Here is a 57,671-nt window from a genome sequence, read left to right as displayed (position 1 = left end):
TAAGTCTTGTTGGATAATATTTAACCCGCGACCGACCGCAATTGCAATCTTTTCTTGATCAATTTCCAGTCCATATGCGCGAATATTGTGCTTTTTGCTCATATGAGCCAGTAATTCACCGTCACCACAACCCAAATCGAGTACGCTAGAATCAGGTTTGATCCATTTTTCTGCCAGCTGATGATCAATACGCATTACACAGCCTCCTGAGTTGCTTGAAGGTGTTCAGAACCACCCAAAAATGCACGTAATGCTTTTACATACAAAGGAATCGGGAACAGGAATGAGTCATGGCCTTGTTCAGCGTCGATATCTAAATAGCTCACCGGTTTGTGGTTGGTGATCAGCGCATCCACAATTTCTTGTGAGCGCTGTGGGGTAAAACGCCAGTCGGTGGTAAAGGACACCACAAGGAACTGACATTTGGTCTGTGACATGGCTTTAACTAAAGACTGTTCATACTCACGCGAAGGATCAAAATAATCCAAAGCTTTGGTCATAATCAGGTAGGTGTTGGCATCAAAGTTACGGCTGAACTGCTCACCTTGATAGCGCAAATAGCTTTCGACTTGGAATTCGACATCGAAGCCGTACATAAATTTGCCTGACTTTAAGTCGCGGCCAAACTTTTGTTTCATGGCTTCTTCAGATAGATAGGTAATATGACCGACCATACGTGCCAAAATTAGGCCACGTTTTGGATAGCTATCATTTTCAAGATAGCGACCATCATGGAAGTCTGGATCAGACAAAATTGACTGTCGTGCGACTTCGTTAAAGGCAATATTCTGAGCAGACAGTTTCGGCGCACTGGCAATAATCACGCATTTTTGTAAACGGTCAGGATAATCAACCGACCATTGTAAAGCTTGCATACCACCCAGCGAACCACCAATCACCGCACTCCAGACTTGAATACCCAGATGATCAGATAAAATAGCTTGGGTTTTAACCCAGTCACGGACGGTGACTAAAGGAAAGTCAGGACCATAAGGACGGTTATCATTTTCAGGATTTGGTGAAGTTGGCCCTGTTGAACCGCTACAGCCCCCAATATTGTTCAGTGCAACCACGAAAAACTTTGAAGTATCAATCGCTTTGCCTGGGCCAATACAAGCATCCCACCAACCCGGTTTTTTATCGTCAGCATGATGGTAACCCGCAGCATGATGATGACCCGATAGTGCATGGCAAATTAAAATCGCATTGGATTTATCTGCATTGAGCTCACCATAGGTTTCAACCATCAGTTCATAACGAGGGAGAATACGACCGCATTCGAGCTCTAAGGGCTCTTCAAAAGTAAACTTTTGTGGACTAACGATACCCACGGAGTCAGCAGGAAAAGACACAGGAATAATTCGCCTTAAATCTTTGGGGTTAATAAACAAAAGGATACCACTTGAGGGTATCCTTCTAAAGTCATTTTAGTGCTAATTATTATTGCTAATACTTATACCGCAGCAGCAATCACTTGATCTGTGCTTAACACACCTTGATCAATTAAGCGGTTGGTACAAGCAATAATAGCTTCAATCGATGAGGTCACAATGTTGTCGTGAATACCCGCACCGAAGGCTGATTTACCTGTACCTTTGACTTGTAACTCAACCAAAGCTAAGGCTTTTGCATTTGCCCCAGAGCTAATACCACGCTCTTCGTAGCTCAAGACATCAATTGGTAACTGTAAAGCATCCAACATTGCAGAGATTGGACCATTGCCTTCGCCACGTAATTGCTGCGTTTCACCGTTCACTTCAACTTCAAGCTCAACCACTTGCTTACCGTTGTTGTCATACAAACGGTAGTTTTTAGTCGAGTAATGCGTATCCTTGGTGTCCACATAAGTTTCTTTGAACAATTTCCAAATTTCTTGTGCGGTAATTTCAGTGCCTTCTTCATCGGTACGTTTTTGTACAGTTTGAGAGAATTCAATTTGGATACGACGTGGCAACACCACGTTGTAATTTGCTTCTAACAAGTAAGCAATGCCGCCTTTACCTGACTGTGAGTTGACGCGAATCACAGCATCATAGTCGCGGCCTAAGTCTTTCGGGTCAATTGGCAAGTATGGCATATCCCAAATTTCTTCGTTCTTTTGGAACTCGAAACCTTTTTTAATGGCATCTTGATGCGAACCAGAGAATGCTGTGAAGACCAAGTCGCCTGCATAAGGGTGACGAGGGTGAACAGGCAAGCCTGTGCATTCTTCTACCGTTGCAATGATTTCATTGATATTTGAAAAATCTAAGTTTGGTGCAACACCTTGAGAGTACATATTCAAAGCAATCGCAGCAACGTCGACGTTACCTGTACGTTCGCCATTACCAAACACACAACCTTCGACACGGTCTGCGCCGGCCATAATGGCCAATTCAGATGCAGCAATCCCACAGCCACGGTCGTTGTGACAGTGCACAGAGATAATCACACCATCACGACGGGCGATGTTGCGGTGCATCCATTCAACTTGGTCTGCATAAACATTCGGTGTTGAAACTTCAACCGTAGCCGGTAAGTTTAAAATCACTTTATTGGTTGGTGATGCTTCCCAAATTTCGGTAACTGCATCACACACGTCTTTTGCAACTTCTAATTCGGTTGCAGAGAAACACTCTGGGCTGTACTGGAACACCCATTCCGTTTCAGGATATTGCGCTGCATATTCTTTCACTTTGCTGGCTGCATTGACTGCTAATTGCTTCGCACCTGCAACATCGACATTTAAGACTTTTTGGCGGAAAGTTGGAGCATTTGAATTATAAATATGTACGATGGCACGTTTTGCGCCCGCTAAAGACTCAAAAGTACGCTGGATCAAATGATCACGTGCTTGAACTAAAACTTCGATATACACATCATCTGGAATGTGATTTTCTTCGATTAATTTACGGGTAAAGTCAAAGTCAATCTGAGATGCTGAAGGGAAACCGATTTCAATATTCTTGAATCCAATTTTCACCAACATTTGGAACATTTTAAATTTTTGTTCCATGTCCATCGGTTCAAAAATTGCTTGGTTACCATCACGCAGGTCAGTACTCATCCAAATAGGCGCTTTTGTAATTTCGTTGTTTGGCCATTGACGGTCTGGCAAGTCAACACGTTGATACATGCGACGATATTTTTTACTTGGATCAGCCAACATCATGAGGTAACTCCTTACATAGTACGGGTTGCATTTGAGTGGGTAATAAAAAGCAACCTACTATTTATATAGATTGTGTCTATGGTCTCTATTTACAAGGGAGTCTTCAGGGTGTTTTTAAACGTAAATATTTGATACGACTTAGATTTACCGTGAGTAACCTTGTAACGTTATATTTAAGAGTTTAATCCAGTTCGGTCGAAAAGATTTTTCTTTTTTTATGGCTTTTAGTCGTATCTGAAAGAATATTTCCCTTTAATTTGATATTTAGGGGAAATATTTCCGTGTATTTTTGAGATGTGTTTGATCTTTTTCTTCATTTTACGAATTTGATTCATTTCATTCGCTTTGTTGAAGAGGCTATGAGAACTCTATGACCATATCTGGCTGTATATCTGCAAGTGTTGCAGTGCCCATCAACGCCATGGTGATCTCAAACTCTTCTTTTAAGATTTTAAGCACATGGGCAACGCCTAAGGCACCCGCAGTGGCAAGACCATAAATACATGGTCGCCCAACTAAAACCGCGGAAGCTCCCAAGGCAATAGCCTTAAACACATCTGAGCCGCGACGCACACCGCCATCATATAAAAGAGGGAAGTCATGCGGAACGGCTTTTTTGATGAGTTGTAAGGCTTTGAGTGGAGGAATACAGGTATCTAAAACACGACCGCCGTGGTTAGACACAATTAAGCCTTGTATGCCATGTTGAATGGCCAGTTGTGCATCGAGTGGACTGACGATGCCTTTTAACAGGATGGGTAAATCAGTCTGCTGAACCATCCATGCGATGTCATCCCATGTCGGGGCAATTTTCATCAGTCCATTAAACACGGGATGATCGCCTTCTTGCAGTTCAGGCAGTGGAATATGGGCAGGAGTGTGCGGATGCTGCATGTTTTCAGGGAGGTGAAAGAAGGCACGACGTTCACGGTCACGGACGCCTGTATGTGGTGAGTCCACAGTGATCACAATAGCGGTGAAGTTTTGTGCCTCAGCGAGCTTCAGCAAGGCCAAAGATTTATCACGGTTACCTTGCCAGTACAGTTGGAACCATTTGAAGGGATTCTCTGATTTCAACGTGCGCATATCGGTATTGGTAAAGGTACTCAAAATCATATTACTGCCGAGTACTTCTGCTGCCAGTGCGGTTGCTGCTTCTGCTTCAGGATGAAACTGCTGTTGATGACCAATCGGTGCGACAAAAATAGGATGTGGAAAGATTTGCCCTAAGATTTCACAGCTCGTATTGCCTTGAGTGAGATCTCTTAACATGCGTGGTATTAAGTGCAGGTTTTGGAACTGAGCGAGGTTATTCCGAACACTGATCTCATCCATAGCACCACCTTGCAAATAGTGCCAGACCATCTCAGGCAGATGCTTTTCTGCCTCAATTTCATAGTCTGCAATCGTTTGTAATGAGGCAGGAATTTGGGTGAGTGGTGGCAAAACAGTTTTTGATGTCATGGAACGGTCCAGTTGCTACAGTAGTTAACGTTGAGCTGGGATTATTGTTTTAAAGTTCAGCCCATTTTCGCATCAGGTTATGATACAGACTGGTTAGCTTGACCACTTCTTGATGTTGATCACCGAGTTGCACACGTAGGTTTTGAATGGTTTGATCAATATTAAATAAGATATGGCGGTCAGCATCATCTCGAATCATGCTTTGAACCCAAAAGAACGAAGCGACACGGCAGCCTGAGGTCACTGGTGTTACCTCATGCACGCTAGTAGATGGATATAAAATCATATCACCCGCGGGTAGTTTCACTTCATGATAGCCATAGGTGTCTTCTACCACCAAATCGCCACCTTCATATTCGTCAGGTTCGCTTAGAAAAACAGTGCAGGATACATCGGTACGAATCCGATCTTTGCTTCCGGCTACCCAGCGAATGGCATTGTCCACATGGAAGCCAAAAGTTTCGCCCTGTTCATAGCGGTTAAAATAAGGCGGCAAAATATCTAAAGGTAGGGCAGCGGACATAAAGAGTGGATGTTGTCCAAGTGCTTCTAAGATGATATTGCCTAAGTGTTGTGTGAGAGGATCATCTTCAGGGAGCTGTTGATTTTGTTTTACATTTTTTGAGAGTGATCCTGTGGTTTTTTTACCATCAATCCACTCCACTTTTGCCATTTCACGGCGAAAGTATTGTACCTGTTCTTTGCTTAATACATTGGGAATATGATGGATCACAACACGACCTGCTGAAAATGAAAGATCTATTTAGTCTTTAAGCATATATAAAAATAGCCTCAATGAGAGGCTATTTTTGTTTTGTTCCATAACTAAGTTGTGGAATTAACTATCGAACTTAGTACTTAAAGTTTACAGAGAGTACTGCACTACGGCCTTCGGCTTCAGTTGCATAGTGAGATGCGTAAGCTTTAGTGAAATAACGTGTATCAGCCAAGTTGTTGACATTTAACTGAAGGTCAACATTTTTGTTGACGTTGTAACGCGCCATAGCATCGTAGCGAACGTAGCCAGGTACCCATTTGGTATTTGCAGCATTGGCATAGACTTTGTCCATCGCAATTGCGCCAGCACCTAAAGTCAACTGTGGCATGACTTGGTAAGTAGTCCAAAGTGTTGCAGAGTTCTTAGCAACGTTTTGAACTTGTTTACCATTATTGCTGTTTGGTGCGTAAATTGGAGCAGCTGTTGTACCAATATTCTCGAAACCACCATCAATGAGTTCACTATCTAAATAAGTATAACCTGCAGATACAGCCCATTTGTCCGTAATGTTACCGTTCACGCCAAGTTCGATACCATCGACACGTGTCTCACCGATATTTTGAGTTGTGCCTTCGTCCGTCGTTGCACGAGTATTGGTTTTTTCTGTACGGAAGATCGCAGCGGTTAAATTCAACTTCTCATTCAGCACATCCCATTTCGTACCAATTTCATAAGTTTTAACTTCTTCAGGTTTTAAGTTCTGAATAGCTGCTGTAATACCTTCTGAACCATCACCACCATCTACACCAACTGGATTTGATGAGGTTGCATAACTTGCATAGATCGAGCCATTTTCGACTGGTTTGTAGACTAAGCCGACTTGGTAGTTGATAAAATCAGAGTCGTTTTTAATCGCTACTTTATCACCAGCTTTTGCTGTTGGAGGAGTCGTAATACTTCCTAATACCGCACTATTACGCGCGCCATATGTCATGGTCTGCTTAGCAGAATAATCATCCCAACGAAGACCTAAATCTAAAATCCATTGCGGGCTAAATTCAATGCTGTCTAGGAAGTAAACAGAGGTATTTTCATTTTCAATGTTATAACGGTCAGCGCCTTCGGTACTGATGCTGCCTGTCCATGGACCACGATTCGGATTTTGTACAGAAGTACACCAGCCTGAAGCAATAGCAGCTGCATTACATGAGCTATTCGCAGCCCCTGTAGTAGTCAAACCATCAATAATATATTGGGTGCGATCAGTTTCTTGGTCTGAATACTCAGCACCTAAGTTAAAGCTGTGCTTTAAGCGACCTGTATTAAATTTACCTGTTAAAGCCAATTGGTCTGTAAAGGTATCAGTATCGGCTACACGTGAGTTTGCACGCGCCCAAACATTTCCTGTTAAAGCCCCTGTAGCACTATAAAAGTTACCTTTTGAGTCATCTGGATTTGTCCAAAGGTAGTCATTTTTAGATTTGTTATAAACAGCGGTATTGCTAAGGGTTAAATTATCAGTAAGATCATGTTCAAGCTTGATCGTTCCTGATTGGTTTTCCTGTTTTTGGAAATCACGATCTTTCCAGCCGTAATACATGCCTTGTTCAACATCGATAGGTTTACCATTGCCATTTAAGCCTACTTTAGGACTTGTAGCAGAAAATGGGTTGTTATATGGAATACCTGAATCAGGGGTATCATCAGTTTTGAGGTAGTAGTAGCTTAAAGTTGCACGCGTGTCGCTGTCTAGACCAAAAGTAATACTTGGCGCAATACCTGCACGTGCATATTCAGTACCATCTTCTTGACCCGCTTTGTCGTTGTGGTGACCCATTACGGCAACACGAGCAGCAATACCATTACCAAAATCTTTGTTACCGTCTAAAGTAATACGTTGGTAATCATCCGTTCCTGCACCCACAGAACCTTCTAAAAAGTCACCTTTTTTTGCAACTTTAGAAATCATGTTGATGCTACCACCAGTTGTACCTGCACCGCCCATAGCTGATGCAGAACCTTTGGTAATTTCAACTTGCTCAATCGCAAACATTTCACGGTTTTGCGAAGATGAGTTGCGTACACCGTCTACGTACATTGAACTTTCAGAGTTATAACCACGAATAAATGGACGGTCACCATTTGGGTTACCACCTTCACCTGCACCAAGTGTGATCCCAGGTACTGTGCGTAAAGCATCGCTTAAAGTTGTAACTTGAGTGTCTTCAATCAACTGTTTAGAAATAACAGATACTGACTTTGGTGTGTCGAGTAGGGGAGCAACGAACTTGCTGTTTGCAGATTTGTCTACTTTCAAACTTTGTTCTGCTGCCGCTTCCGTGTGAATTGTTTCTAATTGCGCGATTTGATCTTGCGCAACAGCATTGACTGCAACCACAGAGAGTGTTGAAGCGATTGCTGAAGAAACCAGCTTTTTACGTGTTTTGATGAAGGCCATAACGAATCTAGTTCTAGCGTTGTAAATTAGTATGCGAATAATAATGATTCTTATTTTTTGTAGCATAACTATTGCATTGGAATTGTCGATGCTTAGATATATTTGTGTAGAAAAAATAAATGTAATAATGTAATGAATTTAATATAAGTTTTTGATTTTTATTTAAATTGGAAAATTAGATTATGTTTTTATAATGTTATTGGAATTTAGAATTTACTTTTTGCAAGCCAAGTTTAAAGGTATTTTTCCAAGTGAATATGTAGAAATTATGTTGGATCTATATTCCGTATGTAAGAAGAGAACCTTGCCTCAGCAGGGTTCTCTATACTGCAATTTTAGAAGTCGTAAGAAACAGATAACCAAAGGTTACGACCAGGTAGGTATGTACCAGACATGCTTGAACCAATAACCATGTAATCGTAATAAGATGCAGGATTATTATTGGCATCAATATAAGTGCCATTGCTTGTAAAATCTTTATCTAACAAGTTATTGACTGCGCCATTAAAACGGAGCTGATCATTCACAACATAGCTGGCACCCAGATTGAAAAGATTGTAGCCCTTTAATTTATTGTTTGTTGCATTGTAAATAATCGCTGAATCACCTGCTGTTTGAACGGTACTGTAGCGCTTACGTTCTGATTTATATTCATGTTGTAACCATAGATCCAAGGATTCATTAATATGCCAAGTTGACGTCATATTAAAGGCATTTTTAGGCACGTTATTCAGGTAAGAACCTTTGTTTTCACCTTTGGTAATTTCTGATTCCATGTAGGTATATGCTGCTTTGATATCCCACTCAGGAATGATGGTATATTTTAAGCTAAGCTCAACGCCTTTAGTTTCTGCCTCATTTGCATTGATTTTTTGAGCAAAACTGGCTTGAGTGATATGTGAACCATAACTCACACAGCCTGGAGCATTCGGATTTACTGTAGAGAAACAATTTAGTAATTCTGGCCCGTCAGTAATTAAGTTATCAATCTTGTTAAAAAATGCAGTGGTGGTAAGGTCTAAATTACCATTATTATAATTGAATCCGAGTTCATAGTTAATTGATTCTTCTGGTTTTAAGTCTGGAGAACCAATATTAAAAGATGTGCCTTGTCCAGTTATACTAATAATGCCATTATGAAGATCTTTAGCGGAAGGAGCTTTATAACCTGTGCTGACACCACCTTTAAAAGTGAGATGATCACTTGTATTCCAAACTAAATAAGCGCGTGGACTGAATTGGCCACCGAAGCCTGAATGGTCTTCATAACGACCACCTAGAGTAAAACCAAGATTATCTAAGATGCGCCACTCATCTTCTGCATATACAGAAAAAGAGTCTTTTTTAAATTTAGCGCCAATACCTGCAATGTCATCCGCAATTTCAGCCTCTTTATATTCAGCACCAACTGTTAATTTATGATCCGCAATAGGTAAAACTATATGTGAATCAGCAACAAAATCAGTATTTTTTAAAGTTCGATCTTGTCCAGCTGAAGCATTTCCCGGGAAAGTATTACGAGGGATTGTACGTCCAATCGTTTCGGTTTGAGTTTGGCTGATGTATGAGGTCCATTTACCAAAGCTATAGTCGCCATCATGACCAGCAGAGATTTGGTCACGTTTAAATTCTAATTCATCTTTATAACCAGAAGCACGTGCTGGCGTATCAAGTGTACCTAAACGGTTATCATCATTTTTATAGGTTTGGCTTGAATGGAAACCATCAATCCAGAAAGTATTTTGATCATTCAGATTAAATGCTAGTTTTCCACCGACATCATAGGTATCTGCTTCACTTGGACGCGGGTCACGACCTGACGTTCCAGGAATACGTTCAGATTTTTGACGGTCTAAATAAGAGCCACGTAGCTGTATTCCAAGTTTATCTTGAATAATTGGACCATTTACAACAACACTGGTTTTCCATGAGTCTGCTTCGCTGCCATGCTCCATGACATTGCCACCGACAGTGACATTGCCATTCCAATCATTACTAATTTTTTTGGTAATAATATTGATGACACCACCCATGGCTTCTGAGCCATAACGAGTTGCCATTGGTCCACGAATGACTTCAATACGCTCAATCGATGATAAAGGTGGTAAAAAGCCATTTGAGGATTCACCAAAACCATTTGGTGTGACATCTGAAGAAGTCGTTTGACGACGACCATCAATTAAAATCAGGCTATAGTTATTGTCTAAACCACGCATGCTAATATTCAAGCCAGAAGTTTTACCGATTCCATTACGAATATCGATACCTGGTACATCTGCTAATAGGTCTGCAATGCTGGTTGCATTTTTCTTTTCAATATCTTCTTTCGTGACCACGCTAATTGAAGCTGGTGCATTTTTAATATCTTGTTCAAAACCCGCAGCTGAAACCACAATAGTGGAAAGCTGATGGGTAGATGAATCTTCAGTTGTTGTTTCTGCGAAAACAGGAGTGGTGATTGCCCCAAGCAATGCCAATGAAAGAGGGTTTAGATTAAACTTACTCATAACTAGAGTTCCAATGATGGACGAGAAAAAAATTGAAAAAAACGATCAAAGTTGACGCAAATATTAATGGTAATATTTATCATTTGCAACAAAAAAGCCATAAAAAATATAATACTTTGCGCTTAATCAGTAGTGATTTAAAAATATTCAAAATAAAAAACGATAAATGAAGAAAAAAATATGTGGTTTCAATCGGGTGTTTTGTATATCGTTCAATGTTGTCATATAATGTGGCACTTTTTAAAATTGTTCTTACCAAAAGATTGAGGAAGCCATGCAAGTAACTTCTGAAGCGGTTTCGGGTGTTACCCGTCGTTTAAATGTATCTGTACCGACGAGCCGTGTTAACGAGCAGTTCGAAGCTCGCTTAAAACGCACTGCTAAAACTGTGAAGATCAACGGCTTCCGTCCAGGTAAAGTGCCAGTAAATGTTGTTCGTCGTGAATATGGTGCAGGTATCTACCAAGAAGTCGTAAGCGACATTATTCGTGACACAGTATTTGAAGCGATCCAACAAGAAAAAATCAATGCTGTTGGCATGCCAAACATTTAAAAATCTGAATTAAAAGACGACGCGCTTGTATACGAAGCGACTGTTGAAGTTTATCCAGAAGTTAACGTGAAATTTGATGGTTTAGAAGTTGAACGTAAAGCATCTGAAGTAAACGACAAAGATGTTGATCAAATGATCGAAAACCTTCAGAAGCAACGTGCTTCTTGGGCTGAAACGAAAGGCATGGCTAAAAAAGACATGCAAGTAACTTTCGACTTTGAAGGTTCAGTAGACGGTGAAAAGTTTGAAGGCGGTTCTGCAGAAGACTTTAAACTTGTTTTAGGTTCAGGTCGTATGATCCCTGGCTTCGAAGACGGCATCGTTGGTATGAAGAAAGGCGAAGAGAAAGTTATCGATGTAACTTTCCCTGAAGATTACCAAGCTGAAAACCTTGCTGGTAAATCAGCTCAATTCAAAATCACTGTGAAGCTTGTTGAAAAACAAAAACTTCCAGAAGTTGATACTGAATTCCTTAAAATCTTCGGTCTAACTGAAGAAGAAGGCATTGAGAAGTTAAAAGCTGACGTTCGTAAAAACATGGAACGTGAAGTGAAAAATGGTTTGCGTAATCAAGTGAAAGGTGCAGCTTTTGATGCACTTGTAGCTGCAAACGAAGTTGAACTTCCTGCGTCTATGGTTGCTCAAGAAGTTGACCGTCAACGTCAACAAATGATCCAACAGTTTACTCAGCAATTTGGTGCTCAAGGTGCGAAAGCATTTGACTCAAGCATGCTTCCAGATGAATTGTTCAAAGAACAAGCTGAAAAATCTGTAAAATTAGGCGTACTGGTAAGCAAAGTTTTAGCTGATGCTAAAATCGAAGTAGATCAAGCACGTGTTGATGCTTACATCGAAGACATGGCTTCTTCTTATGAAGATCCAGCTGAAGTGATCGAATACTTCAAAAATGACAAACAACAACGTTCGCAAATCGAAGCTGTTGTGTTAGAAGACCAAGTGGTTGATCACATCTTAGCGTCTGCTAAAGTAACAGATACTGCTGTAAGCTACGAAGACTTATTGAAAGAGCAACAAGCTCGTCAACAAGGCTAAGTTTAGCTAAAGTAAAAAAGGCGCTTTGAGCGCCTTTTTTATTGTGATCTAGGTTTGTAAAAGGCCTTGCGTTCACAAAGCTTATGCAAAAAATATCTGTTATTTACTTGGGAATATTTTGCATTTTCAGCAATTATCCCTCATATTGTGACTATGAGTTGAGTAACAAAAAATTTAGGAATAAGTAAACGTATGTATATTCCAACTATCGATAATGCCTTAGTTCCAATGGTTGTAGAACAGTCATCTCGCGGTGAACGTTCATTTGACATTTATTCACGTCTTTTGCGTGAACGCGTCATTTTTATGACTGGTGAAGTTGAAGATAACATGGCGAATTTGATTGTCGCGCAAATGTTGTTTTTAGAAGCGGAAAATCCAGATAAAGATATTCATCTTTACATTAACTCACCAGGTGGTTCAGTGACTGCTGGTATGGCGATTTACGATACCATGCAATTTATTAAACCAGATGTTGTGACCTACTGTATGGGTCAAGCAGCATCAATGGGTGCTTTCTTGTTGAATGCAGGTGCGAAGGGTAAACGTTATTGCCTTGAAAATGCACGTGTCATGATCCACCAACCGTTAGGCGGTTTCCGTGGTCAGGCATCTGATATTGAAATTCATGCACGTGAAATTCTGTTCATTAAAGAACGTTTAAACCGTTTAATGGCAGAGCACAGTGGTCAAGACTATGAAACTGTGGCACGTGATACTGACCGTGACAACTTTATGACAGCGCAAGCTGCAAAAGAATATGGTCTCGTGGACGAAGTGTTATCTAAACGTCCATAAGTTTTAAAAGTTTAGAATTGGAGTGAATATGTCCGAACATCCTCAAGGACAAAAGCATTGTTCATTTTGCGGTAAAACGCAGTCTGAAGTTGGGAAACTGATTGCAGGCGAGGACGCGTACATCTGTAATGAATGTGTGGACGTATGCTTAGACTTGGTGCAAACCAGTCAACAAGTTGAGTCGGGTGACTGGGCTGCAAAACCCTTGCCTAAACCTCACGAGATTCGTGCGGCACTAGATCAATATGTCATTGGTCAAGATGTGGCAAAGAAAACCTTGTCAGTTGCTGTCTATAACCACTATAAACGTCTTAAAGCGACACATGGTGGGCATAAACACGACGATGCTGTTGAAATTGCGAAAAGTAATATCTTATTAGTAGGGCCAACAGGTTCGGGTAAAACCTTGCTTGCGCAAACCATGGCGCGTCTTCTCGATGTTCCTTTTGCTATGGCTGATGCAACGACACTTACCGAAGCAGGCTATGTCGGTGAAGATGTTGAAAACATTGTACAAAAGCTTCTACAAAAAGCAGACTACGATGTAGAAAAAGCGCAAAAAGGTATTATCTATATCGACGAAATCGACAAGATTACCCGTAAGTCTGAAAACCCATCGATCACGCGTGATGTGTCGGGTGAAGGTGTACAACAAGCTTTACTGAAAATGATCGAAGGTACGGTTGCCTCCATTCCACCTCAAGGTGGTCGTAAGCATCCGCAGCAAGAATTTATTCAAATTGATACTTCAAATATCTTGTTCATCTGTGGTGGGGCATTCTCGGGTCTTGAGAAAATCGTACAACAGCGCCAAGAAAAAGGTGGAATTGGCTTCACGGCTGAAGTGAAGAAGAAAGATGAAGGCAAGAAATTGTCTGATTTGTTCCGTCAAGTTGAAGCGACCGATTTGGTGAAATTTGGTCTGATTCCAGAGTTTATTGGTCGTTTGCCTGTAATTGCGACTTTGGAAGAGTTAGATGAAGAAGCTTTGATGCAAATTCTGACTGAGCCGAAGAATGCATTGACTCGTCAATATCAACATTTGTTTGATATGGAAAACGTTGATCTGGTTTTTGAAGACTCAGCACTACGCGCTGTGGCGAAAAAAGCCTTAGACCGCAATACGGGTGCACGTGGCTTACGTTCTATTTTAGAAAATACGCTGCTTGAAACCATGTATGATTTACCAAGTCGTACCGATGTTGGTACGGTTGTGGTGAATGAAGACGTGATTAACGGCGCGGCTGCACCATTATTTAAGCCAGAGCGTTTACCAAGAATCGAACAGAAAGATGCAGCTAAAGTTGATTTAAAAGTGATTAATTCAAAGTCCGCTTAAGTTGTTATTCATCTGAAACGTGTGAAAATCGAGTGTTTTCACACGTTTTTTTATATTCAAAAAAAAGAGGGAATGCTACTCTGCATCATAGGCTGGGATGCCTAGATTAAAACTAAAAATTCAGTATCAAAATAAAAAATATGCCGTGAGGAATAGTCATGCGTGCAATGACGATTACGCTTTTAAGCAGTTTAATTTTATTGGGTTGTCATGGAAAAGCGACAGTTGAACAACCTGAATTAACATCAACTCTCAGCCATGAGGTCGATTTTGAACATGACCCAGGCATGATCGAGCAGTATCGCATCGGGGTGTTTAGCGTAGGTGGATGGGTCAACCAAAAATTAGGACAGCGTTTTCAGCGTGTCCAACCCCAGCATGAACAAGCGGCGATGGTTTATCTGTATCGTCCAGACTCAAAATGGAACCGACAAGAAATTGTGGCGTCGAGTTTATTTATCAATAAAGAACGCATTCCAAGCCTGCTTAACAATCATTATTATTGGGTCGAATTGCCCGCAGGGACTTATCGTTTATCGAGTAGTCGGCCTTTGGGCATTAACCATTTTCAAAAGCCGAAATATATCGATTTTAGCGTAGAAGCGGGGCAGTCTTATTTTATCAAGTATGATGAAGAGAACTTATCCACACGCCGTGATGTTTCGGGGCCTTTGGCAGTTATCCCTGAAAAAATTGCGATTCAAGAAATTGCATTTACCCAGTTAAAGTCCAACAGCTACAACTTTGTAGCGGAAGATCAACACACGGGTGAGCTACGAAAGAAAGCGCAAAAACTTAAACCTGCCAAATATGACCCAAGTGAAGATGTTCAGCTGATGAAGCCCTTTAAGCTGTGGAATCCTTTAACCTGGTAAGTGAGCTATTGTACTTTTTTGGCTTGTTCAAATAATGGTGTCAGAGTCTTTTCAATTTGACGATTCATTTCCTGCTGAATAGCCGGATCTTGCATCATTTCAGCAGACATGGCGATGCTATTGCGCATGATTTCACTCATCATTTTACTGCTTTTTTTATTGATAGACTGGCCTAGAGGTGTTTCGAGGAACTGAATGTTGGCCAACACTTCCTCTTCGGTAAAGGTCTGCATATAGACATTTTTAAGCATTTGCATAAATTTCGGATCAGAAATCAATTTACTGCTAAATGATGCCGTGATTTCAGCGATTTGCTTGGCTGCTTTTTGTTGTTCAGCATTGAGTGTTGAGGTTTTAAAAATATTCTTAATAATTTCTTCGGCTTGTTGGTCATAGACGGGGCGCATTTCTTGCTGTGATTGCGCTAAAGTGCCTTTAATATCGCCTAGTTTGAGCGCCTTTTCTACCGATGCTTCGGTCGCGGGTTTGGCAAAAGAAGCTGTGCTGAGGACGCATAAGGTAATACCGCAAAGGATGTGATTTAATTTTTTCATTGTTGGTCTATATCTTTTGATTAAGTCTATAAAAATAGGTAAAAAAATACCCTTAACATGACCTTAGCATGTTAAGGGTATCCAAAAAAGTAAAACTTAAGTTTTAGCCCGCTGCAGCATCGACTACTGGAATTTTACCAATTTTGGCTTGCCAGATTTTTGGTGCTGTTGCGTGAATAGACGTACCATTCACATCAACTGCTACCGATACAGGCATGTCTTTCACTACAAATTTGTAAATCGCTTCCATACCTAAGTCAGCAAAAGCAACGACTTCAGCTTCACGAATTGCTTTAGACACAAGGTAAGCTGCACCGCCCACTGCCATCAAGTAAGTCGCTTTATTGTCTTTAATTGCTTCAACAGCTGCAGGACCACGGTCCGCTTTACCGATCATGCCGAACATACCAGTTGCTTCAAGTACTTGACGTGTGAACTTGTCCATACGTGTTGCTGTTGTTGGGCCAGCAGGACCAACCACTTCATCACCGACTGGATCTACAGGGCCCACGTAGTAAATGAATTTACCTTTTAAGTCGACAGGAAGTTCTTCACCATTGTTTAGCATGTCTACCATGCGTTTGTGTGCAGCATCACGACCTGTATAAATTGTACCATTCAGAAGTAAGGTATCGCCTGGTTGCCAAGCGTTCATTTCTTCTTGGGTAATGGTATCGAGGTCAACACGCTTAGAAGTTGATGAATCCCAAGTAACTGATGGATAGTCTTCAAGTTTAGGTGCTTGAATGTGTGCAACACCTGTACCATCAAGTTGGAAGTGCGCGTGACGAGTCGCTGCGCAGTTTGGAATCATGCCCACTGGTTTGCCCGCAGCGTGACATGGGTAATCTTTAATTTTAATGTCTAGAACTGTGGTTAAGCCACCTAGGCCTTGCGCGCCAATACCCAACGCATTTACTTTTTCGAAGATTTCCATACGAAGTTCTTCGATTTTATTTTCAGGGCCACGACGAAGTAATTCGTCCATGTTGATTTCTTCCATGAGCGATTCTTTTGCAAGCATCATGGCTTTTTCAGCAGTACCACCAATACCGATACCCAACATACCTGGTGGACACCAGCCTGCACCCATGGTTGGAACAGTTTTAAGTACCCAATCCACGATTGAGTCAGATGGATTTAACATAGCCAGTTTAGATTTGTTTTCTGAACCGCCACCTTTTGCCGCAACAGTAATATCCACTTTGTTGCCTGGAACAAGTTTGTGATAGATCACAGCAGGGGTGTTGTCTTTGGTATTTTTACGACCAAAAGCTGGGTCAGCCAATACAGATGCACGCAATACGTTTGAGTTTTCTAAGTAACCTTGACGTACGCCTTCGTTGATTGCATCGTCTAAGCTCATAGTTAAATCAAATTTAACATCCATGCCCACTTCAACGAATACGTTGACGATACCTGTATCTTGACAGATTGGGCGGTGACCCTCTGCGCACATACGCGAGTTAATTAAGATTTGTGCGATCGCATCCTTCGCGGCTTTGTTCTCTTCACGATCATACGCACGGCTCATCGCTTGGATGAAGTCTTGTGGGTGATAGTAAGAAATGAACTGAAGCGCGTCTTTGACCGATGTGATCAAATCATCTTGCTTGATAATAGTGGTCATACAAATATCTCTTGAGCGGGCTGATAGCTAGCGGGCTAAATTATAAGACAAAATGCCGAGGTTGTGGATGTTTTGCGAAGCCTTTGGGCGAAAGTTTAATAGTTGAACAAAATTGATGAGAAAATGAGGTTATAAACGGTGGTAAATATGACAAAAATATCTAAATTTAATGAAATATTTCACGTCTAAATTCGGTTTGTGAATATGATTTATTATTTAAGATATTGAATATATTGTAAAAATAATAATATTTGAAATATGGCAGCACTGTCATAAAGTTGTCATAAAACTTTCGCATAATGCATTCATCAAACAATAGGACATCGAACATGTTGACAGGTTTAGTGATGGCTGCGGGCTTTTGTGTATATATCGCAGCGACTTGGATGTACGGTCAAAAAGAAGATCAGGCTTAAGCTTTATCTTCTTTTTTTTGTTTTAAGCTCTCTTCAAATCTTCAAATCTTCAAATCTTCAAATCTTCAAATCTTCAAATCTTCAAATCTTCAAATCTTCAAATCTTCAAATCTTCGCTTTATTCTATCGACGGGTGCTAATTTTTTCGCATTTGGGATGGAGAGTAGCCAAAGTGCTTTTTAAAGCGATGACTAAAATGGCTGCTGGAGCTAAATCCATATTGTTCCGAAATGTCCGTCATATTGGTAGATGTGTGCTGTAGAGCTTGGTGTGCCAGTTCAAGTCGACGTTGCATCACATATTGGTGCGGTGGCATGTGCATGGATTGCTTAAACATATGGGCAAAATGGTATTCACTGAGCTGGGTTTGCTCGGCCAAATCTGACAGAGTTAAGCTTTGCTGAATATGCTGATCAATCCATTCTAATAACTGTTTCAAAGTATACGGGGACAGCCCGCCTTTGACTTCTGGGGCTTTCCATTCGGTATAGCTATAATTTTTAATTAGATGGTTGAGCAGAAGTGTGGTGGCAGTACTCATCTGCAAATGATTTTCACGGTTTTGCCAAGCCCCATTGAGTAAAAAGTGTCGATAGATCATGGCAATCTGTGGGTCGGCCACGAAACTTTGCGGATTTAAAGTAATTTGGCTCGGCTCACGATCCCACACCTGTTCGGCGACGCGTTGTAGGTGTTGCTCGGTATAGTACAGATGCACAAAAGTCAGTGGGTCACGCAGATCCCATGTTGACTCAAAGTCCTGTGGCATCAAGCACATATGGTCTGGCCCACCGCCATTATGCCAACCTTGAGCTGTCTTTTGATAACTGTGATATCCCCCTTGAATGTACATACTAAGCGTATGGTGGTTACTACAAACACTGACACGGTCTTGGTTGTTTTTCCACATGGCCAACTGCATGCCCGAACCCAATTCGACCGAGTCGAGGAGTTGAGCTTTATGTTGTTGTAATTGATCTAGAATCTGATATTTCATCATCTATACGCAGTGCCGAATGGAATATTTAGTGTAGGACTTTGATTTCATTTTGTCATCTATATCCGAAAATCAGTAAAAAACCACAAGTTCATGATAGTGACCACAAGAAAGTGCAAGAAATGAGAGTCCTAAACCAAGCACAATAGCGTGAGTGGTTTGAGTTTGGTTTAAAGAGTATGAATGCGCTGTTATATGCTTTGGTGGTTGTAATCTGGGGAACGACATGGATTGCGATTAGTCTGCAACAACAAAGTGGAATATCGACCAATGTAGCCGTATTTTGGCGCTTCTTTATTTCGGCTCTGGTGTTGTTTACTTTTGTTGTGTTGTGCCGAAAACTACAAAAGCTGGCTGTAAAAGATCATCTATTTTGTATGTTACAAGCGTGCTGTATTTTTGGATTTAACTTTGTTTGTTTCTATTATGCAGTTCAATATATCAGCAGCGGTTTGGAGGCTGTTATTTTTTCTATGGCGGTAATTTTTAATACCCTCAACGCCAAACTGTTCTTTGGACAACAGGTTTCTACACGTTTTTATCCTGCTGCTTTGTTGGGTGGATTGGGGATCATCGCCTTGTTTTGGCATGATGTGGTGGGGAGTACCTTAAACAATCATACGCTGATGGGGATTGGTCTTTGTGTGTTGGGAACCTATGGTTTTTCACTGGGCAATATGATCAGTGCGCGTCATCAGAAAAACGGATTGGATATTTTTACCACCAATGCTTACGGCATGTTGTATGGTTCAATCCTGATGGCATTGATTGCTGGATTTAAACAGGACGAGTTTTTCCCCGCTATGGAATTCAGTGCGGTGAGTGCTTTATTGTATTTGGCTATTTTTGGTTCAGTGATTGGCTTTACCGCCTACTTCTATTTGGTTGGACGTATTGGTGCGGGTAAGGCAGCTTATAGTACTTTGTTATTTCCTTTGGTGGCTTTGGTGATTTCGACCATCTGGGAAGGCTATCAATGGCATATGAATGCGGTCATTGGAGTGATTTTGATTTTATGTGGTAATGCAATTTTCTTTATCAAGCCGCCCAAGTTTAGACTGAGCCAAATGTTGAAGCGAAGCTGAGTGATGAAGATCTAAAGACACTACAGTTTATAAAGCTCAGACATGAGATCTGGGCTTTTAAATCTATAAGCTGTTAGTTTTAGTGAATCAAAATTTTCCCTAAGCTACGGCTCAATATTTTGATTTTATAAACGCGAGTAATTCTTGGAATAGTGGATGCCAATCCGCAGTTGGTGACTCAAAAAGAGGGTGCCAAAAGAAATTAAAATCTAGCCCGCCATCATCATTGCAAAAATGTGTCCAGCGCTCTTTTAAAGTTTCTGTGGTATGGCATATAAATACATGCCAGTTAGGACCTTGCTCAGATGGATGATGTAAACCCACATATGAGTGAATGTGTGCAGAAGAAATCCCCGATTCTTCATAAAGCTCTCGCAAAGCTGCCTCTTCAAGTTCTTCATTAGTCTCAACTGTACCTTTTACGATTTGAATGCCTGCAATAGGATGCTTAAACACTAATATTTCTGTTCTTTGATTTATATCCCGAAATATAACAGGGACTACTTTTTCTATTAATGTCATTTTTCAATTTTATCAATTAGGTAGGTCATTATAGCAATTTAAAAGAATAGAGCTTCGGCGAAATAAACGTATACAGCGTTACCGCTGTGATCATTGGCTATACTGGACATAGTCGTATCTAGAGTTGTCAGGGAATTTTTTTACTGACAATAGCTTGAACTAAATCTGCATGAGCTCATCATGATGCTGTATTGGCCTTAATCCGAAGTGCTTCCATCTCAATCTCAACCATTTTTTGAGAATTGGATCGTTTCTTTTGCAACTCCTCAAACTTTTGTCTATCTGGCGAGCTGGATAAGATAATATTACCCATTTCAATTTGAAGATTATTGTCTTTTTTGAGCTTCTCACGGGCTGCGACTACTTCTGAGCTTTTGAGAGATACCATGTCGTAATTTTGATTTAGGCTTTGAATGCGCTTGTTTGATTTTTCAATTGCAGTTTTCAGAGCACGCAGATCTTTTTTTTCCATCGCATGTTTTATCTCCCACATTGAGTTTTCTGCTTCTTGTTTGGTTACACTTGTTTGTGCCCCGAGCGCAATGAGGTCATGTTTGATGTCTGCTGCATTATCTTGACTTAGATGTGAGTTGGTCTGCGGTGCAGTGCGAGCCGCGACATGGGGTTCGGTATTTGGTTTTGGTTGTTGTCGTGTGTTGTCTAATGCCCCAGTATTTAGCTGAGGATATACCATGCGTTGTAAGGCTCTCATTTCACTGACAGAACTTTGTTGTATGACGCTGATTTTTGCTTCTAATCCAGTGATGCGATCCATCTGAGGTGAGGTTTTAGTGTTTTCTTGTGCCAGTTCAACACCAAGTAAATGGACTTGCTTAAATTTTTCACTGAGCGCAGCAACCTCACTGCTTTTGAAGTTTGTTGCATCTAGTGCGGTATTAAACGCAAGAGAATGGGTTTTCAGTTGTTCTAGCAGGGCGGGGATGGTATCGACTTCTTTATTTTGACGAGCTGCTTTAAGTGCATCTTGTGCGTTCAAAATGGCCTGGGAGTTTTTATTCGAAATCTGATCTAGGGCATCAAAATCCGCTTTAATGTCAGCTGGATTGGCTGTACTTAAGTTTTTATATGCAGTGGTTGAGTCTGACGGTGTTTGGTGCTGCTTAGATTCATTACATGCTGTCAGTGAAAATGTTGTCATTATTAGAATTGGAAGCCATTTTTTATTCATTATGAGACCAATGATTTAGAATTTAATTATATCGCTTGAGTATATTTCTTAAGTTTCTGAAAAGTAAAGTCTTACTGTTTATCTGTGTTTGGGCTATGTTCGTAAATATACATTAGTTGAATGTTTGAGAGGCTATACTATTTGGTGGCACTACACTCAGTTCAATTATAGATGCTGGAGGGGAGGGTGACGAATTTGTATTTAGTGAAAAATGGTTTCACATCGTGTGCTGATTACAGTGGCGATCGCAAAATTACAATTTAAGACAGTTCATGAGAAGAGAATAATGGAGCTTTCATTTCTTTCACTAGTTGGTTGTTTATTGATAGTTGGTGGATTATTACTTCCCATTTACACAGCAAATTTATTTCCTTTATCAAAAAAATCAAATGAGCAGTATCAAGAGATGATGAGGAAAGGTGACCGTGGGTGGATTATTGATTTTAAGATCAATCAATGGATAAGAAAAAACTGGATTTACATTCCAATTTTAGGTGTACTCATCTTTTTTATTGGGTTGTTATTCTAAGTGAATAAGTAGATTTTTAGCCTAAGATATTGATAAATAATTATGAAGGTGTACGGCTTTTTCTAAACGTTTATTTCATTGAATACAGCGCTTTTAAAATAAAAAACCACCCAACTGTTCAGTCGGATGGTTTTTATCAGCTTAAGCTGCTTTACGCTGTTGCTTGCTGTTCTGCTTGAATTGCAGTGAGTGCAATCGTAAACACGATGTCATCCACTAAAGCCCCACGAGACAAATCATTTACAGGTTTGTTCAGACCTTGCAACATTGGGCCGACGCTTACGACATTGGCAGAGCGTTGCACGGCTTTATAGGTCGTATTGCCTGTGTTTAGGTCAGGGAAAATAAACACATTGGCACGACCTGCAACTTTAGAATCAGGTGCTTTCGAGCGTCCGACACTTTCAACCGATGCTGCATCGTACTGAAGCGGCCCATCAATCAACAGATCAGGACGGCGTTCTTTCGCTATACGTGTTGCCTCAGCGACTTTTTCAACTTCAGCTCCAGTACCAGAGGTACCCGTAGAGTATGAAATCATCGCAATACGTGGGTCTAAACCGAAGGCCTTTGCTGAATCAGCCGATTGAATCGCAATTTCAGCGAGCTCTTCGGCATTTGGGTCTGGGTTAATCGCACAGTCGCCATAAACATAGACTTCATCGGGTAACAGCATAAAGAACACGGAAGAGACCAGTGAATACTCAGGCGCTGTTTTAATCAGTTGGAAGGCTGGGCGTACAGTATTGGCTGTGGTGTGTATTGCACCTGAAACCAAACCATCGACTTGATCAAGCGCCAACATCATGGTACCCAGAACGACTGTGTCTTGCAGCTGTTCACGCGCTTGCAGCTCGTTCAGTTTCCCTTTACGCAGTTCCACCATTTTTTCGACATAGTTTTCACGAATTAAATCTGGATCGATAATTTCTAAGTCATGTGGAAGCTCAATACCACGTGCTTTAGCCACTTCTACTACAGCTTCAGGTTTTGCCAATAAGATACAGTGTGCAATGCCACGAGATTGGCAAATGGCCGCCGCTTGAACTGTACGTGGTTCATCGCCTTCAGGTAGAACAATGCGCTTCTTCGCAGCAATCGACTTTTGTACCAATTCATGGCGGAAAGCCGAAGGTGAGAGACGAGGTTGGTACGAGCCATTCAACATTACCTTTAGCCATTCTTCATTGATATGGCTCGACACAAAACGAGTGACTTGTTCAGCGCGTTCCGTATCATCGACAGGAATTTCATTGCTGAGATTGGCTAAGCTCTGCGCCGTGTCGAACGTGCTGAGCGCTGTATGTAAAATTGGTAAGCCTTGCTTAATCGCTGTTTGGCAGAACGCAAGCACTTGCTCGTTTGGTGTATGGTGTTCAGTTAGGACCAAACCTGCCAGTGGAATACCGTTACTACTTGCTAAGCTGGATGCCAAAAGCACATCGATACGATCTGATGCACTAATGATCAGCTCGCCTGCGACAAACTTATGAAGTTCGTGCTCAATGTTCGATGCAATCAAACTGCTATGCAACACACGACGTTGGGTCGCGTCGCCTTGATTGATCCATTCCGCTTGAATGTGTGAAGCCAAGTCCGACATACGCGGTACGCTAAGCGTGTTGCTAAACGGAACCAAGCCAATCACAGGGAGTTTATCTGAACCGAGTTTTGGATGGGTCTTTTGGAGCTCAATTATGAATTTATTGGTATCGCTGATTAAACGCAGACTTGGGTCAAACGTCACTGGAATGTGTGCTGAGTCATCGGGCAAGCCTTTGGTGCGCATCAATAACACACCCGCAGTTCGCTCTGAACTCGCACCCCCAAAGTAGCGTAGTTGACTGTCGACTTTTTCAGCCGTCACGCTCGGTTTATTAATGTCTGCATTACTGACAATAATGACTTTGGCATCGAGTGCTTGTGCAAGTTGTGCATTTAGTTCAGAAGCAAAAGAATCTCGGCTATTTGGGACTAAGCCTTCAACAATAATCAGGTCATGCTTACGCGCAATAGTACGGTGCAAACGAACCGCATCTTCAAGTAGCTCATCATTTTCACCTGCACTGAGTTGTTGCAAAATGGTGTGATAGCTAATTGGTTCAACGGTTTCATTTTTTGAAACATGGTGATAGAGCGCTGTGGTACGGTCTGCACCTGTAGTCAGTTCTTGAGAAAAAGGTTTTAAAAATCCAGCCTTAACACCTTGGCATTCCAGCGCATAAACCAAACCCAGACAAGCGGATGTTAAGCCGACGCCTTCCCCAGTGGGCACAAGTAAAATCGTTTTCATATATTTATTCGTCATACAAGAATTTAAAACAGACTTGAGTGAATGTAACGATCGCTTAAGCGATCGCTACATTGTCTTCAGACTTTTTTGCAGCAGTTTGAATCACCTCATCGGCTACAGATGCAGTCTCTTTGGCTATACGGCCTTCTTCATCGGTCGGTACAACCCAAATTTGCGGGCCTGTACCTGTATCAATACGGCCTTCGGTACCACGTTTTAAACCGTCATTGGCTTCTTTACTCAAGTTAAAACCAAAGTGTGGTAGGAAAGCGACTGTTTTTTCACGAATATATGCCGAGTTCTCACCAATACCACCCGTGAAGAACAAGCCATCAAGACGTGGTAGACCACAGCTCAGCGCGGCCAATGATTTTGCAAGGCGGTAGCAGAACACTTCAATGGCTAAAGTCGCATCTTCATTGCCTTGTTCTGAGGCTTCAATCAAAGTACGCATGTCATTCGAAAGATCAGACAAACCGAGTAAGCCCGATTGGCTATTCAGCATTTTATCAATTTTATAAATGTCCCAGCCTAGGTTGTTGGCAAGGAAACTATGTAAGCTTGGATCGACATCACCACTGCGTGTGCCCATCACGACACCTTCAAGTGGAGTTAAACCCATTGACGTGTCTACACTTTGTCCATTCCAAATTGCACAAGTAGAGCTACCATTACCCAAGTGTGCAGTTAACCAGCCTCCTTGTTTGAAGCTACCTGCTAGTTCTGAACCGCGTTCAGACACATATGCATGGCTCGTACCGTGGAAGCCATAGCGACGTACATTGTGTTCAGTGTATAAAAATTTGGGCACAGCATAGCGGTAAGCATGTGCAGGCATAGTCTGGTGGAATGCTGTATCAAATACAGCCACTTGTGGTAGCTCTGGGAATAAACGCATAGTGGCGTCAATCCCAACCAAGTGCGCAGGGTTGTGTAGTGGTGCTAGTGGTGTTGCTGCACGAATGCGTTCGACAATTTCTTCTGTTAAAAGCTCAGCTTTGGTCAATGTACCGCCGTGTACCACGCGGTGACCAATGGCTTGAGGGTTATAATGTGAAAGGCGTTCTAAGATGGTTTCCAATGCTTTTTCATGATCGGCATGTGGAATAGACAATTCAAGGGGTTGACCACCCGCTGTAATGCCTTTGATACGAGCGTCAGCAGAACCTAAGTTCTCAGCTAAACCGAAAATACGATCTTCACGACGTTCAGAAACGAGCGCATATTTGATTGATGAAGATCCGCAGTTAATTACTAATACTGATGTAGACACGTTTTAATACCTGATTCTAATTGAATTATCCGTCCTAGAACTGATCTTCATGCAGTACGTTCTTATGCAATCTTGATCATTTTTTATGTTGTATCATGTGTATATTTTTAGTCCTAGATAGACTTTAGGTGATTAGACTTAAGCACTATCGACCGTCTGATGAATAATAATTAAAATTTATCGGTTCATGATTTTCATTTATTCATGAAATGATGCTGAATTATTCATCAGCTTCAACCCTTTAAAAATAACACGCTATCTGCTGAAAACAGCTGAATATATTGTGGCTTTCCTGTTTATTTTTGATATTTCATTTTAGATCCACACATAATCACATGCGCAATCAACGTGACCATCAAAAAAGCATGATTTCCTCTAGATTTTAAGCATTCGCATTGAAATGGTACTGATTGAGTTGGCAAACGCCTTTATGTGAAAAAAGGGATACAAGTCAAAACAACAGCCGATAGGGGATCAGTAAAATACGCGTGCATCTTATAATGATAATGCTTTTGTTTTGAGAGTGCTCGCAGAGGGCTTTCAGATATAAAAAATGTTCAGCCCTTTGGAAAGAGCTGAACATATATATTTTAAATATGTCGGATGAGTTATTGGCGAATTTGGCCATCACCAAACACAATCCATTTTTGTGAAGTCAGGCCTTCTAAGCCGACTGGGCCACGGGCATGGATTTTATCCGTTGAGATGCCAATTTCTGCACCTAAACCATATTCAAAACCATCGGCAAAACGGGTCGAGGCATTGATCATGACAGAACTCGAATCAACAGCAGCCAAGAACTCACGAGCTAGAGAGTAGTTTTCTGTAATGATTGAATCGGTATGGTGTGAGCCGTATTTATTGATATGCTCAATCGCTTCTTCCATACCAGACACCACTTTCACCGCTAAAATTGGACCGAGGTATTCGGTGTACCAGTCTTCTTCTGTCGCCGTTTTGACTGCCGCACCTAAAATGCGCTGAGTTTCAGCACAGCCGCGCAACTCCACTTGTTTTTCAGTGTAGAGCTCAGCGACACGCGGTAAAAACTCATCTGCGACTTTTTCATCGACCAGCAAAGTTTCCATTGCATTACATACGCCATAACGGTGAGTTTTTGCATTGAGCGCAATCGGTAGGGCTTTTTGTAGGTCAGCTTGCGCTTCAACATAAACGTGACAGTTCCCATCCAAGTGTTTAATCACAGGGACACGGGCTTCCTTGCTGATACGTTCAATCAGGCCTTTGCCTCCACGTGGAACAATTACATCGACAAATTCAGTGAGTGTAATCAGTTGCCCCACGGCTGCACGGTCTGCGGTGTTAATGACTTGAACCGCATGTTCAGGTAAACCCGCCAGTTTTAAACCGCGTTGGATGGCTTCAGCAATGGCTTTATTGGATTCGAGCGCTTCAGAACCACCACGTAAAATAATGGCATTACCAGACTTCAGTGCTAAAGACGCGGCTTCCAAGGTCACATTTGGGCGAGACTCATAAATCATGCCAACCACGCCTAAAGGAACGCGCATCTTACCAAGCTGGATTCCTGACGGACGATAGGCCATATCGGTGATTTCACCGACAGGATCTTTGAGGCCAATCACATCTTTTAAGCCTTGCAACATGCCTTTAAAGCGTGCGGGAGACAGTTCTAAGCGATCAAGTAAAGCACTGTCTAAGTTGTTGCCGTGCGCTTTGTTCATATCTGTTTGGTTCGCCGCTAAAATAGTGGGCTCACTGTTGACTAAAGCAGTATAAATAGCTGACAACGCGTTGTTTTTAGTTTCGGTAGAGGCACGCGCCAAAATACGAGAAGCTTGACGTGCTTGCTGTCCTACCGTTTGCATATATTGTTCAATCGACTCTTGCATAGCGGTTTGATCACTTAGAAATTTCACAGAAGATAGTAACAGCCTAACACTCGACCGCATAGTCTCTACATGAAAAATCCAGTGTAGAGGCGGACTTATACATATTTTGAAATTGTTTTTTATCTAAAACATGATGAGCGGTTACACAATCTGTTGCGTGTAAAACAGTGCTCTGTATAGAATGAATTTTAGGACATGAAGTCCTTGCATAATTATTACAACACTGAACACCCTGTTGCCGTTGACAGGCGTGATCGTGCATTTCTTGCAAAACAAAAAGTATAGGCAAGAGTAGAGGGAAGGAACATGAATTCTATGATTCAAAGGGATGCCGAGCTAGATGACGCGAATTTACGCTTAGGTTTTTTTGATGTTTACCATCGTAACAGCTTTAAAGAACCTGCACGAACCACATGGATTGAGGGCTGGAAAGTCGAATATATGGCGATTGCTCGGCCAGAGTCATTCCATCGCACGCCTATCGTGATTATCGGTGGGGCATTTCAAAACTTTAATTCCTACAAATACTGCGTTGAGCAACTGCTCGATGCTGGTCCGATTGTCCTGATTGATCTGCCTTCAATGGGCGCCAATCAACAAATTCGTAATATCGATACAGGCTTGTCTGCGGGTACCTTAGAACTGGGTGATCTCGCGAAAATGCTCGGTGTTTGGTTAGACATTGAAGGATTAGACAAAGTTTCAGTGATGGGCATGTCACTGGGTTCAGTGGTGGCATCTTGTCTGGCCGATCAACGACCAGAGCTGATTGACCGTATGATTTTAATGGGTGTGATGCAAAAGACCCGTAAAAGCTGGCGGATGTTGCTGGAAGAGTCGTTACATTTAATGCGTGAACAACGCATGGATGAGTTTGGTCAGGCCGTGATTTTGTATTTGGTCAATCATGCCAAAATGGATAAAACCAAAATGTCACCCACAGCCAAGCGTTTGTTCTTCAGACAGATGGCGGAGTTTACCGCAACAGAACAAGAGCGCTATGAAATCAACTGCAATCGTTTGCTTCGCCTCACCGATGTGCCGATTCCACAGTGCAAAGTCTTGGTGGCCTGTGGCCAATATGACAGTTTTACCTTGCCACATGAAAATGCCAACTTTGCGTTGCAATGTCCTGACATGGAATATGCGCAAATTGCCAATGCAGACCATGTGCCACAACTACAACGTCGTAAAGAAACCATGCACCTGTTTGCGACGTTTTTGAAGGAGGAGTCCATTCAGCACTTAGACGGGATTATCGCCTTTAGTCGAGCACAAATGCTGGATATGGAGCGCCGTGGTGAAGAGCGGGTTCAGATTCAACACCCTGAAACCTTTTTAAGCTATCGCCATTCGGATTTGGTGATTGCGACAGAAGTGGTGGATTTGAACTACTTTGGGGTACTTTTACGCTTTGAATCAGAGTTGGCTGCTGTGGCAGCTAAATATCCGCGTGATTTAGCTTTGCACTTGAGCGATGAAGAAGGCGAGTTTCAGATTGAATGTTTAATTTTTGCGGAAGATGGACCGTATATTCGTGCCTTATTTAAACATGGCAGTTTTGAACTCGCGGAGCGACTGCTTCGCTTTGTGGGGCGTCAGAAACAAGAACAGACGTTGCTCGAAGCTGTGAGTTAAGTGAAAGTCAAAAATAAAAAAACAGCGTGTCATCGCTGTTTTTTTATGGGGACTAAGTTTATTGCTCGGGTTGATTGGGCTTTTGCCATTGGCTATGTATCAACCAGACCAAGTCGCCTAAGTGGTCCTGCTGATCTAAGTTTGAAGTGTCGGACTGAGTGCTATTGAAAGCTAAAGTGGGTTGGTGAACGGTAACAGTGTGGAAGCCTACTTGTTTGAAAAACTGAGCCGCTTCAGGCGGACTGACAAAGTGAAAGCCAAAGGCGCTACGGGACATCCATTTTAAAAGCTTGCTACTGCTCCAGATAAAGTTAGCCAGCTTATTTTTCACAGGTTCAGGGTAGAGGTCAGTCAGATAATATAACTGATCAAACTGCTGTCCGTATTGGACAATGCCTTGTAGCAGTTGAGTGAGCATGTCTTTGCTAAAGTAGTTGATCAAACCTTCACTCACCACCACCAAAGGGCGGTTTGGGTCAAACACCTCAAAAGCACGGGCAAAATCTGCACTAAATAAGTCGGCGGAGAGAACTGCTGGGCTGGTCTGATCGATCTGTTTTAAGGCCTGAGTTTTGATTTGCGCCATGTCAGGTAAGTCGAGTTCACGATAGTCAATATCAGGATACTGTTGGCGAAAGCTCCAGCCGCGTGGGGACAGGCCACTGGCAATTTCTAAAACTTGTAAATTTGGGTACTGTTGGATCAGTGCGCTGAGGTGATCATCAATCATTTGATGACGCTGTTTTAAGGTGGTGCGCATGCTGCCACCGACGTGTTTCTCAGCCCAACTTTCGAGTGGATGCACCAGTTTGGCCAGTAACTTCCCTTTGCGGGTGGCAAATACAGGGTGTGAGATGCCCATGCTATACCAAATATAGCCTGTATAGTGTGCAGTAAAAGAGATATGGCGATGAGCCGATAAAACATCTGTCATGGTATCCGTACCTGATATTTTGTTGTTTTAGCGTTGTTGTTTGGGCAATGCAGAGCAAGCCTGTTGATTTATTTTGCGTTTATCATAATGAAAAAAGGACATCTTGTGATGTCCCTTTGTCCGAAATATCGAGGTTGAAATGGTCAAAGATGAAGTGCTTAACTTAATCTAAACAGTTCCACTTGGTCGCGTACTTTGGCCCAATCTTCACCTAAATGCAGCGTCGATTGAACGTTGACGTTTGGAATCTGACCACGCATGCGTTCTAAGCGAGCTTGGTTTGGTAGCGCCAGTTGGCTAATCCCCTCCAAAGCCACGCATGCAGCTGCTCGGTCATTACACACCAGTCCCATGTCACAGCCTGCATGGAGTGCGGCTTGAATGCGTGCATCTGCACCGCCTGCAACACATGCAGCTTGCATGCTTAAATCATCTGAGAATAAGACCCCATCAAAGCCCAGTTGTTGACGTAGAATGGTTTGAATCCAATACGGTGAAAAACCTGCTGGGTTTGGATCGACTTGGTTATAAATCACATGTGCAGGCATGAGTGCATCCAACTGTGGCATCAGTTTGATAAAAGTCTGCATATCTTTGGCATAGATTTCATCATATGTGCGTGAGTCGATGGCTGCTGCGACATGTGAGTCTGCTTGGACTGAACCATGACCGGGGAAATGTTTGCCTGTCGATGCCATGCCTGCGGCTTTCATCCCTTTTAGGAATGCACTGGCCAGCGGTACGATGTCTTGAATATTTTTGGCAAAGCTACGGTCACCAATCACATCACTGATGTCATTGAGGTCGAGCACAGGGGCAAAGCTAAAGTCGATACCGACGGCAAGAACTTCTGTCGCCATCAACCAACCAGATTGTTCCGCCAAGCTTAAGGCTTTTTCAGGTTCGCTTAAGAATAGCTCGCCAAACTTACCCATTGCTGGAAGTAGGCTAAAGCCCTGTTTTAAGCGTTGCACACGTCCGCCTTCTTGATCGACAGCAATCAAAATATCAGGACGAATTCGGCGCATGTGGTCGGTGAGGGCGCGAACTTGTGCAGGAGACTCAATATTTCGTCCAAATAAAATCATGCCACCGACTTGCGGTGCTTGTAATAGTGCAATATCTTCTTGAGTAAGTTCTGTGCCTGCGATGTCGAGCATCAATGCGCCAATCATATTGGGTGTCCGTATTTGATTTTTTGGTCAGTGACTGTTTTGGCTCTGAAAGGAGAGCGAAACAGGTCGTCGAAAACAATACCCGAATTTTGCAATGATTTGCTACATTTTGTCAGCACAGATTATGATAAAACTACACGACATAAACAGATTAAGTTGTTTAAGATTTTGAATATTCTCAATTCATGTCGAAAAATGACATTGTAATTTTGGTCAAAAACCAAGGAACTAAGAATTATTTATGAAACTTCAAACCATTGCTTGTGCGGTTGCAATTGCAACGGGTGGATTCTTTTTCACCCATGCCATTAATGAAGCCATTGCAGCGACTGAAACTACCGCTGTAACCAAACAAGCTATTGTTCCGTCGCAGGAGCAGGCTTTGGTGTCTCGTCAACTGGCGACCTTGGTTGACCGTCAACATTATCTCAATCAACGTTTAGATGCGAAAACATCGGCACGTATTCTCGATTTCTATCTGGACAGTTTAGATCCAGATCATTCGTTGTTTCTTGCCTCTGAAGTAGAGAGTTATAAGCGTAAATATGGCTCAAACTTAGGTGCGGCTTTAAAAGCAGGGGACTTAAGTGGACCGTATGCGATTCATGCACAGTATCGAGATCGTTTGACCCAGTTTTATACCTATATGCTGGATGAGCTGAAAAAGCCGCAGAACTTAAAACAAGCCAATGTTTATATCGAAACGGATCGTGAAAAGGCACCGTATTTTGCCAATGAAGCGGCGCAGCGTCAGCATTGGAACAAAATGTTGGTTTCGCAGCTGATTAATTTGACCATTAGCAAAGAAGAAGAGTTGGCGAAGCAAAAAGCGCTTAAAGCCAACCCAGAATTGGCCAATGGACAAGATCTCACTAGCTCGGAAGATTTAACCCCAGTACAAACCTTAACCAAGCGTTATATGCGCCAGTTAGAACGTATTTCACGGGTGAAAAGTGATGATGTGTTAGACAAAACACTCAATGCGATGACGCTTACCTATGATCCGCACAGTAACTATTTCCCACCTGTCGATGCAATGGAATTGAATCGTCAGACAACTTTGCAGCTTGAAGGGATTGGGGTGTCGATTCGACCTGAACGGGGCAATGAAGACTACACCAAAATCGAAACCATTGTGGAAGGTGGTCCAGCGAGCAAGTCAGGACAGGTGAAGTCGGGTGACCGCATCATTGGTGTGGCACAAGATGGCGAAAAAATGGTGGATGTCATCGGTTGGCCGAGCAATGAAATTGTGGGCTTAATCCGTGGTAAACGTGGTACCAAAGTCACCATACGGTTACTCGGCTCGGGTGCACCGATGAGCCAAGCACGTAATGTGACCATTAGCCGTGACGTCATTCAAGAAGAAGATGCTGGGGTACGTTCACGTACCGTAAATGTGGCGCGTGATGGTCAGCAGTACACTTTTGGTGTGATTGAAATACCGTCTTTCTATTTAAACTATCGTGCACGCCGTGCGGGCACAGAATATCGTTCTGTATCTGAAGATACCAACAATGCGCTGAAAACTTTAGCGGCCAAAAATGTGTCAGGGATTATTATCGACTTACGTAATAACCCAGGGGGATCACTTGAAGAAGTGGCTCGTATGCTTGGACAGGTGATTAAGTCAGGTCCTGTGGTGCAAATTCGAGATGGTAACGGCAATGTGAGCGTTTTCGAAGACGATGACAATGGTGCGCAAACCTATGCAGGTCCATTGGCAGTGATGGTGAATTTAGCATCTGCATCTGCAAGCGAAATTTATTCTGCTGCGATTCAAGACTATGAGCGTGGCATTGTGATTGGTAGCACCACCACAGGTAAAGGAACCGCACAAGTTCAGCTCGATAACTTGGCGCATGGTCAAGCGACACTAACGCAACGTAAGTTTTACCGTGTAACGGGTGGCAGTACGCAAAACAAAGGCGTGATTCCAGACGTGAAGCTGGTAGATATTTACAATGAAGAGTTTGGTGAGCGTAAAGCGAAAAATGCGCTTGAGTGGGACACCATTCCAACCGCGCCGTTTAAACGTGAAGGTAGCATTGCACCGTATGTGAAACGTTTAGGTGAGTTGTCACAAGCACGCGTTAAAGTCGACCCGCAGTTTAACTATCTTGAACAGCGTAAAGACATCTCGAAAAAGACCGAAGATCAAAAACGTGTAGTTTTAGATATTGATCAACGTAAAGCTGAATTGTTAGCACTGGAAAAACAGACTTTAGATTCGGAAAACAAGCGCCGTCAGATTGCAGGACAAAAGCCTTATGCAAACTGGGAAAGCTATCAAGCTTCTATGGAAGCTTTGGTTGAAGCACGCGCTAAAATGAAAGCGAATCAGCGTCCTGCATTGCCTGAAGAGGAAGCATTTGTGACTGAATCTGCAAATGTCTTGTTAGATTATGCCAAGTTGCAAAAAGGCTCTGCAAAGTAGTTCAATTCTTGAGTAGGTATATTAAAAAGCCAGTTTCGACTGGCTTTTTATTTAAATTGTGATTTGAAACACAAATGCGGGTTTGGCGGGTTACCAAACCGATCTTCAAGGTAAAATAAATCTATAAATTCTAATAAGATTTCTATGTTTTTTTCTTGACCTGAACCTGTTTGTATAAGATTCTTAATCGGGTAGCAATGCTTTTCGCCTTTGATAAAAAGGATATATAAATGAAGAAAAAGAGCAATTAATACGGACACTTTATATGATGCATGTGCATTACGATTTTAGTTTGGTATTAGGTTCAATTGTTGTGGCATTGTTGGCGTGTTTTTTTGCAGTGTCGACCGAACGCTTATTATTTCGTGCTTGGCGTAAAAAATTTCAAACAGGGTTAATTTTACTCAGTAGTTTTTTCTTAGGCTGTGCCATTTGGGCCATGCATTTTGTGGGCATGTTGGCTTGTGATTTGCCGACGCATAGTTATTTTGACCCTGCGCTGACGATTCTTTCTTTTTTTATTGCCTTTATTGCATCTGTTTTTTCAATTTGGTTGACCACGCGTCAGACCTTACCTTTCTTAAGATTGGTTTTGGGGTCGGTATTGATGGGGCTTGGTATTTCGGGCATGCATTATACCGGTATGATGGGACTGATTATTGAGGGCTATCAGAGTGCTTATGATCCCTTGCTGACAGTTTTCTCTATCTTGATTGCGATTAGTGGGTCGGGTTTAACCTTTTGGCTGATTTTTAAATATAAAAGTGCGGTCAGTAAGAAACTGTTGTACCAATGGTATGTTGCAGGGATGATGGCCTTGACCATCGTAAGTATGCATTATACCGGTATGCTTGCAGTCTCGTTCTATCCAACCCATAGTGATAAACTGGTGATGACCCTTGAAGCAGGTCAAAGCATCGTTTTATTTGTTGTTATCTTTATTACCTGTTTGATTTTGGTGGCAGCATTTGTTGTTGCGGTGCTGGAACAACGTTTAGAAGAGCGCAATATTCAACTTTCTCTGGCCAATAAAGAGTTGGCAAATCAGGCGGTACAGGATAATTTAACCAAGCTGCCCAATCGATTGTATTTGGCGGAATACGCCCATTTTTTGTTTACAGATCAACGCTTCCGCAATGAAAGCATTGCCTTTTTATATATCGATTTAGACCGCTTTAAAGCCGTAAATGATGTCTTTGGGCATCATGTTGGGGATCAATTATTGGTTCAACTGACCACACGGATTCATCGCCACTTAAGTAAAAATGAAAAAATTCTCAGAATTGGTGGGGACGAGTTTCTGATGGTGCTGGAGCAGGCTACTCCAGAGCAAGCGTGCCAAATGGCGGAACACGTGCTGGAGTTGATTCAAGATAGCTTTTTGATTGCGGGTAAAGAAATCAATGTATCTGCGAGTATTGGTATTGCGATGTATCCTGAGCATGGCAGTAATTTGCAAGATTTATTGATTAATGCTGATGCAGCGATGCTGACCTCAAAATATCAAGGAAGAAATACCTATTCTATTTTTAACTACAGTTTTGACCAACAAGAAGCGAAAAGCCAAACTAAGCTAATCAATGACTTATACAAAGCCGTAGAAGAACAACAGTTTGTTTTGTATTACCAGCCTAAATTTACCATCCAAGATCAACGGATTTGTGGAGTCGAGGCATTGATTCGCTGGAAGCATCCGACTTTAGGTTTGCTGACCCCCAATATGTTTATTAAAGGTGCGGAAAAAACGGGGTTGATCATCCAAATGGGGTATTGGGCTCTGGAGCAAGCGTGTAAGCAACTACAAATTTGGGAACGAGAGAAAATTGAACTGTATCCAATTGCTGTGAATTTATCGGCGGTGCAGTTTGAGCATAAGCATTTATTTAATAATCTTGAGCATCTTTTTGATAAATACAAGGTCAACCCAAACCATTTAATTATTGAAATCACTGAAAGTACGGCCATGCACCATATCGAAGGCAGCATTCGTACCTTACAGCGGTTACGTGAAATGGGAATTCGTTTGGCGATTGATGACTTTGGGACAGGACATTCCAGTTTTTTATATTTAAAAAATCTTCCTGTGGATGAGTTGAAGATTGATCGTGGCTTTATTCATGAGCTGACCGTTGGTTCAAAAGATGAAATGATCTTAGAAAGTATTGTTCATCTGGCGATTCGCTTGGGTTTAGTCGTGACGGCAGAAGGTGTAGAAAGTCCTTTGCAAATGGAAATCTTGTCACGGTTAGGCTGTCAGCAATTACAAGGTTATTTGTTGGGCATGCCTATGGATGTTAAGCGCTTAGAAGAGTTTGAGTACACAGCGTCAACTTATTTCAATTAAGCCACTCATTGAAACGCTTTGGCGTGAGGTGCTTTCTCGCTTCGCTTGATAAAAGACAATAGAAGCTCAAGCGGTATTCGGATACAATTAGCCCAATTTAGAATTTCTTTTATAGGACTTTGTGGTCGTATCGATCATGAGGGCTATGATCAATTGCAGATTTAATTTATGTTTAAAAATGAATTAGCCGCGCAAGTTGCGCAGCGTCGCACCTTTGCGATTATTTCCCACCCCGATGCTGGTAAGACCACCATGACAGAAAAATTGCTGTTGTGGGGGCAGGCCATTCAGATTGCAGGTATGGTGAAAAGCCGTAAATCGGACCGTGCAGCCACTTCGGATTGGATGGAAATGGAAAAAGAACGTGGTATTTCGATCACTACCTCTGTCATGCAGTTTCCATTTAAAGACAAGATGATCAACCTACTCGATACGCCGGGACACGAAGACTTCTCTGAAGATACGTATCGTACCTTAACGGCGGTCGATTCAGCTTTGATGGTAATTGACGGTGCAAAAGGTGTCGAAGATCGTACTGTGAAACTGATGGAAGTGTGTCGTATGCGTGACACACCGATCATTTCATTTGTGAACAAAATGGACCGTGAAATCCGTGAGCCTTTAGAGCTGTTGGATGAAATTGAAAACGTTCTCAAAATCAAATGTGTGCCGATCACTTGGCCGCTTGGTACAGGTCGTGACTTCGCTGGGGTGTTTAACCTGATCGAAGAAAAGTTTTATGTGTATAAAGCAGGTTTTTGTTCAACCATTACCGAAATCGAAGTCCGTGATGGTTATGACTATCCAGACTTACGTGAAAAAGTCGGTGAGCTGGCTTGGGCGGCATTTGAAGAGTCTCTAGAGTTGGTGCAAATGGCCAATGAGCCTTTAGACCGCACAGAGTTCCTTGCGGGTCGTCAAACGCCTGTATTGTTTGGTACAGCATTAGGTAACTTTGGTGTAGACCATGTGTTAGATGCATTTAGCAACTATGCGCCTGAACCTAAAGCACACCCAACAGAAAATCGTTTGGTTGAAGCAACTGAAGAGGGTTTTACTGGCTTTGTCTTTAAAATTCAAGCCAATATGGACCCGAAACACCGTGACCGTATTGCCTTTATGCGTATTTGTTCAGGCAAATATGAAAAAGGTTTGAAAATGAAGCATGTGCGTCTAGATAAAGATGTGCGTATTAGTGATGCTTTGACTTTTTTAGCTGGTGATCGTCAGCATCTAGAAGAAGCATGGCCGGGTGACATTATTGGTTTACATAACCACGGTACGATTCAAATTGGTGATACTTTTACCTCAGGTGAAAAATTGCAATTTACGGGCATCCCGCACTTCGCCCCTGAAATGTTCCGCCGTGTACGTTTGAAAGATCCATTGAAATCGAAGCAGTTACAAAAAGGCTTAAAAGAACTTTCAGAAGAAGGTGCAACACAGGTCTTCATGCCGCAAAATAGCAATGACTTGATTGTCGGTGCGGTAGGTGTGCTTCAGTTTGAAGTGGTGGCATACCGTTTGAAAGAAGAATACAAAGTTGACTGCGTCTACGAGCCTGTGAGTATTAATACAGTGCGTTGGGTGTCATGTGATGATGACAAAAAATTCAATGAATTTAAGAAAAAAGCACATGATCAATTATCGGTAGATGGTGGCGGTCACTTGACCTACTTGGCACCGAGTCGTGTGAACTTACAACTGATGCAAGAGCGCTATCCAGACATCGTGTTCCGCAATACCCGCGAACACTAATCGGGATGTTAAAAAATAAAACAGCTTCTTCGTGAAGCTGTTTTATTATGCAAGATACTTTATTTTAATCATGAATTTCATGGAAGACGCATGTTGCAGAAACAGGCTATTTATACAATATTGGTGAGTTTGACTGTCTTATTGACGGCATGTGACTCCTCTAAACAATCTGAAACAGACGCAGATGCCAAAAGCTCGGTATTTAAAACAGAGCAGGCTGAAGTGTTACCGTATTTAAATATTCAGCAACAAGCGGCTGATATTGCACAGCCATTTTGTGAAACCAAGAATTGTATTGAATTAGATCTGCAAAGTTTAACAACGGCAGATCCGTGGTTAAACCAATGGATTGCCAAAAGTCAGGCTAGAGTGATTCAAGATCAAATTGGCTTAAAACAAGACATGAACTTACAGCAAGCTATTAATGCCTATGTGAAAAAGTCGGATACATGGCAAGCCGAATTCAAGGGTAACAAGGCTTATAGCTTGGCGATGTATACGCGTATACCGTATCAGCGCAATCAGTTTGTATTGATGCAAATTGGGGTTGATACCAATCAAGAGAATGTAAATGTTAAGGAACGTTATTATTTCTTTGTTGCGGATCGTAAAAACCAAAAAGCGGTGGCATTATTAGATTTAATTCACCCGAAACAGCAACTGGCGATGAATGTGTTGGTGCAAAAAGCGTATCAAGACTGGTTGAAGAAACAAGAACCTGACGTGAGAAAATCTGCACCAGCGAAGTTGTACTGGGGGCAAGCAGATTGGTTTTTTGACCAAGAGGGCATCGGTTTACATTATCGGACTCATGAGATTGTAAAAGATGGGACTCAGCTTGATATTTATTTGACGAAAGCACAAACTCAACAGGTATTAAAAGCCGATGTTTATACCCAGTTGTTTTAGTGCATTGGCTAAAGCAAGAGCCGGCTTCACAAGGTAATAGGTTATTTATGTTAAAAAGCAAAACAATATTTACAATCAGCGTACTTGCAGCTGCCATCAGTTTGACAGCCTGCCAACCAAAAGATAAAGAGCCTCAAACTCCTGCAACGCAAACCACAGCGGCTTCAGAGATAGAAACAGCCTTAAAGCTGGTCGGTGACACCGAAAAATTACAATTCGAATTACCTGAATGTGATGGCAATGCTTGCCCAGAATTAAACATTGATCGTTTGCAAAGTAATCAAGCGTTTATTGATGATTTTATTGATCAACAAATTGTGAAAGATTTATCGCAGATTATTGATATTTCGCCGATGCATAGCAGTTCTGCTACCGAGGCATCAAGTGCTGTGGCGGCAAGTTCTGAACCTGCGGTAGTGGGCCAAGTCCTCACCCCTAAACTGAAACTAGAGAAACAAGTTCAACCTTATCTGGCTACTTTTCTGGGTTTAGACCAAGAGTTGAAAGCCTTAAGTTCGAACCATCAAATTAGTTTGATGATTAAACCGAAAATTTTAAATGCCAAAGATCCTTTGGCCACGGTGGTGTTGAACACCAGTAGCTACTTAGGCGGTGCACATGGTTCATCATCACAGCATTATTATAATTTTGACTTGAAGCAGCAAAAGCTGGTGAGTTTGGATGATCTATTGTTGCCGAATCAGAAGGCGGCGTTAAATAGAGTAGCGCATGAAGCCTTTCGTACTTGGGTCGTCGACTCTAAGTTAGCGACCAATGTCGATGAATATGAGCAAGCGTGGAAGTTTAGCTTGAGTAACAATTATTACTTGGGCACTGAAGGTCTGATTTTGCAATATGGCGAGTATGAAATTGGCCCTTATGTGGTGGGTTTACCGCGCTTAACTCTTGGCTATGATCAACTCCAGAAAATTTTAAAGCCTGAGTATTTACCAAAATCCAAACAGAGCGCGCAGGCTGCTTCAGAAGCCAAGAGTTAATCAAGCATGAGCTTGCCTCTGTTCGACACCCATACTCATTTTGATGTTGCCGATTTTGATCCTGATCGGCAGCATTTGGCTGAGCAAGCAAAACATGTTGGGGTGGAGGCACTGGTCCTCATTGGTTTTCTTGAATCACGATTTGATACGCTGATTCAGACACATCAGCAATTAAAAAGCTGGGAGAATGTTCCATGCTCTTACCTTGCCCCAGGCTTACATCCGTTTTATATCGAACAGCATCAGACTGAACACTTACAACGTTTAGAGCAGGTTTTGCAGCAGCAGGACTGCGTAGCTGTTGGTGAAATTGGTTTAGACACCTTTTTAAAAGAGCATAAACAGCCTGCACTTTTCGCCAAGCAGCAATCTTATTTTTCTGCACAACTGGAACTTGCTAAGCAATATCAAAAGCCAGTGTTATTACATATTCGTAAAGCGCATGCAGAAAGCATTGCCATTTTAAAAGCCCAGAAATTTAAATTCGGTGGTATCGCTCATGCCTTTAGTGGTGGTGTGGAAGAAGCCAAGGCCTTGGTCAAACTCGGTTTTAAAATTGGAGTCACAGGGCAAATCACCAATCCAAATGCCAAAAAATTGCATCAAGTGGTGCAAGCTCTTGGTAGTGAACATTTGGTGATCGAAACGGACTGTCCAGATATGACGCCGTTGTGTTGTCAAACATCGACCGAGCATCGCACCCGCAATACACCGGTGAATTTACCTTATGTTTTGGAGAGTCTTGCGCAGACATTGGATCAGTCTGAGTGGGCGCTAGCAACTCAACTCTGGCAGAACTCATTGGCCGCGTTGCATTTAAAATTTTAGAAGAATAAGACAATAATCTCGATAAAAATAAGATAACCAAAAGGGAACACATTCTTTTCTAAACAGGCTTACATTAAAGAAAGAACATCATAATAAATAAATTCGCCAATACTGGGAGGGCAACCGAATGGCCAGATATAGCAAAATCAATAGTTTCAATGCATTACAAACACTCACGGTGGGTGAAAAATCCTATCAAATTTTTAAGCTCCCTCAAGCCGCCCAAACATTGGGTAATATTGATCATTTACCCAAGTCTTTAAAGGTCTTACTCGAAAATTTACTCCGTTTTGAAGATCAAAAAAGTGTAAAAGTAGAGCATATTCAAGCCCTAGTCGATTGGCAAAAAACCAGAAACTCTGATCAAGAAATTCAATATCGGCCTGCACGTGTACTGATGCAGGATTTCACTGGGGTTCCCGCCGTGGTTGACTTGGCTGCCATGCGTGCCGCAATGGCACAAGCGGGTGGTGATCCGAATTTGATTAATCCCTTGTCCCCTGTCGATTTGGTGATCGACCATTCCGTAATGGTCGATCATTTTGCGGATAAAGATGCCTTTGCTGAAAATGTCGAAATTGAAATGCAACGCAATGGTGAGCGTTATCAATTCCTACGCTGGGGACAATCAGCTTTTAATAACTTTAGCGTTGTCCCGCCGGGTACAGGAATTTGCCACCAAGTCAATTTAGAGTATCTGGCTCAAGCGGTATGGCTGGGGGAGGATGAGGGACAAACTTTTGCGTTCCCTGATACCTTGGTGGGAACAGATTCGCATACCACCATGATCAATGGCTTAGGCGTGCTCGGTTGGGGTGTTGGCGGGATTGAAGCTGAAGCGGCGATGCTCGGGCAGCCTGTATCTATGTTGATTCCTGAAGTGATCGGTTTCAAACTCACAGGAAAACTCAATGAAGGCATTACTGCAACAGATTTAGTTTTAACCATCACACAAATGCTACGCCAAAAAGGCGTGGTTGGTAAATTTGTTGAATTCTATGGCGATGGTTTGGCCGACTTGCCTTTGGCTGACCGCGCAACTATTGCCAATATGGCGCCTGAATATGGTGCGACCTGTGGTTTCTTCCCGATTGATGATGTGACCTTGGCCTATTTAGCGTTGACTGGTCGTGAGCAACAACGGAATGATTTGGTTGAAGCGTATAGTAAAGCGCAAGGCCTGTGGCGAAATGCAGGTGATGAACCCATTTTTACCGATACTTTGAGCTTGGACATGAGTACAGTGCAGGCCAGTTTGGCAGGCCCTAAACGTCCGCAAGATCGTGTTTTGTTGTCAGATGTACCTAAAACTTTTCATGACTTGATGGAACTAAATCTCAAGCCAGCCAAAGAAGCCAAAGAGCGTTTAGAAAATGAAGGTGGTGGCACAGCTGTTGAAGCTAAAAAAGCCAATCTACCGCATGAGGAGCCATCTTGCACTATTGATGGAAAGTCCTATCCATTGAATCATGGTGATGTGGTGATTTCAGCCATTACCTCATGTACCAATACCTCAAACCCAAGTGTAATGTTGGCTGCAGGACTTCTTGCCAAAAAAGCTATTGAAAAAGGTCTACAGCGTAAACCGTGGGTGAAAAGTTCGCTTGCGCCCGGCTCTAAAGTGGTGACTGATTATTTGGCTGCGGCAGGTTTAACACGGTATTTGGATGAATTGGGTTATAACCTGGTCGGTTATGGCTGTACTACGTGTATCGGTAACTCTGGACCACTGCCTGAACCGATTGAAGAAGCCATACAGTGCCATGATCTGAATGTCGCTTCAGTACTTTCAGGCAACCGTAATTTTGAAGGGCGTGTGCATCCTCTGGTGAAAACCAACTGGTTGGCTTCGCCGCCTTTGGTGGTGGCTTATGGTTTGACGGGCAATATCCGTACAGATTTGACTACACAACCGATTGGTCTAGGCAAAGATGGGCAAGCGGTTTACTTGAAAGATATTTGGCCGAGTCAGGCTGAAATTGATCATGCGCTACAGAGCGTGAATACCGCGATGTTCCATAAAGAATATGCCGCGGTATTTGATGGTGATGCAGCATGGCAGGCGATTCAGATTCCTCAAAGTCAGACCTATGCTTGGCAAGAGAATTCAACCTATATTCGCCATCCGCCATTTTTTGAAGAGATTGGTCAGCCACCGAAACCGATTACCAATATTGAACAGGCACGTATTTTGGCTGTGCTTGGAGACTCGGTCACCACCGATCATATTTCTCCAGCGGGTAATATCAAGAAAGACAGCCCCGCAGGACGCTATTTGCAACAACAAGGGGTTGAACCCAAAGACTTCAACTCTTATGGATCTCGACGTGGCAACCATGAAGTGATGATGCGAGGCACTTTTGCCAATATTCGCATTAAGAATGAAATGTTGGGCGGTGAAGAAGGTGGAAACACGATCTATATTCCAACAGGAGAAACCTTGCCAATTTATGATGCTTCTATGCTTTATCAGCAGCAGCATACGCCATTAATCATTATTGCTGGGAAAGAGTATGGTACAGGTTCATCGCGCGACTGGGCTGCCAAAGGTACGAACTTATTGGGAGTTAAAGCGGTGATTGCCGAAAGTTTTGAACGAATTCATCGTTCCAATTTGGTTGGTATGGGTGTATTGCCATTGCAATTTGTCGATGGACAAACGCGCCAATCCTTAAATTTGACAGGTCGTGAAGTACTTTCGATTCATGGATTATCGGATGATATCCAGCCGCATCAAACCTTGGAAATTCAGGTGCTTCGAGAAGATGGCAACCAAGACCAATTTACAGTGCTGTGCCGTATTGATACCTTGAATGAGGTGGAATACTTTAAAGCTGGCGGCATTTTGCATTATGTACTGCGTAATTTAATTGCAGCCTAATCTCAATGAAATAAAGCCCTGTCAGTAGCAGGGTTTTATTGTTTGTAGTGATACATTCAATCCAAGGTCGTATTCAGGTAAAATGAACACGATTTTACCGATATAGATGTACGCATGACTGATCTGCAACATGATGAATATGACCGCCGTTTTGCTGGTGTAGCCAAAATTTATGGAGACGAGGCCTTTTCATATTATGAAAAAAGTCATGTCATGGTGATCGGAATTGGTGGTGTAGGTTCGTGGGCAGTAGAGGCTTTAGCGCGTACAGGCGTTGGAGAATTAACACTGGTTGATATGGACTCAATTGCGGCTTCGAATGTTAACCGTCAATTGCCAGCCATGAGCTCAACCTTGGGTCATGAAAAAATTGAAGTGATGGCCGAACGTTGTCGATCCATCAATCCACGGATCAAAATCAATTTGATCGATGACTATTTAACCCCAGAAAATGTCAAAGAAATTTTAGAACATCGACCAGACTTAATTTTAGATTGTATTGATGACGTCAAAGCTAAATTAGCACTGATGTTGCACTGTCGTTTTAATAAGATTCCATTGATTGTTTCGGGTGGTGCAGGCGGTAAATTGGACCCGCTGAAAATCCGTGTTGCAGATTTATCGAAAACTGAACAAGACCCAATGCTAGCCAAGTTACGTGCACAGCTACGTTCAAAAGGGATTTGTAAAAAGCCGAAAGAAAAATTCGGGATTACCTGTGTGTATTCAATTGATAATCCATTCTCCAGTGCCGATGTTTGCCCAAGTGCAGGCTTGCGTTGTGGTGGTTATGGTTCGGCAGTGGTAGTTACTTCAAGTTTTGCCATGATTGCAGTTGCGGAAGTACTGAAAAAACTTGAAATGATTGAGGCAAAGTCTTCGTAGAAACTTTGCCGCATTGCGTGATGGTTTATCTAAAAACGGCCTCAGTTTTTAGAACGTCGCTCTACCTTACATCTTAAATTATGTTATGTTGATTGCACTTTGATTCGATTTCGAATCTAAACTTTGAAAATGATAAAGAACAATTGCATAACAGATGAAAGAGGTAGAGACGACAATGATAAAACCTACTGGGATCATACTTTTAGCGTTGGCAACAGCAGTGACGCACGCAGAGCCGAATGCCTATGAAAAAGAGTTGAGAGAACAATAAGAGTTATTTAACCGAGTCGACCGTCGATAGCGCACTGATTTTACCGCCACCGCCTGCTGAAGGCTCTGTGACCAAAGCCAATGATGAGTTTGTGAATAAAAATGCCCTCATGCTTTATGGTTCAGACCGATGGGTGCAAGCAGGTTACGACAGTAATTTATATCTTCCTAGCGCAGCCAAAGCATTTTCTTGTGCTGCCAACGTAGACATTAGCAAAGAAAAGACTCCGACTATTTATAAGATGTTAGAGACTTCTTTGGTCGATTTAGGCTTATCGACGTATACTGCAAAAAATAAATATCAACGTGCTCGACCTTTTATCAGTAATGGTCAAGGAATTTGTGAAATCTCGGCTGCTGACCGTGAAAAATTTGGCATCACGTATGAAGAAAATAAAGAAAAATTAGCAACCGACGGTTCTTATCCATCAGGGCATTCAGCCATTGGTTGGGGCTGGGCACTGATCATGAGTGAAATTGCACCGCAGCGTGCCAATCATATTTTTCTACGTGGACGGGCTTTTGCCGAAAGTCGCTTGGTGTGTAATGTGCATTGGCAAAGTGACATTATCGAAGGTAAAAACATGGCAGCTATGACTGTGGCGCAGTTACATACGCAAAAACAGTTTTTAAAAGATTTAGCAAAAGCGCAGAAGGAATATCAGACTGCACAGCGTAAAGGTGATGTACCAGATCCTGCTTCATGTGAGTTTGAAAATAAAGCTTTGTCGACCACCGTTGGTTCCGTGATGTAAGTCTAAAAAGCTAACCTTAGAAAATAAAAAAAGCCCAATTTCAAATTGAGCTTTTTTTATTCTAACTATTTAAGGCTGAACTTGATGTTCAAGTAAATAATCTTCGGTACGTTTCAGAGCGTCTTGAATATTTCGAATGGCATTTTCAACATCGGCAAAGGTTTTGGCATTGCCACCACTGAGTGCCTGACGCCATTTGCGTGCACCTGGCAAATTCTGGAATAAACCGAGAATATGGCGGGTTAAAATCGACAATGGTGCACCTTCTGCCATCCGCTGTGAAATATAAGGCAGCATTTGCTCCATAATTTCAAAACGGTCTGGTGCATCAAGTTGCCAAAGTTGTCCAAGTTCTGCTAGTAGATAGGGGTTGTGGTAGGCTTCACGCCCAATCATCACACCATCAACATGTTGTAAATGCTGCGTTGTTTCGGCATAGGTTTTAATCCCACCGTTAATTTCAATCAGCAATTCTGGGCGTTCTTGTTTGAGACGATACACATCTTCATAACGTAGCGGTGGAACTTCACGGTTCTCTTTAGGTGATAAGCCCTGAAGTAAAGCAATACGGGCATGCACAATGAAATTATTACAGCCAGTTTTCGCCACGGTATCGACAAAATGCAGCATTTCTTCATAAGAATGCATATTATCAATGCCAATACGGTGTTTCACCGTCACTGGAATGTCGACTGCTTGACGCATTGCTGCAATACATTCTGCGACCAAGTCTGGCTCTGCCATTAAACATGCGCCAATTTTATTGTTCTGTACGCGGTCACTCGGGCAGCCGACATTTAAATTAATTTCATCATAGCCCCAGTCCTGCGCCATTTTGCTACAGGTAGCAAGGTCTTTCGGATTCGAGCCACCCAGTTGCAAGATAAGTGGATGTTCTTGATGGTTAAAGTCGAGATGACGTTTGGCATCGCCAAATAAAATGGCACCTGTGGTCACCATTTCGGTATAGAGAATCACATTCGGGTTAAATAAACGTGCAAAAAAACGATAGTCCTTGGTGGTCCAATCCATCATCGGGGCAACACTGATTCTCGGAGATTGAGTGTTTTCAATATTTTTGTTCATCGTCATGAAAAATCATACCTTTAATCTGTGCTATGCAATCTGTCAAAGATTACGTAAACCCATGTGGACGAGTTAAGAGCTGTCCTAACTGTTCTGAAACTACATAAGTGGTTTGTGGGAGCTAAAAATTGAATTTGAAAAGTGCAATCAACATACAGGAAATCAGATAGTTCGTTGGAGAAAGAGCTTGAACTGACTTTAACGAGTTGCTATTGATCAATATCTGAATCAAATTCGATGCGAATATGGGAGAGTACGCTGCTACTTTAGGCTTAATTCAATATTGGCCGATCGCGCGCAATACTACCATAAAAATAAAGTCAGTACATTTTGCTGGACACTAGAGCAAGTAAAGGGAACTTCTGATCTGGAATGGCTTTGTTGCACAAAGTTATTCTTAAAGGCTTCTTCTGTAATATAATTTCCAAATGAAGAAGCCTGCATCTAAAATTTATCGCACAACGAATTGGTCCTCTTATAACCAAGCTCTAATCAAGCGAGGAAATATTTCAACTTGGTTCGATCCTCAGACTAAATGGTATGCTCAGCCACAGGCTAAGCATGGAAGAAATCAAACTTATTCTGATACAGCAATTCAGTGCTGTTTGATGATCAAATCTATCTTTCGACTTTCTTTGCGTATGGTCACAGGCTTTGTGCAAAGCCTAATTCAACTCAGTGGGTTAAGTTGGACAGCACCAGATTATTCCACACTTTGCAGACGAAAAAAGCAGATTGATATTACGATCAGCTATCAAAAAAAGTCATGAAGGATTACATCTATTGATAGACTCAACTGGCCTTAAGTTTTTAGGCGAAGGTGAATGGAAACGCAAGAAACATCAGCCTGAATATCGTCTGCAATGGCGTAAATTGCATATTGGTATAGATGCTACAACCTTGCAAATAAGAGCTGTACAGCTGACAACAAATAATGTCAGTGATTCGCAAGTCCTTGGAGATTTACTTGATCAAATCCCATTGGATGAGCAGATTGATTCAGTCTATACAGACGGGGCTTATGACACAAAACAATGCCGTCAGGTCATTGCAGATCGGCAAGCGTATGCAGTGATTCCACCCAGAAAAAATGCAAAGCCTTGGAAAGATAACAAAGCTCATTCGCGAGAGCGAAATGAATTACTTCGAACAGTTAATCTTGCGAAGCAGTGCTTCTCAGGCAGGACACTATGGAAAAAATGGTCAGGCTATCATCGCAGAAGTCTGGTCGAAACCAAGATGCATTGCATCAAATTATTGGGGGATAAACTCAGTGCGAGAAACTTTCAAAGCCAAGTCAATGAAATGCATGCACGTGTGGCAATATTAAATAAATTTACGGAGTTAGGTCGACCTTTACCCAAGTTGTCACTTGAATTTGAGTAGAACAGGGTAAATTTAACTTTTAAATCTTTATGCAACAAAGCCGCTAAGCGTTATAAAAGCAAAGGGCTTATGATTTAAGCCCTTATCAGCCTTGGCAATAAAGTATTAGTTAATTGAATAGGCACCATCAACTTTCACTATCGCACCATTTACAAAGCTTGCTGCATCAGACGCGAGGAAGATTACCACGTTAGCAATTTCTTCAGGCTTACCTAAACGCTGCATTGGAGAACGTTGCATAATGCCATTAAATACATCAGGCATATCTTTCAATGGTTGGATAAGCGGCGTATCGATCCAACCCGGAGCAACAGCATTTACGCGAATTTTGGCTTGGGCCATGCTCAGTGCATGTGAGAAGGTAAGTTGATCAATGGCACCTTTAGAACAAGAGTATGTTGGTGCAATACCTGAACCAAATTGCGCGTACGGTTGGTCTTAGACAACCAATATACCTATCAAGGGTATTGGGACTATCAAAATAAGAAAATTGGGTTAGATGTCTGTAAGGCTCAGCTTGAACAAGAAAAGAAGAAAGTGGCGAAAGCGCTACAGCAGAAGCATTCGGTCGATATTTTACTGGTACTGTTTAACCGTTTATATACCTTGAGAAATCAGCTGATGCATGGCGGTTCAACCTATAAGAGTTCATTGAACCGCAAGCAGCTACAAGATGGCTGTCAAATTTTATCGGCTTTGCTGCCCGCATTTTTGTACATTGCTTTGGAGAATGCCGATAGTCTCGACTTGGGTAAACCTTTTTACCCAGTGGCTCAGGTCAGTTAGCACTCAAAATGAAGTGCCCAAACAAAAAGACAGTTTACTGAGTAAACTGTCTTTTTTGAGGGTTAAGCAATACCATGTTTTTTGCTATATAAGGTATCCAGCAGAGCAAAGACACCCGCCATCATCACCAGTGTAATACCGACCAAACATGTACTAGTCCAGCCACCGTGATGCCATGCATAGACACCCAGTGCCGAGCCACACGCGCCACCAATAAAATATAAGGTCATATAGATGGAGTTCACCCGCGACTTCGCATCGGGGCGTAAACGGAAAATCACGTTTTGGTTACAACTGTGTGTGGTTGCAAGTCCTAAATTAATCAGTGCATAACCGATGATGTAGCTGATGAGTGAACTCCCGCCTAAATATAGGAACACCCAACTGAGGGCTAACGTCCCACAGCCGACCCAAGTCAAAAGCAAGGTATAACCGCGATCGGCCCATTTACCAATCCACTGGGTGGAGAGTGCGCCAAATACGCCGACCAAAGTCACTACGCCGACTAAAACATCCGAAAGTTGAAATGGCTCAGAGGTTAAAAGTAGGGCAATGGTTGAAAACAGCATACTCATAGCTGCAAAAGCAAATCCACCCGTGATTGAGCGAAACACTAAACGAGGCTCTTGTTGCAGCAGACTCCCCATGGACTTAAAAATGTCGAAATAGGTGATTTTAAGTTTTGGTAGTTGGGGGAGTTTTCCTTTCATCAGAAGGGCCAAAGCAAACATGGCGATGCCACTCAGCACATAAATCATTTTCCAGTGCCATAAGTCTGAGAGTAATCCAGCCACACTGGTCGACAGTAAAATCCCGACCAGTAAGCCACTCATGAGGAAACCGACCACTTCTCCCGTTTTTTCAGGTTTGACTGCCATCGTGGCCAGAGGAATCAGCACTTGTGCTGCGACAGAAAAGAGTCCCGTAATAATGGTACCCAGCCAGAGCATCGATAAGTTGGTAGATGTCGCACAGATAAACAGTCCAGCAGATGCGCCAAACATCAGGAATGGAATCAGTTTGGCTTTGTTCAGCATGTCGCCTAAGGGCACAATGAACAGTAAACCCAAAGCATAGGAGACTTGCGCAAAGGTCACGGTCAAAGCCACTTGTTCTTCTGGCGCTTGAAAGCTTTGCTGAATAGAGGAAATCAAAGGCTGGCAATAATAGTTTGCCCCTGCACATAAGCCACAGACAATTGCCATCAGCCAGAGCAGAGATTTGTCTCGACTGATGTCGAAAGAAGTATTCATAATGAGCCTTTGATGAGGGAGTATTTTTTTCAGAAAGACGTTTACATCATGTTTGAGCTAAATAGATGCATCGTTTCAGAAATTGTATACGAAGCTGGGTCAAAAGCCTAAAACAGGCGAGAAAAGACTGCATAAAAAATGAGTCGAAGATGAAGACATAGAAAATAGCATGACCTGTTCTCAGGAGAGTATTTTCGTCTAATACAATCAAAAAATAATGATATTTCGAATTTCCTGTCAAAAAATGATAAAAATCTTTAAAAAATTCTGAACGCACCCGTCTATTTTGTGTGAAATTGTTGCATTCGATCATTTTCACTCATAAAGCACACCAAGCATTTGGGGCTGATTGTTGAAATATTCATCTATTTAAAGTGTTTTTGCTCAATTATGGTGCATTTTTGCTTAAGGCTAGTGCGTCAATGCACGCCATTATCATCCCATAAAATATGAAAAAAACATTTTTGTTGGTCGTTCCGCGTTTTAGATCTATTTAAACGTGATTAATCCTTCCTCGTATTTTTAGATGATCCACTTCAAATACACGTTTCAGTTGGACTAAATTTTGAGCATTGGCATTTTTGATCGATGAAACATAGGAACAGGCCAATTCTAAGCTTTTGCAAATGGGGCAAAACTGTCATTCAAGTCAATGCCTGCAAAGTTTGCGCGACGGCAGATGGCAAAGCTCGATGAATGACAGGTTCGGGTTAATGTGAACGTGGTGGTTCATATTCTTGGATTGGTCAAAAAGATCAATACTGCGGAATTAAAGGACTTGGTTTTGTGCAAAAAAAGTGCAGATTTTAGTGTAAAAAGATCTGTAGCTCAGAATTTGAATAGAAATAAATCAATTTTTAAGCGGATTCAAAGTAAATAAACGAGATATCACCCAATATTTTTATGAATCACCAGTTCAGTATATGGGTATTTATTAAATAAATAGTGGGTGGTATTTTAAAAAAGTTTCATTAGAATCCAAAAATTCATAAGAACATCCTGTGAGAAAACATTGCCTAATCGGTGATGTTTACTTTAAGAAAAACTAGCTTGAGGGACGCTCATGCAGATCGGAATTCCAGCCGAAACTGTCGTCGGTGAAAATCGTGTAGCCGCAACGCCAGAAACGGTAAAAAAGTTGATCAGTGCTGGTCATAGTGTAGTGATTGAACGTAGAGCAGGTGTGAAAGCTGCTTATATCGACAGTGCCTATGAGCAAGTCGGTGCTACGCTGACAGATGATGCCTATACCGGTAGCCAAATGATTTTGAAAGTACGTGCCCCTCAGGGTGCTGAAATTCAAAAGCTTGCGCCAAATACATCGGTTATTGCCATGTTTGACCCGTACCGTAATACGGAGCTTGATCAATTTGCATCACAACAAGTGTCTGCATTTGCTTTGGAGCTACTGCCACGAACTTTATCTCGTGCGCAGAACATGGACGTATTATCTTCACAAGCTAACTTGTCAGGTTACAAGTCAGTGCTTCTTGCTGCGGCTGAGTACCAGCGCATGTTCCCAATGTTGATGACGGCTGCGGGTACTGTAAAACCTGCACGTGTCGTGATCATGGGTGTCGGTGTTGCAGGTCTACAAGCGATTGCAACGGCTAAACGTTTGGGTGCGGTCGTAGAAGCAACAGATTTGCGTCCAACTGCACGTGACCAAGTTGAATCACTCGGTGGCAAATGGTTAGACGTACCTATGTCAGCGGAAGAACAGCAAAAAGCAGCCGATGCTGCGAAAAATGGTTATGGTTGGATGCCGGGAGAAGACTATATCCGCGATCAAGCCATTATTGTGGATAAAGCTGTTTCAAATGCAGACATCGTGATCACAACGGCACTTTTACCAGGTCGTGATGCACCTCGCTTAATTAAAGCTGAAACGGTTGCCAAAATGAAACCAGGTTCAATCATCCTTGATATGGCGGTTGAAACAGGCGGTAACGTTGAAGGTTCTAAAAATGGTGAGAATGTTGTGACTGACAACGGTGTGACCATTTTAGGGATTCCAAACATTCCGTCTACAGTTTCAACTGAAGCTTCTGCTTTGTATGCACGAAATGTCTTGAACTTCTTAGATACTCTATTTGATGCAGAGAAAAACTTTGCTATCAATCCTGAAGAAGAAATTCAAAAAGCCCTTCTAGTAACTCATGGCGGTCAAGTACTGCTGAAGCGTGGTTAAGGAGATAGATCATGGTTGAAACAATTACAATTTTCGTCCTTGCCATCTTTGTAGGCTACTACGTCGTGTGGGGCGTTACGCCTGCACTACATACACCGCTTATGGCAGTAACCAATGCGTTGTCATCGATCATCGTGGTGGGTGCAATGATTCAAACCGTAGGAATTCCTGCAATTGGTGTTGATGCGAATGTTGCATTCCAAAGTGTGAATGTCGTGAGCATCTTAGGTGCGATTGCGGTGTTCTTAGCAAGTATCAATATTTTCGGTGGCTTCGCAGTAACAGCGCGTATGCTTGAAATGTTCAAGCCAAAGCAAAAGAAAAAAGAGGGCTAATATATGGAATTTATTCGAGACTATGCGGATTGGTTCTACCTGATTGGTGCTGTCCTCTTTATCTTAACTTTACGTGGTTTGTCTGGCCCGAAAACGGCAATTCAAGGTAACCGTTACGGCATGATCGCAATGGCGATTGCTGTAGTGACCACCTTCTTTGTGGCAGATCATCCTGTGATTTGGATGATTGGCGGTGCGATGGTGCTGGGTGCGATAGTGGGTATTGCCCGTGCGCGTACTGTACCTATGACGCAAATGCCTGAAACTGTTGCTTTAATGCACTCGTTGGTGGGTTTGGCTGCGGTATTGATTGCGATTGCGGCAATTCTACATAACAACCAACTGACTGCATTATTTGCACAAAATGAAGCTGCATTAACTGCTGCGGGTGTGCAACATGCACACATGAGCAAGGTTCATTTATTTGAATTGTTCGTGGGCTGTTTCGTCGGTGCGATTACCTTTACAGCGTCTGTATTCGCTTATGGTAAATTGGCTGCGAAAAAATGGGCAAAAACCATTTCTGGTGCATGGGTTAAACCTGTACAAGCGCTGATTTTCCTTGCAATGTTGGCATGTGGTGTGTACTTCTTCACGACAGGCAACATGAATGCATTCTGGGCCATGACTGTACTTGCACTTGCATTCGGTTGGGTGTGGATTGCACCAGTCGGCGGCGGTGATATGCCAGTGGTGGTATCGCTATTGAACTCTTTCTCTGGTTGGGCAGCAGCAGGTATTGGTTTCACACTTGAAAACAATATGTTGATCGTTGCGGGGTCACTGGTGGGTTCTTCAGGTGCGATTCTGTCTTACATCATGTGTAAAGCCATGAACCGTTCAATCATCAACGTTTTGTTTGGTGGTGCAATGGGCGGTACAGCGGTAGCTTCTGCGGAAAAAGGCGAACAAGCACAGCGTAACCATCGTTCTGGTTCAGCAGATGACGCAGGTTTCTTGATGTCAAATGCAGACAGTGTTGTGATCGTACCGGGTTATGGTATGGCGCAAGGTCGTGCACAAAATGCGGTGAAAGAACTGTGTGAAATCTTGAAAGAACAAGGTGTAAAAGTGCGCTTCGCCATTCACCCAGTAGCTGGTCGTATGCCGGGTCACATGAACGTACTTTTGGCTGAAGCAGACGTGGCGTATGAAGACATCTTAGAGATGGATGAGATTAACTCAGACTTCCCTGCAACAGATGTGGTACTTGTGATTGGTGCGAACGACGTGGTGAACCCTGCGGCGAAAGACGATCCGACATCTCCAATCTATGGCATGCCAATTCTTGAAGCACATAAAGCACGTACCATTATGGTCATCAAACGTTCTATGGCGACAGGTTATGCAGGTCTAGACAACGATTTGTTCTATAACGAAAAAACCATGATGATCTTCGGTGATGCGAAGAAAGTGGTTGAAGATATGACCAAAGCAATCAATGGTGGTGGACACTAATCCTCCTCCTAGAGTGTATAAAGACCACCTTCGGGTGGTTTTTTTATGTTTGCAGCTTTTGCTAAGATGATGTTTAACTTTTCAATAAGAAAACAATATGAACATAAATCAGATCTGGTTTCAGGTGCTGCTGATATTTGGTGTGTGCGTTTTGAGTCAAGCTACTCAGGCTCAGGTCTTCGAAATAAAAAATGCATCGAAACGCTATGATGTAAAAATGACGACGAACTGCACGGACAGTAGCTGTGATGGACAAGCCAATATTGATCTTTACCTAAAAGGGACAACACAGCACTTTCAGCATTTTTCCTCGCCTGAATTGACGATGGATTTGGACGAAACTTACAAACCGTCTGTCAATGTGGTGCAGCTTTATGGTGAGCAAAGTGCATTAATTTTTGCTGACTTTAACTTTGATGGGAGTGAGGATGTCGCCATCCGTAATGGTAACTATGGTGCCTATGGCGGGCCAACCTACAATGTTTATGTCTTTCATCGAACCAAAAATAAATTTGTTCTGAGTGAGGAGTTATCTGCTTTAACCCATGAAAATTTGGGCATGTTTGAGGTCGATCCAAAACAGAAAAGAATCTTAACCTTCAATAAAAGTGGGTGTTGTTATCACATCCGTTCGGAATATGTCGTGATTCCTAAACAGGGCTTGAATCTAGTTAAAGAATTTATTGAAGATGCAACAGTTCAAGATGGAAAGGTTAAAGTGACAGAGCGAACGCTAAATCGTGGTCGATGGATAGAGAAGGTCCACTATTATGCTGTGGATGAGTACTATAAAAACTAAAAGCCATATTTTAGCAATTAGCTTATAAATTCATTTTGACTTCTTGTATGGTGTATCGTTTTTTCACCTTGTTTGAATTGTCCATTTATATTGGTGGGCATGGATCATGATTAAATATCTGTAAGGTGTTGGAACACTGGCATTGATTTTGCAGTTGAGATGAATAATCTTTGGGGGATTATTCATGAAAAAAATAAAATACTTACTCTTCTTTGTGTGCTGTATTGCCTTACCCAGTTTTGCCGCAGAGTCCCTGCCAACACAGACTCAAAATATTCAAGAAATTCGCCTCTCGCTTGACAGTGTCTGGGTGGTGCTGGGTGGCATCTTGGTATTTTTCATGCAAGCAGGTTTTGCCCTGATTGAAAGTGGTTCGGTGCGCTCTAAAAACACCATTAATGTACTCATGAAAAACTATATGGATGCGTGTTTAGGGGGCTTGGTGTTTTGGTTGATTGGCTTTGGTTTGATGTTTGGTGTCAATACGAGTGGTTGGATAGGAACTTCGCATTTTGCACCCAATGCCATGGATGACTGGCACTGGAACCTCTTGTTCTTTCAAATGATGTTTGCGGCCACCGCCACGACGATTGCCAGTGGGGCGATGGCTGAGCGGATTCACTTTGTGGCGTATATTGTGAGTGCTGCGGTGGTCAGTGGTTTGATCTACCCGATTTTTGGTGCATGGGCTTGGGGGAGCTTATTTGATGGAGAAGGTTGGCTAAAAGCCATGGGTTTCATTGACTTTGCTGGTTCAACGGTGGTGCATTCGATTGGTGGATGGGTGGCCTTAGCCGGAATTCTTGTGCTGGGGCCTCGTTTAGGACGGTTTGGACGCAATGGACAAGTCCATTATTTGGCAGGACATAATTTACCGTTGGTGGCGCTAGGCGGTTTTGTTCTATGGTTGGCATGGTTTGGTTTTAATGCGGCCTCTACTGTGAAGGCGGATGTGAGTATTGGGCGGATTGCCTTGAATACGCATTTGGCGGCGTGTGCTTCGGCAGTTGCCTATATGGTTTATACCCTAATACGTGGTAAAGCAATTTTAATGCGCGGCACCATTAATGCCTCTTTGGGTGGACTGGTTGCAATTACGGCGGGCTGTGCAACCATGAGTCCAGTGTATGCCATCATCAGTGGTACGGTTGCAGGTGTGTTAGTCAGTATTTTACCGCTGGTGATGGAAAAACTCCGCTTGGATGATGTGGTCGATGCGGTGACTGTACATGGTTTTTGTGGGGCGTGGGGTACATTGGCTGCAGGGTTGTTTTTTGAAAACCAAATGTTTAATGCGGGGATCATTGCGGTACAAGGCTTGGGTATTTTGACAGCTTTTGCGTGGGGTTTTGGTGTGGCGTTGATCGTCTTTAAAGTCTTAGACCTCGTTCTTGGTGGTTTGCGGGTGAGTAAACAACATGAACAACGTGGCTTGGACTATACCGAACATGCAGAACTGTCTTATCCCGAGTTTCAGCGTGATGTGACGTTTGAAACTGATGATATGACCAAACGTCATTAATGAAAGAGGATAGCTCATGTCGACCGAAACATTAACTATTTTACAAAAACGCCAAGCGATCGAACGTGGATTGAGTCAGTACTTACAAGGAACACTTTTAGAGCAAGTATTGAATCACTGGGAAGCGAAATATGGTGATCAACCCTCCTTTGTCCTGAATCGTTTTTTGAGTGAAATCTGTACCACAGAGGAATTACGTTACTTTCGAAAAGACATGCTTAAAAATGTCTTGGCAGAGATGGCCCAAGTTGAAAAACAGGTGTTGTTGAATCCCTCTGCAAAAGCATCGAAAAGCGAACAAGGGGGAGCAGCGTTACTCGATGGATTGACGTTTTTTATGCAAAATATCTGTCAAGCAGTCAAAGCCGTTGATGTGCAGGAGTTTGAGCGTGAGGTGAAAATGCAGCTAGGCGCTTTATCCATTGTGGTCGATAAGTATCAGCCCTTGAATGATCGAGCAGTACTCGAAGCTTTGCTCATGACTCAATATGCGCAGGTCTTGACGGTCTGTTATGAAAACTATTGTGAATTTTATGGTCCAGCAAAAGCAGATCAACTCTATGCCCACGTGAAGCGCCAAGTGAAAGAGCGTTACCCAATGGTCGATATGCATCGCTTAATTTAAATAAAATTAGACATAAAAAAACGCGACCTTCAGGTCGCTCTTTTCATATTAGGCTACAGTTTCTTCTGGGGCTGCACGCCAAAGGCTTTCTAAGTCGTAGAAACGACGAGCTGTTGGCAACATCACGTGCACAACAACAAAGCCAAGATCAATCAAGATCCATTCTGCATCACGTTCGCCTTCGACACCGAGAGGGCGAAAACCTGCTTTACGTGCTTCTTCAGCAACGTTATCAGCAAGTGCTTTGATGTGACGCGTTGATGTACCGCTTGCAATCACAATTGCATCAGCGACGTTGCTGATTAGGCTGACATCAATCGCTAAAATATCTTTTGCTTTTACATCTTCAAGGGCTTCATGTACAACTTTTAAGCAAGCTTGTACGTCGGCAGCTTGGGTATTCATTGCGAAATCGTGAGAATTAGAAGCGCTGGGCGATGGTTCTAAATTCATAAAGGGAATTTTTCCGGACAATAACTCATCTTATAATATAGCGTTTTTAGGCGAAAATTTCAAATCCGCAATAGTTCAACTTTGAGGATGTGCAGCAAAGTATTTTGCCTTCCATGCAAAGGACTGAGTTGAAACAGTTTTTGGTCGATATTCAGCCGCAATAAAACCGTCATAACTGCTGTGTTGTAGCCATTCAAAAATATTTGCATACATAATTTGTGCAGTATCTGGTTCATGCCGCCCTGGACAGTCTGCAAATTGGATGTGACCAATATCTTGAATATTTTCTTGTAGCCCTTGCAACACATCCTCACCCATCATGGCCATGTGATAGCAGTCGTATTGCATTTTAAGTGCAGGGTGTTGTACTGCTTCTAGCATTTCCTGTGCTTGGGCAATATTTTGTACTAAGAAGCGTGGCATATCCGTGCCATTGATCATTTCAAAGACAGGTTGAATGTCATGTTCACTGAGCATATGGCAGGCCAGTTTCAGGTTTTTTGACAAGGTATTTAAACAGGGCAGTAGGTCGGCATCTAAGGGTTGTTTACCAGCAAGGATATTCACACTTGGCACTTTGAGTGCGCTGGCATATTGAACTGCCAACTGAAGAGCGTGATGAAACTCTAGCTCTTTGCCAGGGATGCCTGCGAGTCCATTGCCACCTGTCATTAAGTCGCCCGCAGG

General features: G+C 42.3%; 44 protein-coding genes and 2 pseudogenes (2 of these 46 cut by a window edge). 24 read left to right on the top strand and 22 right to left on the bottom strand.

The annotated features are described in order from the left end of the window. The 7 genes from metW to WH214_RS00540 all read right to left on the bottom strand — a co-directional run. Positions 1-195 carry the 5' end (the start) of a methionine biosynthesis protein MetW gene (gene metW / locus WH214_RS00570; RefSeq protein WP_004979039.1) on the bottom strand. It extends 399 nt beyond the left edge of the window, so 195 of the gene's 594 nt are visible here — the first part of the coding sequence; its start codon is at positions 193-195; its stop codon lies off the left edge, out of view. Beyond that, positions 195-1,352 carry a homoserine O-succinyltransferase MetX gene (metX, locus tag WH214_RS00565; protein ID WP_126038232.1) on the bottom strand — a complete coding sequence of 386 codons (1,158 nt, stop codon included), beginning with the start codon at positions 1,350-1,352 and terminating at the stop codon, positions 195-197. Before metX ends, metW begins: the two co-directional genes overlap by 1 nt. 101 nt (positions 1,353-1,453) lie before the next feature. Beyond that, positions 1,454-3,151, bottom strand: a complete 1,698-nt coding sequence (gene leuA, locus WH214_RS00560; protein WP_004979043.1) for a 2-isopropylmalate synthase — start codon at positions 3,149-3,151, stop codon at positions 1,454-1,456. Positions 3,152-3,508: 357 nt separating this feature from the next. Then, positions 3,509-4,615 carry an alpha-hydroxy acid oxidase gene (locus WH214_RS00555; protein ID WP_339421726.1) on the bottom strand — a complete coding sequence of 369 codons (1,107 nt, stop codon included), beginning with the start codon at positions 4,613-4,615 and terminating at the stop codon, positions 3,509-3,511. Between the two features lie 49 nt (positions 4,616-4,664). Beyond that, on the bottom strand, positions 4,665-5,348 hold the full coding sequence (locus WH214_RS00550) for a Fe2+-dependent dioxygenase (RefSeq protein WP_339992713.1): 684 nt from the start codon (positions 5,346-5,348) through the stop codon (positions 4,665-4,667). 118 nt (positions 5,349-5,466) lie between these two features. Beyond that, positions 5,467-7,791 carry a TonB-dependent receptor gene (locus WH214_RS00545; protein ID WP_339421724.1) on the bottom strand — a complete coding sequence of 775 codons (2,325 nt, stop codon included), beginning with the start codon at positions 7,789-7,791 and terminating at the stop codon, positions 5,467-5,469. A 335-nt stretch (positions 7,792-8,126) separates the two neighbouring features. Continuing rightward, a complete protein-coding gene (locus WH214_RS00540) occupies positions 8,127-10,298 on the bottom strand; it encodes a TonB-dependent receptor domain-containing protein (protein ID WP_339421723.1) in 2,172 nt (723 codons plus the stop codon). A gap of 274 nt (positions 10,299-10,572) precedes the next feature. Between WH214_RS00540 and tig the strand changes: the two are divergent. The 4 genes and pseudogenes from tig (at position 10,573) to WH214_RS00520 (ending at position 14,916) form a co-directional block, all read left to right on the top strand. Continuing rightward, positions 10,573-11,904: pseudogene (tig, locus tag WH214_RS00535) on the top strand (trigger factor). Between the two features lie 192 nt (positions 11,905-12,096). Next, positions 12,097-12,702, top strand: a complete 606-nt coding sequence (gene clpP / locus WH214_RS00530; protein ID WP_004692427.1) for an ATP-dependent Clp endopeptidase proteolytic subunit ClpP — start codon at positions 12,097-12,099, stop codon at positions 12,700-12,702. A gap of 28 nt (positions 12,703-12,730) precedes the next feature. Next, a complete protein-coding gene (gene clpX / locus WH214_RS00525) occupies positions 12,731-14,041 on the top strand; it encodes an ATP-dependent protease ATP-binding subunit ClpX (protein ID WP_279743389.1) in 1,311 nt (436 codons plus the stop codon). 158 nt (positions 14,042-14,199) lie between these two features. Further along, positions 14,200-14,916, top strand: a complete 717-nt coding sequence (locus tag WH214_RS00520) for a DUF2846 domain-containing protein (RefSeq protein WP_010325895.1) — start codon at positions 14,200-14,202, stop codon at positions 14,914-14,916. A 5-nt stretch (positions 14,917-14,921) separates the two neighbouring features. Here the strand turns inward: WH214_RS00520 and WH214_RS00515 are convergent, their stop codons facing one another. From WH214_RS00515 to WH214_RS00505, 3 genes are all read right to left on the bottom strand, one after another. Next, on the bottom strand, positions 14,922-15,470 hold the full coding sequence (locus WH214_RS00515) for a DUF2059 domain-containing protein (protein ID WP_159127147.1): 549 nt from the start codon (positions 15,468-15,470) through the stop codon (positions 14,922-14,924). A gap of 103 nt (positions 15,471-15,573) precedes the next feature. Continuing rightward, complete coding sequence (locus WH214_RS00510; RefSeq protein ID WP_004692421.1) at positions 15,574-17,100, bottom strand: fumarate hydratase; 1,527 nt, start codon at positions 17,098-17,100, stop codon at positions 15,574-15,576. A gap of 552 nt (positions 17,101-17,652) precedes the next feature. Beyond that, positions 17,653-18,513 carry a helix-turn-helix transcriptional regulator gene (locus WH214_RS00505; protein ID WP_339422953.1) on the bottom strand — a complete coding sequence of 287 codons (861 nt, stop codon included), beginning with the start codon at positions 18,511-18,513 and terminating at the stop codon, positions 17,653-17,655. A gap of 179 nt (positions 18,514-18,692) precedes the next feature. On the opposite strand from WH214_RS00505, the gene WH214_RS00500 reads away from it, so the two are divergent. Further along, positions 18,693-19,598 (top strand): DMT family transporter, encoded by a 906-nt coding sequence (locus WH214_RS00500; protein ID WP_339421721.1) that lies wholly within the window; start codon positions 18,693-18,695, stop codon positions 19,596-19,598. 111 nt (positions 19,599-19,709) lie between these two features. On the opposite strand, the gene WH214_RS00495 is transcribed toward WH214_RS00500, so the two are convergent. Together WH214_RS00495 and WH214_RS00490 are read right to left on the bottom strand one after the other, a co-directional pair. After that, entirely contained in the window at positions 19,710-20,120 is a 411-nt protein-coding gene (locus tag WH214_RS00495; RefSeq protein ID WP_339421720.1) for an NUDIX hydrolase, read from the bottom strand. A gap of 178 nt (positions 20,121-20,298) precedes the next feature. Next, positions 20,299-21,309 (bottom strand): hypothetical protein, encoded by a 1,011-nt coding sequence (locus tag WH214_RS00490; protein ID WP_339421719.1) that lies wholly within the window; start codon positions 21,307-21,309, stop codon positions 20,299-20,301. A 238-nt stretch (positions 21,310-21,547) separates the two neighbouring features. Between WH214_RS00490 and WH214_RS00485 the strand changes: the two genes are divergently transcribed. Further along, positions 21,548-21,838 (top strand): hypothetical protein, encoded by a 291-nt coding sequence (locus tag WH214_RS00485; RefSeq protein WP_339421718.1) that lies wholly within the window; start codon positions 21,548-21,550, stop codon positions 21,836-21,838. A gap of 151 nt (positions 21,839-21,989) precedes the next feature. Here WH214_RS00485 and pta read toward each other — a convergent pair whose 3' ends face one another. The 3 genes from pta to WH214_RS00470 form a co-directional block, all read right to left on the bottom strand. Then, a complete protein-coding gene (gene pta / locus WH214_RS00480) occupies positions 21,990-24,131 on the bottom strand; it encodes a phosphate acetyltransferase (RefSeq protein WP_339421717.1) in 2,142 nt (713 codons plus the stop codon). Between the two features lie 55 nt (positions 24,132-24,186). Next, positions 24,187-25,404: an acetate/propionate family kinase gene (locus WH214_RS00475; protein WP_339421716.1), complete on the bottom strand. Its 1,218-nt coding sequence runs from the start codon at positions 25,402-25,404 to the stop codon at positions 24,187-24,189. A gap of 608 nt (positions 25,405-26,012) precedes the next feature. After that, complete coding sequence (locus tag WH214_RS00470; RefSeq protein ID WP_339422952.1) at positions 26,013-27,278, bottom strand: glutamate-5-semialdehyde dehydrogenase; 1,266 nt, start codon at positions 27,276-27,278, stop codon at positions 26,013-26,015. Positions 27,279-27,584: 306 nt separating this feature from the next. On the opposite strand from WH214_RS00470, the gene WH214_RS00465 reads away from it, so the two are divergent. Further along, positions 27,585-28,916: an alpha/beta fold hydrolase gene (locus tag WH214_RS00465; RefSeq protein ID WP_339421715.1), complete on the top strand. Its 1,332-nt coding sequence runs from the start codon at positions 27,585-27,587 to the stop codon at positions 28,914-28,916. Positions 28,917-28,974: 58 nt separating this feature from the next. On the opposite strand, the gene WH214_RS00460 is transcribed toward WH214_RS00465, so the two are convergent. Both WH214_RS00460 and nagZ read right to left on the bottom strand, forming a co-directional pair. Beyond that, a complete protein-coding gene (locus WH214_RS00460) occupies positions 28,975-29,850 on the bottom strand; it encodes a class I SAM-dependent methyltransferase (RefSeq protein WP_339421714.1) in 876 nt (291 codons plus the stop codon). A 158-nt stretch (positions 29,851-30,008) separates the two neighbouring features. After that, on the bottom strand, positions 30,009-31,025 hold the full coding sequence (nagZ, locus tag WH214_RS00455; protein ID WP_339421713.1) for a beta-N-acetylhexosaminidase: 1,017 nt from the start codon (positions 31,023-31,025) through the stop codon (positions 30,009-30,011). A 241-nt stretch (positions 31,026-31,266) separates the two neighbouring features. Here nagZ and WH214_RS00450 point away from each other — a divergent pair, with 241 nt between their 5' ends. The 9 genes from WH214_RS00450 (at position 31,267) to WH214_RS00410 (ending at position 45,090) form a co-directional block, all read left to right on the top strand. After that, complete coding sequence (locus WH214_RS00450; protein WP_339421712.1) at positions 31,267-33,462, top strand: carboxy terminal-processing peptidase; 2,196 nt, start codon at positions 31,267-31,269, stop codon at positions 33,460-33,462. Between the two features lie 265 nt (positions 33,463-33,727). Beyond that, positions 33,728-35,806 carry a bifunctional diguanylate cyclase/phosphodiesterase gene (locus WH214_RS00445; RefSeq protein WP_339421711.1) on the top strand — a complete coding sequence of 693 codons (2,079 nt, stop codon included), beginning with the start codon at positions 33,728-33,730 and terminating at the stop codon, positions 35,804-35,806. A gap of 168 nt (positions 35,807-35,974) precedes the next feature. After that, positions 35,975-37,564 carry a peptide chain release factor 3 gene (locus WH214_RS00440; RefSeq protein WP_339992712.1) on the top strand — a complete coding sequence of 530 codons (1,590 nt, stop codon included), beginning with the start codon at positions 35,975-35,977 and terminating at the stop codon, positions 37,562-37,564. A 90-nt stretch (positions 37,565-37,654) separates the two neighbouring features. Then, positions 37,655-38,473 carry a hypothetical protein gene (locus tag WH214_RS00435; RefSeq protein ID WP_087011481.1) on the top strand — a complete coding sequence of 273 codons (819 nt, stop codon included), beginning with the start codon at positions 37,655-37,657 and terminating at the stop codon, positions 38,471-38,473. A gap of 47 nt (positions 38,474-38,520) precedes the next feature. Beyond that, positions 38,521-39,471 carry an RsiV family protein gene (locus WH214_RS00430; protein WP_339421710.1) on the top strand — a complete coding sequence of 317 codons (951 nt, stop codon included), beginning with the start codon at positions 38,521-38,523 and terminating at the stop codon, positions 39,469-39,471. 12 nt (positions 39,472-39,483) lie between these two features. Further along, complete coding sequence (locus tag WH214_RS00425; RefSeq protein ID WP_339422951.1) at positions 39,484-40,299, top strand: TatD family hydrolase; 816 nt, start codon at positions 39,484-39,486, stop codon at positions 40,297-40,299. Between the two features lie 127 nt (positions 40,300-40,426). Next, entirely contained in the window at positions 40,427-43,180 is a 2,754-nt protein-coding gene (gene acnA / locus WH214_RS00420; RefSeq protein ID WP_339421709.1) for an aconitate hydratase AcnA, read from the top strand. A 114-nt stretch (positions 43,181-43,294) separates the two neighbouring features. After that, positions 43,295-44,065, top strand: coding sequence for a tRNA threonylcarbamoyladenosine dehydratase (locus tag WH214_RS00415; protein ID WP_339421708.1), 771 nt, complete (start codon positions 43,295-43,297; stop codon positions 44,063-44,065). A 338-nt stretch (positions 44,066-44,403) separates the two neighbouring features. Beyond that, positions 44,404-45,090 carry an acid phosphatase gene (locus WH214_RS00410; protein ID WP_339421707.1) on the top strand — a complete coding sequence of 229 codons (687 nt, stop codon included), beginning with the start codon at positions 44,404-44,406 and terminating at the stop codon, positions 45,088-45,090. Between the two features lie 69 nt (positions 45,091-45,159). On the opposite strand, the gene dusA is transcribed toward WH214_RS00410, so the two are convergent. Continuing rightward, on the bottom strand, positions 45,160-46,182 hold the full coding sequence (gene dusA / locus WH214_RS00405; RefSeq protein WP_445206338.1) for a tRNA dihydrouridine(20/20a) synthase DusA: 1,023 nt from the start codon (positions 46,180-46,182) through the stop codon (positions 45,160-45,162). Between the two features lie 422 nt (positions 46,183-46,604). Between dusA and WH214_RS00400 the strand changes: the two are divergent. Further along, positions 46,605-47,562: pseudogene (locus WH214_RS00400) on the top strand (IS5 family transposase). Between the two features lie 105 nt (positions 47,563-47,667). Here WH214_RS00400 and WH214_RS00395 read toward each other — a convergent pair. Next, the gene (locus tag WH214_RS00395; protein WP_339422949.1) at positions 47,668-47,970 is read right to left on the bottom strand and encodes an SDR family NAD(P)-dependent oxidoreductase; all 303 of its coding nucleotides are present in this window, start codon (positions 47,968-47,970) and stop codon (positions 47,668-47,670) included. A gap of 12 nt (positions 47,971-47,982) precedes the next feature. Between WH214_RS00395 and WH214_RS00390 the strand changes: the two genes are divergently transcribed. Further along, complete coding sequence (locus WH214_RS00390; RefSeq protein ID WP_339421706.1) at positions 47,983-48,348, top strand: hypothetical protein; 366 nt, start codon at positions 47,983-47,985, stop codon at positions 48,346-48,348. Between the two features lie 62 nt (positions 48,349-48,410). On the opposite strand, the gene WH214_RS00385 is transcribed toward WH214_RS00390, so the two are convergent. Next, positions 48,411-49,601, bottom strand: a complete 1,191-nt coding sequence (locus tag WH214_RS00385; protein ID WP_178928892.1) for an MFS transporter — start codon at positions 49,599-49,601, stop codon at positions 48,411-48,413. Between the two features lie 1,063 nt (positions 49,602-50,664). Between WH214_RS00385 and WH214_RS00380 the strand changes: the two genes are divergently transcribed. From WH214_RS00380 to WH214_RS00355, 6 genes are all read left to right on the top strand, one after another. Then, on the top strand, positions 50,665-51,792 hold the full coding sequence (locus WH214_RS00380; RefSeq protein WP_279698441.1) for an NAD(P) transhydrogenase subunit alpha: 1,128 nt from the start codon (positions 50,665-50,667) through the stop codon (positions 51,790-51,792). Positions 51,793-51,803: 11 nt separating this feature from the next. After that, positions 51,804-52,127, top strand: coding sequence for a proton-translocating transhydrogenase family protein (locus tag WH214_RS00375; protein ID WP_004692331.1), 324 nt, complete (start codon positions 51,804-51,806; stop codon positions 52,125-52,127). A 3-nt stretch (positions 52,128-52,130) separates the two neighbouring features. Beyond that, on the top strand, positions 52,131-53,585 hold the full coding sequence (locus WH214_RS00370) for an NAD(P)(+) transhydrogenase (Re/Si-specific) subunit beta (RefSeq protein ID WP_339421704.1): 1,455 nt from the start codon (positions 52,131-52,133) through the stop codon (positions 53,583-53,585). A gap of 97 nt (positions 53,586-53,682) precedes the next feature. Further along, complete coding sequence (locus WH214_RS00365) at positions 53,683-54,384, top strand: FG-GAP repeat protein (RefSeq protein WP_339421703.1); 702 nt, start codon at positions 53,683-53,685, stop codon at positions 54,382-54,384. Between the two features lie 184 nt (positions 54,385-54,568). Next, positions 54,569-55,906, top strand: a complete 1,338-nt coding sequence (locus WH214_RS00360) for an ammonium transporter (RefSeq protein ID WP_339421702.1) — start codon at positions 54,569-54,571, stop codon at positions 55,904-55,906. Positions 55,907-55,922: 16 nt separating this feature from the next. After that, positions 55,923-56,531 carry a hypothetical protein gene (locus WH214_RS00355; protein ID WP_339421701.1) on the top strand — a complete coding sequence of 203 codons (609 nt, stop codon included), beginning with the start codon at positions 55,923-55,925 and terminating at the stop codon, positions 56,529-56,531. 48 nt (positions 56,532-56,579) lie between these two features. Here the strand turns inward: WH214_RS00355 and rsfS are convergent, their stop codons facing one another. Continuing rightward, the gene (rsfS, locus tag WH214_RS00350) at positions 56,580-56,984 is read right to left on the bottom strand and encodes a ribosome silencing factor (RefSeq protein ID WP_004692321.1); all 405 of its coding nucleotides are present in this window, start codon (positions 56,982-56,984) and stop codon (positions 56,580-56,582) included. Between the two features lie 75 nt (positions 56,985-57,059). After that, a protein-coding gene (locus tag WH214_RS00345) for a hydroxypyruvate isomerase family protein (RefSeq protein WP_339421700.1) crosses the window boundary here: on the bottom strand, positions 57,060-57,671 show its 3' portion. 183 nt of this gene lie beyond the right edge of the window; only the last 612 of its 795 coding nucleotides appear in the window; its start codon lies off the right edge, out of view — the gene reads right to left on this strand; the stop codon is at positions 57,060-57,062.

The sequence above is a fragment of the Acinetobacter sp. MYb191 genome (assembly GCF_037572605.1).
GTDB classification, from domain to species: Bacteria; Pseudomonadota; Gammaproteobacteria; order Pseudomonadales; family Moraxellaceae; genus Acinetobacter; species Acinetobacter johnsonii.
This window is presented reverse-complemented; position numbering and strand designations above follow the sequence as displayed.

Excerpts from the sequence above, each read along its gene's own strand:
- leuA (WP_004979043.1), bottom strand. The coding sequence starts at position 3,151 with ATGATGTTGGCTGATCCAAGTAAAAAATATCGTCGCATGTATCAACGT.
- WH214_RS00555 (WP_339421726.1), bottom strand. The coding sequence starts at position 4,615 with ATGACATCAAAAACTGTTTTGCCACCACTCACCCAAATTCCTGCCTCA.
- WH214_RS00545 (WP_339421724.1), bottom strand. The coding sequence starts at position 7,791 with ATGGCCTTCATCAAAACACGTAAAAAGCTGGTTTCTTCAGCAATCGCT.
- WH214_RS00540 (WP_339421723.1), bottom strand. The coding sequence starts at position 10,298 with ATGAGTAAGTTTAATCTAAACCCTCTTTCATTGGCATTGCTTGGGGCA.
- clpP (WP_004692427.1), top strand. The coding sequence starts at position 12,097 with ATGTATATTCCAACTATCGATAATGCCTTAGTTCCAATGGTTGTAGAA.
- clpX (WP_279743389.1), top strand. The coding sequence starts at position 12,731 with ATGTCCGAACATCCTCAAGGACAAAAGCATTGTTCATTTTGCGGTAAA.
- WH214_RS00520 (WP_010325895.1), top strand. The coding sequence starts at position 14,200 with ATGCGTGCAATGACGATTACGCTTTTAAGCAGTTTAATTTTATTGGGT.
- WH214_RS00515 (WP_159127147.1), bottom strand. The coding sequence starts at position 15,470 with ATGAAAAAATTAAATCACATCCTTTGCGGTATTACCTTATGCGTCCTC.
- WH214_RS00510 (WP_004692421.1), bottom strand. The coding sequence starts at position 17,100 with ATGACCACTATTATCAAGCAAGATGATTTGATCACATCGGTCAAAGAC.
- WH214_RS00505 (WP_339422953.1), bottom strand. The coding sequence starts at position 18,513 with ATGAAATATCAGATTCTAGATCAATTACAACAACATAAAGCTCAACTC.
- WH214_RS00500 (WP_339421721.1), top strand. The coding sequence starts at position 18,693 with ATGAATGCGCTGTTATATGCTTTGGTGGTTGTAATCTGGGGAACGACA.
- WH214_RS00495 (WP_339421720.1), bottom strand. The coding sequence starts at position 20,120 with ATGACATTAATAGAAAAAGTAGTCCCTGTTATATTTCGGGATATAAAT.
- WH214_RS00490 (WP_339421719.1), bottom strand. The coding sequence starts at position 21,309 with ATGAATAAAAAATGGCTTCCAATTCTAATAATGACAACATTTTCACTG.
- pta (WP_339421717.1), bottom strand. The coding sequence starts at position 24,131 with ATGAAAACGATTTTACTTGTGCCCACTGGGGAAGGCGTCGGCTTAACA.
- WH214_RS00470 (WP_339422952.1), bottom strand. The coding sequence starts at position 27,278 with ATGCAAGAGTCGATTGAACAATATATGCAAACGGTAGGACAGCAAGCA.
- WH214_RS00465 (WP_339421715.1), top strand. The coding sequence starts at position 27,585 with ATGAATTCTATGATTCAAAGGGATGCCGAGCTAGATGACGCGAATTTA.
- WH214_RS00460 (WP_339421714.1), bottom strand. The coding sequence starts at position 29,850 with ATGACAGATGTTTTATCGGCTCATCGCCATATCTCTTTTACTGCACAC.
- nagZ (WP_339421713.1), bottom strand. The coding sequence starts at position 31,025 with ATGATTGGCGCATTGATGCTCGACATCGCAGGCACAGAACTTACTCAA.
- WH214_RS00450 (WP_339421712.1), top strand. The coding sequence starts at position 31,267 with ATGAAACTTCAAACCATTGCTTGTGCGGTTGCAATTGCAACGGGTGGA.
- WH214_RS00445 (WP_339421711.1), top strand. The coding sequence starts at position 33,728 with ATGATGCATGTGCATTACGATTTTAGTTTGGTATTAGGTTCAATTGTT.
- WH214_RS00440 (WP_339992712.1), top strand. The coding sequence starts at position 35,975 with ATGTTTAAAAATGAATTAGCCGCGCAAGTTGCGCAGCGTCGCACCTTT.
- WH214_RS00435 (WP_087011481.1), top strand. The coding sequence starts at position 37,655 with ATGTTGCAGAAACAGGCTATTTATACAATATTGGTGAGTTTGACTGTC.
- WH214_RS00430 (WP_339421710.1), top strand. The coding sequence starts at position 38,521 with ATGTTAAAAAGCAAAACAATATTTACAATCAGCGTACTTGCAGCTGCC.
- acnA (WP_339421709.1), top strand. The coding sequence starts at position 40,427 with ATGGCCAGATATAGCAAAATCAATAGTTTCAATGCATTACAAACACTC.
- WH214_RS00415 (WP_339421708.1), top strand. The coding sequence starts at position 43,295 with ATGACTGATCTGCAACATGATGAATATGACCGCCGTTTTGCTGGTGTA.
- dusA (WP_445206338.1), bottom strand. The coding sequence starts at position 46,182 with ATGACGATGAACAAAAATATTGAAAACACTCAATCTCCGAGAATCAGT.
- WH214_RS00385 (WP_178928892.1), bottom strand. The coding sequence starts at position 49,601 with ATGAATACTTCTTTCGACATCAGTCGAGACAAATCTCTGCTCTGGCTG.
- WH214_RS00380 (WP_279698441.1), top strand. The coding sequence starts at position 50,665 with ATGCAGATCGGAATTCCAGCCGAAACTGTCGTCGGTGAAAATCGTGTA.
- WH214_RS00375 (WP_004692331.1), top strand. The coding sequence starts at position 51,804 with ATGGTTGAAACAATTACAATTTTCGTCCTTGCCATCTTTGTAGGCTAC.
- WH214_RS00370 (WP_339421704.1), top strand. The coding sequence starts at position 52,131 with ATGGAATTTATTCGAGACTATGCGGATTGGTTCTACCTGATTGGTGCT.
- WH214_RS00365 (WP_339421703.1), top strand. The coding sequence starts at position 53,683 with ATGAACATAAATCAGATCTGGTTTCAGGTGCTGCTGATATTTGGTGTG.
- WH214_RS00360 (WP_339421702.1), top strand. The coding sequence starts at position 54,569 with ATGAAAAAAATAAAATACTTACTCTTCTTTGTGTGCTGTATTGCCTTA.
- WH214_RS00355 (WP_339421701.1), top strand. The coding sequence starts at position 55,923 with ATGTCGACCGAAACATTAACTATTTTACAAAAACGCCAAGCGATCGAA.
- rsfS (WP_004692321.1), bottom strand. The coding sequence starts at position 56,984 with ATGAATTTAGAACCATCGCCCAGCGCTTCTAATTCTCACGATTTCGCA.